60 protein-coding genes and 2 pseudogenes (2 of these 62 running past the window's edge) are annotated in these 57,671 nt (G+C 46.1%); 18 read left to right on the top strand and 44 right to left on the bottom strand.

Going from position 1 to position 57,671, the window contains the following annotated elements:
- From flhA to AC6I7V_RS03775, 39 genes are all read right to left on the bottom strand, one after another.
- On the bottom strand, window positions 1-229 hold the beginning of the coding sequence (flhA, locus tag AC6I7V_RS03965; protein ID WP_255231178.1) for a flagellar biosynthesis protein FlhA. It extends 1,871 nt beyond the left edge of the window; 229 of the gene's 2,100 nt are visible here — the first part of the coding sequence; its start codon is at window positions 227-229; its stop codon lies beyond the left edge, outside the window.
- Between the two features lie 188 nt (window positions 230-417).
- Complete coding sequence (gene flhB / locus AC6I7V_RS03960; protein ID WP_255231179.1) at window positions 418-1,548, bottom strand: flagellar biosynthesis protein FlhB; 1,131 nt, start codon at window positions 1,546-1,548, stop codon at window positions 418-420.
- A gap of 31 nt (window positions 1,549-1,579) precedes the next feature.
- Complete coding sequence (gene fliR, locus AC6I7V_RS03955; protein WP_255231180.1) at window positions 1,580-2,362, bottom strand: flagellar biosynthetic protein FliR; 783 nt, start codon at window positions 2,360-2,362, stop codon at window positions 1,580-1,582.
- A 5-nt stretch (window positions 2,363-2,367) separates the two neighbouring features.
- Entirely contained in the window at window positions 2,368-2,637 is a 270-nt protein-coding gene (fliQ, locus tag AC6I7V_RS03950; protein ID WP_004739854.1) for a flagellar biosynthesis protein FliQ, read from the bottom strand.
- Between the two features lie 11 nt (window positions 2,638-2,648).
- Window positions 2,649-3,488: a flagellar type III secretion system pore protein FliP gene (fliP, locus tag AC6I7V_RS03945; protein WP_420833795.1), complete on the bottom strand. Its 840-nt coding sequence runs from the start codon at window positions 3,486-3,488 to the stop codon at window positions 2,649-2,651.
- A 64-nt stretch (window positions 3,489-3,552) separates the two neighbouring features.
- A complete protein-coding gene (gene fliO, locus AC6I7V_RS03940) occupies window positions 3,553-3,948 on the bottom strand; it encodes a flagellar biosynthetic protein FliO (RefSeq protein WP_498011370.1) in 396 nt (131 codons plus the stop codon).
- The gene (fliN, locus tag AC6I7V_RS03935) at window positions 3,948-4,358 is read right to left on the bottom strand and encodes a flagellar motor switch protein FliN (protein WP_255231184.1); all 411 of its coding nucleotides are present in this window, start codon (window positions 4,356-4,358) and stop codon (window positions 3,948-3,950) included. The genes fliO and fliN overlap by 1 nt, the downstream gene beginning before the upstream one ends.
- Window positions 4,359-4,382: 24 nt before the next feature.
- The gene (fliM, locus tag AC6I7V_RS03930) at window positions 4,383-5,426 is read right to left on the bottom strand and encodes a flagellar motor switch protein FliM (RefSeq protein ID WP_255231186.1); all 1,044 of its coding nucleotides are present in this window, start codon (window positions 5,424-5,426) and stop codon (window positions 4,383-4,385) included.
- Window positions 5,427-5,433: 7 nt separating this feature from the next.
- The gene (gene fliL / locus AC6I7V_RS03925; RefSeq protein WP_255231187.1) at window positions 5,434-5,922 is read right to left on the bottom strand and encodes a flagellar basal body-associated protein FliL; all 489 of its coding nucleotides are present in this window, start codon (window positions 5,920-5,922) and stop codon (window positions 5,434-5,436) included.
- A gap of 54 nt (window positions 5,923-5,976) precedes the next feature.
- Window positions 5,977-8,079, bottom strand: a complete 2,103-nt coding sequence (locus AC6I7V_RS03920; RefSeq protein ID WP_498011369.1) for a flagellar hook-length control protein FliK — start codon at window positions 8,077-8,079, stop codon at window positions 5,977-5,979.
- A gap of 176 nt (window positions 8,080-8,255) precedes the next feature.
- Window positions 8,256-8,693, bottom strand: coding sequence for a flagellar export protein FliJ (gene fliJ, locus AC6I7V_RS03915; RefSeq protein ID WP_498011368.1), 438 nt, complete (start codon window positions 8,691-8,693; stop codon window positions 8,256-8,258).
- Window positions 8,694-8,747: 54 nt separating this feature from the next.
- Window positions 8,748-10,067 carry a flagellar protein export ATPase FliI gene (fliI, locus tag AC6I7V_RS03910; protein ID WP_255231189.1) on the bottom strand — a complete coding sequence of 440 codons (1,320 nt, stop codon included), beginning with the start codon at window positions 10,065-10,067 and terminating at the stop codon, window positions 8,748-8,750.
- On the bottom strand, window positions 10,067-10,867 hold the full coding sequence (fliH, locus tag AC6I7V_RS03905) for a flagellar assembly protein FliH (RefSeq protein WP_255231190.1): 801 nt from the start codon (window positions 10,865-10,867) through the stop codon (window positions 10,067-10,069). The genes fliI and fliH overlap by 1 nt, the downstream gene beginning before the upstream one ends.
- Before the next feature lie 181 nt (window positions 10,868-11,048).
- On the bottom strand, window positions 11,049-12,107 hold the full coding sequence (fliG, locus tag AC6I7V_RS03900) for a flagellar motor switch protein FliG (RefSeq protein WP_032549661.1): 1,059 nt from the start codon (window positions 12,105-12,107) through the stop codon (window positions 11,049-11,051).
- Window positions 12,100-13,842 carry a flagellar basal-body MS-ring/collar protein FliF gene (gene fliF / locus AC6I7V_RS03895; protein ID WP_498011367.1) on the bottom strand — a complete coding sequence of 581 codons (1,743 nt, stop codon included), beginning with the start codon at window positions 13,840-13,842 and terminating at the stop codon, window positions 12,100-12,102. Before fliF ends, fliG begins: the two co-directional genes overlap by 8 nt.
- 16 nt (window positions 13,843-13,858) lie before the next feature.
- The gene (fliE, locus tag AC6I7V_RS03890; protein ID WP_498011366.1) at window positions 13,859-14,170 is read right to left on the bottom strand and encodes a flagellar hook-basal body complex protein FliE; all 312 of its coding nucleotides are present in this window, start codon (window positions 14,168-14,170) and stop codon (window positions 13,859-13,861) included.
- A gap of 144 nt (window positions 14,171-14,314) precedes the next feature.
- Window positions 14,315-15,724 carry a sigma-54-dependent transcriptional regulator gene (locus AC6I7V_RS03885; RefSeq protein ID WP_498011365.1) on the bottom strand — a complete coding sequence of 470 codons (1,410 nt, stop codon included), beginning with the start codon at window positions 15,722-15,724 and terminating at the stop codon, window positions 14,315-14,317.
- A gap of 29 nt (window positions 15,725-15,753) precedes the next feature.
- Entirely contained in the window at window positions 15,754-16,797 is a 1,044-nt protein-coding gene (locus tag AC6I7V_RS03880; protein WP_255231194.1) for a sensor histidine kinase, read from the bottom strand.
- A 157-nt stretch (window positions 16,798-16,954) separates the two neighbouring features.
- Window positions 16,955-18,421: a sigma-54 dependent transcriptional regulator gene (locus AC6I7V_RS03875; protein WP_255231195.1), complete on the bottom strand. Its 1,467-nt coding sequence runs from the start codon at window positions 18,419-18,421 to the stop codon at window positions 16,955-16,957.
- A 226-nt stretch (window positions 18,422-18,647) separates the two neighbouring features.
- On the bottom strand, window positions 18,648-19,058 hold the full coding sequence (gene fliS / locus AC6I7V_RS03870) for a flagellar export chaperone FliS (RefSeq protein WP_008218262.1): 411 nt from the start codon (window positions 19,056-19,058) through the stop codon (window positions 18,648-18,650).
- A gap of 12 nt (window positions 19,059-19,070) precedes the next feature.
- Window positions 19,071-19,376 carry a flagellar protein FliT gene (gene fliT / locus AC6I7V_RS03865; RefSeq protein ID WP_255231196.1) on the bottom strand — a complete coding sequence of 102 codons (306 nt, stop codon included), beginning with the start codon at window positions 19,374-19,376 and terminating at the stop codon, window positions 19,071-19,073.
- Between the two features lie 3 nt (window positions 19,377-19,379).
- Window positions 19,380-21,407 carry a flagellar filament capping protein FliD gene (gene fliD / locus AC6I7V_RS03860; protein ID WP_498011364.1) on the bottom strand — a complete coding sequence of 676 codons (2,028 nt, stop codon included), beginning with the start codon at window positions 21,405-21,407 and terminating at the stop codon, window positions 19,380-19,382.
- A 22-nt stretch (window positions 21,408-21,429) separates the two neighbouring features.
- The gene (flaG, locus tag AC6I7V_RS03855; RefSeq protein ID WP_498011363.1) at window positions 21,430-21,855 is read right to left on the bottom strand and encodes a flagellar protein FlaG; all 426 of its coding nucleotides are present in this window, start codon (window positions 21,853-21,855) and stop codon (window positions 21,430-21,432) included.
- A gap of 82 nt (window positions 21,856-21,937) precedes the next feature.
- Entirely contained in the window at window positions 21,938-23,068 is a 1,131-nt protein-coding gene (locus AC6I7V_RS03850; RefSeq protein ID WP_255231199.1) for a flagellin, read from the bottom strand.
- 372 nt (window positions 23,069-23,440) lie between these two features.
- Window positions 23,441-24,574 (bottom strand): flagellin, encoded by a 1,134-nt coding sequence (locus AC6I7V_RS03845; protein WP_255231200.1) that lies wholly within the window; start codon window positions 24,572-24,574, stop codon window positions 23,441-23,443.
- A 635-nt stretch (window positions 24,575-25,209) separates the two neighbouring features.
- Window positions 25,210-26,349 (bottom strand): flagellin, encoded by a 1,140-nt coding sequence (locus AC6I7V_RS03840; protein WP_255231201.1) that lies wholly within the window; start codon window positions 26,347-26,349, stop codon window positions 25,210-25,212.
- A gap of 400 nt (window positions 26,350-26,749) precedes the next feature.
- Window positions 26,750-27,943, bottom strand: a complete 1,194-nt coding sequence (flgL, locus tag AC6I7V_RS03835; RefSeq protein ID WP_255231202.1) for a flagellar hook-associated protein FlgL — start codon at window positions 27,941-27,943, stop codon at window positions 26,750-26,752.
- A gap of 12 nt (window positions 27,944-27,955) precedes the next feature.
- Entirely contained in the window at window positions 27,956-29,836 is a 1,881-nt protein-coding gene (gene flgK / locus AC6I7V_RS03830; protein ID WP_255231203.1) for a flagellar hook-associated protein FlgK, read from the bottom strand.
- A 192-nt stretch (window positions 29,837-30,028) separates the two neighbouring features.
- Window positions 30,029-30,946 (bottom strand): flagellar assembly peptidoglycan hydrolase FlgJ, encoded by a 918-nt coding sequence (flgJ, locus tag AC6I7V_RS03825; protein WP_498011362.1) that lies wholly within the window; start codon window positions 30,944-30,946, stop codon window positions 30,029-30,031.
- An 11-nt stretch (window positions 30,947-30,957) separates the two neighbouring features.
- A complete protein-coding gene (locus AC6I7V_RS03820) occupies window positions 30,958-32,049 on the bottom strand; it encodes a flagellar basal body P-ring protein FlgI (protein ID WP_261882728.1) in 1,092 nt (363 codons plus the stop codon).
- A 96-nt stretch (window positions 32,050-32,145) separates the two neighbouring features.
- The gene (gene flgH, locus AC6I7V_RS03815; protein WP_255231206.1) at window positions 32,146-32,922 is read right to left on the bottom strand and encodes a flagellar basal body L-ring protein FlgH; all 777 of its coding nucleotides are present in this window, start codon (window positions 32,920-32,922) and stop codon (window positions 32,146-32,148) included.
- A gap of 55 nt (window positions 32,923-32,977) precedes the next feature.
- Window positions 32,978-33,766: a flagellar basal-body rod protein FlgG gene (flgG, locus tag AC6I7V_RS03810; RefSeq protein WP_032550127.1), complete on the bottom strand. Its 789-nt coding sequence runs from the start codon at window positions 33,764-33,766 to the stop codon at window positions 32,978-32,980.
- Between the two features lie 21 nt (window positions 33,767-33,787).
- Window positions 33,788-34,537 carry a flagellar basal-body rod protein FlgF gene (flgF, locus tag AC6I7V_RS03805; RefSeq protein WP_255231207.1) on the bottom strand — a complete coding sequence of 250 codons (750 nt, stop codon included), beginning with the start codon at window positions 34,535-34,537 and terminating at the stop codon, window positions 33,788-33,790.
- Window positions 34,538-34,789: 252 nt separating this feature from the next.
- Complete coding sequence (gene flgE, locus AC6I7V_RS03800) at window positions 34,790-36,094, bottom strand: flagellar hook protein FlgE (protein WP_255231208.1); 1,305 nt, start codon at window positions 36,092-36,094, stop codon at window positions 34,790-34,792.
- Between the two features lie 49 nt (window positions 36,095-36,143).
- Complete coding sequence (gene flgD / locus AC6I7V_RS03795; RefSeq protein ID WP_255231210.1) at window positions 36,144-36,851, bottom strand: flagellar hook assembly protein FlgD; 708 nt, start codon at window positions 36,849-36,851, stop codon at window positions 36,144-36,146.
- A 17-nt stretch (window positions 36,852-36,868) separates the two neighbouring features.
- Window positions 36,869-37,282 carry a flagellar basal body rod protein FlgC gene (gene flgC, locus AC6I7V_RS03790; RefSeq protein WP_032550123.1) on the bottom strand — a complete coding sequence of 138 codons (414 nt, stop codon included), beginning with the start codon at window positions 37,280-37,282 and terminating at the stop codon, window positions 36,869-36,871.
- Between the two features lie 4 nt (window positions 37,283-37,286).
- Window positions 37,287-37,682: a flagellar basal body rod protein FlgB gene (gene flgB / locus AC6I7V_RS03785; RefSeq protein WP_004736175.1), complete on the bottom strand. Its 396-nt coding sequence runs from the start codon at window positions 37,680-37,682 to the stop codon at window positions 37,287-37,289.
- A gap of 245 nt (window positions 37,683-37,927) precedes the next feature.
- Window positions 37,928-38,758, bottom strand: coding sequence for a protein-glutamate O-methyltransferase (locus tag AC6I7V_RS03780; protein WP_255231214.1), 831 nt, complete (start codon window positions 38,756-38,758; stop codon window positions 37,928-37,930).
- A gap of 13 nt (window positions 38,759-38,771) precedes the next feature.
- Entirely contained in the window at window positions 38,772-39,698 is a 927-nt protein-coding gene (locus AC6I7V_RS03775) for a chemotaxis protein CheV (protein ID WP_498011361.1), read from the bottom strand.
- 77 nt (window positions 39,699-39,775) lie between these two features.
- Here AC6I7V_RS03775 and flgA point away from each other — a divergent pair, with 77 nt between their 5' ends.
- From flgA to AC6I7V_RS03760, 3 genes are all read left to right on the top strand, one after another.
- Window positions 39,776-40,522, top strand: coding sequence for a flagellar basal body P-ring formation chaperone FlgA (flgA, locus tag AC6I7V_RS03770; protein ID WP_498011360.1), 747 nt, complete (start codon window positions 39,776-39,778; stop codon window positions 40,520-40,522).
- 202 nt (window positions 40,523-40,724) lie between these two features.
- Window positions 40,725-41,042, top strand: a complete 318-nt coding sequence (gene flgM, locus AC6I7V_RS03765) for a flagellar biosynthesis anti-sigma factor FlgM (RefSeq protein ID WP_255231218.1) — start codon at window positions 40,725-40,727, stop codon at window positions 41,040-41,042.
- Between the two features lie 46 nt (window positions 41,043-41,088).
- Complete coding sequence (locus tag AC6I7V_RS03760) at window positions 41,089-41,514, top strand: flagella synthesis protein FlgN (RefSeq protein ID WP_255231220.1); 426 nt, start codon at window positions 41,089-41,091, stop codon at window positions 41,512-41,514.
- A gap of 218 nt (window positions 41,515-41,732) precedes the next feature.
- Here AC6I7V_RS03760 and flgP read toward each other — a convergent pair whose 3' ends face one another.
- The gene (flgP, locus tag AC6I7V_RS03755) at window positions 41,733-42,164 is read right to left on the bottom strand and encodes a flagellar assembly lipoprotein FlgP (RefSeq protein WP_255231221.1); all 432 of its coding nucleotides are present in this window, start codon (window positions 42,162-42,164) and stop codon (window positions 41,733-41,735) included.
- A gap of 9 nt (window positions 42,165-42,173) precedes the next feature.
- Window positions 42,174-42,809 (bottom strand): FlgO family outer membrane protein, encoded by a 636-nt coding sequence (locus tag AC6I7V_RS03750; RefSeq protein ID WP_255231222.1) that lies wholly within the window; start codon window positions 42,807-42,809, stop codon window positions 42,174-42,176.
- Between the two features lie 192 nt (window positions 42,810-43,001).
- Between AC6I7V_RS03750 and AC6I7V_RS03745 the strand changes: the two genes are divergently transcribed.
- Complete coding sequence (locus tag AC6I7V_RS03745; protein ID WP_498011359.1) at window positions 43,002-44,135, top strand: flagellar assembly protein FlgT; 1,134 nt, start codon at window positions 43,002-43,004, stop codon at window positions 44,133-44,135.
- A gap of 126 nt (window positions 44,136-44,261) precedes the next feature.
- A complete protein-coding gene (locus tag AC6I7V_RS03740) occupies window positions 44,262-44,768 on the top strand; it encodes a Fe3+-citrate ABC transporter substrate-binding protein (RefSeq protein ID WP_255231225.1) in 507 nt (168 codons plus the stop codon).
- A gap of 124 nt (window positions 44,769-44,892) precedes the next feature.
- Here AC6I7V_RS03740 and AC6I7V_RS03735 read toward each other — a convergent pair whose 3' ends face one another.
- Genes AC6I7V_RS03735 through AC6I7V_RS03725 form a run of 3 tightly spaced genes read right to left on the bottom strand, consistent with a single transcriptional unit; the run spans window position 44,893 to window position 47,647 of the window.
- Window positions 44,893-46,137: an NAD(P)/FAD-dependent oxidoreductase gene (locus tag AC6I7V_RS03735; RefSeq protein WP_498011358.1), complete on the bottom strand. Its 1,245-nt coding sequence runs from the start codon at window positions 46,135-46,137 to the stop codon at window positions 44,893-44,895.
- A gap of 24 nt (window positions 46,138-46,161) precedes the next feature.
- A complete protein-coding gene (locus AC6I7V_RS03730) occupies window positions 46,162-47,229 on the bottom strand; it encodes a methyltransferase (RefSeq protein ID WP_498011357.1) in 1,068 nt (355 codons plus the stop codon).
- Between the two features lie 28 nt (window positions 47,230-47,257).
- On the bottom strand, window positions 47,258-47,647 hold the full coding sequence (locus AC6I7V_RS03725; RefSeq protein WP_255231228.1) for a hypothetical protein: 390 nt from the start codon (window positions 47,645-47,647) through the stop codon (window positions 47,258-47,260).
- Window positions 47,648-47,718: 71 nt separating this feature from the next.
- On the opposite strand from AC6I7V_RS03725, the gene AC6I7V_RS03720 reads away from it, so the two are divergent.
- The 13 genes and pseudogenes from AC6I7V_RS03720 to AC6I7V_RS03660 all read left to right on the top strand — a co-directional run.
- Window positions 47,719-48,456: a beta-ketoacyl synthase chain length factor gene (locus AC6I7V_RS03720; RefSeq protein WP_498011356.1), complete on the top strand. Its 738-nt coding sequence runs from the start codon at window positions 47,719-47,721 to the stop codon at window positions 48,454-48,456.
- A complete protein-coding gene (locus AC6I7V_RS03715; RefSeq protein WP_255231230.1) occupies window positions 48,446-49,216 on the top strand; it encodes a lysophospholipid acyltransferase family protein in 771 nt (256 codons plus the stop codon). The genes AC6I7V_RS03720 and AC6I7V_RS03715 overlap by 11 nt, the downstream gene beginning before the upstream one ends.
- An 83-nt stretch (window positions 49,217-49,299) precedes the next feature.
- The gene (locus AC6I7V_RS03710) at window positions 49,300-49,560 is read left to right on the top strand and encodes a phosphopantetheine-binding protein (protein ID WP_032550101.1); all 261 of its coding nucleotides are present in this window, start codon (window positions 49,300-49,302) and stop codon (window positions 49,558-49,560) included.
- A gap of 12 nt (window positions 49,561-49,572) precedes the next feature.
- Window positions 49,573-49,830 carry an acyl carrier protein gene (locus tag AC6I7V_RS03705; protein WP_032550100.1) on the top strand — a complete coding sequence of 86 codons (258 nt, stop codon included), beginning with the start codon at window positions 49,573-49,575 and terminating at the stop codon, window positions 49,828-49,830.
- The gene (locus AC6I7V_RS03700; protein ID WP_255231233.1) at window positions 49,830-50,387 is read left to right on the top strand and encodes a COG4648 family protein; all 558 of its coding nucleotides are present in this window, start codon (window positions 49,830-49,832) and stop codon (window positions 50,385-50,387) included. The genes AC6I7V_RS03705 and AC6I7V_RS03700 overlap by 1 nt, the downstream gene beginning before the upstream one ends.
- Window positions 50,388-50,391: 4 nt before the next feature.
- On the top strand, window positions 50,392-51,771 hold the full coding sequence (locus AC6I7V_RS03695) for an AMP-binding protein (protein WP_498011355.1): 1,380 nt from the start codon (window positions 50,392-50,394) through the stop codon (window positions 51,769-51,771).
- A 46-nt stretch (window positions 51,772-51,817) separates the two neighbouring features.
- A complete protein-coding gene (locus tag AC6I7V_RS03690; protein WP_255231235.1) occupies window positions 51,818-52,180 on the top strand; it encodes an ApeI family dehydratase in 363 nt (120 codons plus the stop codon).
- Window positions 52,173-52,931, top strand: a pseudogene (locus tag AC6I7V_RS03685) (glycosyltransferase family 2 protein); the annotation flags it as partial. The gene AC6I7V_RS03690 and the pseudogene AC6I7V_RS03685, both read left to right, overlap by 8 nt.
- Before the next feature lie 9 nt (window positions 52,932-52,940).
- A pseudogene (locus tag AC6I7V_RS03680) lies at window positions 52,941-53,921 on the top strand (lysophospholipid acyltransferase family protein); the annotation flags it as partial.
- Entirely contained in the window at window positions 53,899-55,443 is a 1,545-nt protein-coding gene (locus tag AC6I7V_RS03675; RefSeq protein ID WP_498011354.1) for an HAL/PAL/TAL family ammonia-lyase, read from the top strand. The pseudogene AC6I7V_RS03680 and the gene AC6I7V_RS03675, both read left to right, overlap by 23 nt.
- A gap of 32 nt (window positions 55,444-55,475) precedes the next feature.
- On the top strand, window positions 55,476-55,970 hold the full coding sequence (locus AC6I7V_RS03670) for an acyl-CoA thioesterase (RefSeq protein WP_498011353.1): 495 nt from the start codon (window positions 55,476-55,478) through the stop codon (window positions 55,968-55,970).
- Complete coding sequence (locus tag AC6I7V_RS03665) at window positions 55,957-56,634, top strand: outer membrane lipoprotein carrier protein LolA (RefSeq protein ID WP_498011352.1); 678 nt, start codon at window positions 55,957-55,959, stop codon at window positions 56,632-56,634. Before AC6I7V_RS03670 ends, AC6I7V_RS03665 begins: the two co-directional genes overlap by 14 nt.
- On the top strand, window positions 56,606-57,671 hold the 5' portion of the coding sequence (locus AC6I7V_RS03660) for an MMPL family transporter (RefSeq protein ID WP_498011351.1). 1,295 nt of this gene lie beyond the right edge of the window; the window shows 1,066 of its 2,361 coding nt (coding positions 1-1,066); it begins with the start codon at window positions 56,606-56,608; the stop codon falls past the right edge of the window. Before AC6I7V_RS03665 ends, AC6I7V_RS03660 begins: the two co-directional genes overlap by 29 nt.

The following is a 57,671-nucleotide window of genomic DNA, read 5'->3' as shown; positions in this document are numbered from 1 at the left end:
CGGTAGGGAAAGCGGCAAAGTCGAGAGGGCGACGGGTATAAACCGTTACCAGTAACACCACCATTGCCAATGCGATGTTAAAGGTGAAAAACATATCCAATAGGAAAGCTGGGATCGGTAAGATCACCATAGCGAGCGTCGCCAAGACCATAACTGGCGCACCTATAGCGGGCATCGCGCGGTTTGGTAGTTTGGGTAGCTTATCCGAGAAAGGTAAGGAGAATTTCATAAATCAGGGCTGCATCGCTATATTTGATGCTGCTTATTCCAGCCACATCAGGGTTATCAAATCAGCATTGGTATAGCAAACACTATACCAGTGTCGAGTCGTCAATTTATCGACACTGGATAATGACGATATTGATTTTGGTAAACCGTCATTATCCGCATTCACTCGACTCATCTCAAGTATTTGATCTAATGACGTAACTCAGGTGGGATCGGCATATTAGATTGTTGTAATTTCGGGCGTTCACCGCCACGTTTACGATACTGCTTGAGCTGGAAAACATACGCAAGAACTTGCGCCACTGCCGTAAACAAGCCGTCAGGAATCTGTTGTTCAAGCTCTGTTGTATGATAGAGAGCTCGTGCGAGCGGTGGCGCTGGTACAATGTAGATGTCGTGTTCGCGTGCAACTTCACGTATCTTCATTGCCATATGGTCGACGCCCTTAGCGACCACAACAGGTGCCTTATCTTGGTCTTGTTTATAACGCAGCGCAACAGAGAAATGCTCAGGGTTGGTGACGATAACATCGGCCTGTGGAACGTCCGCCATCATACGACGCTGAGCCGCTTCGCGTTGAAGCATACGAATGCGCCCTTTCACCTCTGGCTTACCTTCCGTATCTTTGTATTCGTCTTTCACTTCTTGCTTGGTCATTTTCAATTGGTCAGCATGTTGCCAGATTTGAAATGGAATATCGATAGCCACCACGATGAGCAGAGAGCAACTGATCAGTAGGATGAAATTCAGCAAAATATCGAGCGCGTGGAAGATGTTTTGTGGATAAACATCCATACTCAGCTGCATGAGATCGCCTTGCGAGGCTTGAATCAGATAGATGGCCATCCCCGACACCAGAGTCACTTTGAGGATCGACTTAATCAACTCTACCCAGCTCTGCATACCAAACATTCGCTTGATACCACTGAGTGGATTTAACTTAGAGGCTTTGGGCATGGCCGCTTGCATCGAGAAGCTGATCCCGCCCACACCCGCAGCACCAATAACGGCAGCAACAAACAGCGTAACCAGAATGAGCAGCAGCGGAAATAGCAAGTTCACCAACGCACCACCCGCTATCTCTAGCAATTTAGTGGTGTCAAAGATCTCTTCACGACTGAGAGAAAACAGACGCTGCATCGCTTCAAACAGTGCTTTGGCCATAGACTCACCAAACCACATTAAAGCGACGGCTCCAATAATTAGTACTGACGCTGACGCGAGCTCTTTTGACCTTGCAACCTGCCCTTTCTCTTTGGCCTGTTGCAAGCGTCTGGGCGTGGCCTCTTCTGTGCGTTCTTGACCGTCTGACTCTGCCAATTCAGCCTCCTGCTATTTAGGGTCTATTGACCTAACAATCCAACCGGATCAAGCGACAAATTTGTTGTTCGCCTTGCATCCAGAAGAGTTCATAATGACCGTATAGGCCGCCCAAGATGTACCAACATAATAGTAAACCAACCAATAACGCAAACGCGAAACCGAGCGAGAAGATATTCAGTTGTGGCGCGGCACGCGTCATCACACCAAATGACAAGTTAATCGTGAGTAGTGCAATAATACCCGACAGTGACATAGCCAACGCGGTTTTAAACATAATACCAAGCCACAGAGCCAGTTCTCTATAGTCAACAGCCGTCAGTGCCCCGCTACCAATCGGTAAGGTTTTAAAGCTAAACACCACCAGCTGAAGCATCTTCAAATGCCCGTCGGTCACCAAGAAGAACATAGTCGCGAGGAACATAAATAGCTGACCAAGAACTGGGGTGTTTTGTCCATTGGCGGGGTCGACCATTGAGGCAAAACCCAAACTCGACTGCATACCCAATATCTGACCCAGCATAACGAATGTCTGAATCATAAACTGGGTTACCATCCCCATCGCAATACCAATTAAGACCTGCTCAAACAGAGTTAAAAAGCCCTGAAAGGAGAGCAGTTCAATATCTTGAGGGACCGCAGGAATGGCTGGCATCACAGCGAATGTGATCGCAAGACCAAGATAAAGGCGAATTCGAGGTGAAACAAAGCGCGCCCCGGTTACCGTCATCACCATCAACATCGATGAGATACGCGTATAAGGCCAAAAATAGTTCGCTAACCAATCGAGAACAACGGACGCCGGGTATTCCATAGGTGTTAATACAAGACTTGCGGCAGACGCTCGATGAGTTCGAAAAAGAACTCCATCATCATCTGCGTCATCCAGTGCGCAAACAGCATCAGAGCCAAAAGCGTCACAATCAGACGGGGTAAGAAACTCAAGGTCTGTTCGTTAATCGAAGTCGCGGCTTGGAAAATCGCCACCACCAGACCGATTAACAAACTCGGGATAATGATGGCACATACCATGATGAGTACCATCCAAAGTGCATCCCTAAATAACTCGACAAATATCTCTGGATTCATGTGTCCTCCAGCTACAAGGCAAAACTGCCGGCGAGGGTGGAGAGTATCAAGTTCCAGCCATCAACCAATACAAACAACATGAGTTTGAATGGTAGCGATACAATCATTGGCGAGAGCATCATCATACCCATTGCCATCAATACCGAGGCAACCACGAGGTCGATGATCAAAAATGGTAAGAACAGCATAAAACCTATCTGGAATGCCGTCTTGAGCTCAGAGGTGATAAACGCAGGAATCAGAATCGCCATCGATACATCTTCTGGGTTTTGCACTTCAGCGCCTGAGATCTGCACGAAGGTCTCTAGATCTTTAATTCGAGTCTGCTTTAGCATAAAGGCTTTGATCGGCTCCTGAGCCACGTCAAACGCCTGTCGAGCGGAGATCTGTTCATTCAAGTATGGCTGAACGGCCTGTTCATTCACCTGATTGATCACCGGAGACATGATAAAGAAGGTCAAAAAGATAGCGATACCAATAATCACCTGGTTAGATGGCGTTTGCTGTAGACCCATCGCCTGACGCAAGATAGACATCACAACTACGATACGCGTAAACGACGTCATCAAGATAACCATAGCCGGCAAGAAGCCCAGCATGGTCATTAACGCCAGAATCTGGAGGTTAATCGAGTAGTCTTCGCCACCTTCATCATTGGTGGTCATGGTGAAGGCAGGAATACCTCCACCGCTGCCAGTGAGACTGCCTGTAGTAATGGTTTGAGCTGACGCTTGATCTTGCTGCATCGTGCTGACCGTAACGGACTCTGACCCGGCAATGTTCGCCGGGATCGGCCCATCTTCAGCTTGCGCCATCACCGATTGACTCAAAAACAACGACACCATCAGCATGAGAGTAATGCATACCGATGTCAGAGCTGAAATGAAATGTTGACTCGTTGAATGAGTAAGTCGGTTACTTGTTGGCATCTTTCTTCATTAGCTGAGAGAGTTGATTTGAAAAGGTGCTTTTTTCCAACATCTCTTTTGATAAGGGCTCTTCCAGCTTAGAGATCAGCTGAATCGATTGGCTGGTAATGCCAACCAAGAACTGCTCTTCACCCGCTTGAACAATCGCGATACGCTCTTTAGTACCTACTGGAATTTGGCGAATAATCGACAAACCTTGCTGGTTGCTCATCGCTGGCACTTGCATACGTTTGAGTAACCAAGCAAGAAATAAGATGAAGCCTATAACCAAAATTAGCGACCCAAATGTGGTCGCTAAATCGAGGTCTGGCGCGGCAGCGAATGCATAAGATGGCGCCATGATTACCCCCATCGCCACCAGCGTTTGAGTCCGTATTGCCATTAACGCAGTTTCTTAATACGTTCTGTTTGGCTGATTACGTCGGTCAAACGAATACCAAACTTGTCATTGACCACAACCACTTCGCCATGAGCAATTAAGGTGCCGTTAACCATCACATCCAAAGATTCACCCGCAATGCGATCTAACTCTACAACAGAACCTTGGTTTAATTGCAACAAGTTACGGATGCTGATTTGCGAACGCCCTACTTCCATCGAAATAGTCACCGGAATGTCCATGATGGTGTCGAGCTTACGACGCTCATCTTCAGAGATAGGCGAGGATGAATCTGTCAGCTCATCCAGTGGTGCGGCTAACACATCATCCGCATCCATCGAAGGTGCCGACGGATCTTCACCAAGCGCGGCAGCCCACTCGTCTGCCAACTTTTGATCTTCACTAGGTTCCATTACCAAATCCTATTTTCGTACTTATTATTCATTGTCTTCATCATTCTCAAGCTCAGACATCAAGTCTTTACCCAAGAACGCTAGGTCTGTTTTAACCACATGCGGTCGTTCAATCTTCTCGGATATTTGAACAGCCAGCTTCTCTCCAGAGCGCCCCATTTTCACACGATACGTAGGGAGTTCTTCAACAAACATCGTCGCGTGCTCTGGCATATCCATTGGAATCACATCTCCCGGACGCAGCTCCATTAAGTCACGTAGTGAGATATCTTGCTCAAGAAGGTTTACACGAAAGTTAACCGGAACATCCATGATCTCATCACGTAAAGCCGTGCTCCAACGCACGTCGGTTTCCATCTTATCTGACTGAACACCAGCATCGAGTAATTCACGGATTGGCTCTACCATCGAATACGGCATCACAACGTGGAAGTCGCCCCCACCGCCATCAACTTCAATATGGAACGAACTCACCACGATAACCTCAGTTGGGCTCACGATGTTTGCCATGCTTGGGTTTACTTCTGAATCTAAGTATTCAAATTCAACGCCCATCACTGGCGACCACGCTTCTTTGTAATCTTCAAACACTATTTTAAGAAGTAGCTGGATAATACGGCGTTCCGTTGGGGTAAATTCACGACCTTCAATCTTGGCGTGGAATCGACCGTCGCCACCAAAGAAGTTCTCTACCAAAATGAACACCAAGCGTGCTTCCATCGTGATCAGTGCCGTACCTTTCAGTGGTCTGAAACGCACCATGTTAAGACTGGTCGGTACGTACAATGTATTTTGGTATTCACCAAATTTCATCATTTGTACACCGTTAATCGAAACTTCCGCCGTTTTTCTCAACATATTAAACAAGCTAATGCGCATATGACGCGCAAAACGCTCGTTAATAAGCTCAAGGGTCGGCATTCGACCACGAACAATTCGATCTTGAGAAGAGAAGTCAAAGTTAACGGCATTGTCGGACTCCGTTTCTGAGACTTCTTCTACCTCTTCAACATCATCTACACCATGTAACAGCGCATCAATTTCGTCTTGGCTTAATAAATCGGTCACGGATTACCTACTGAATCACAAAGTCAGTGAATAACACTTTTTCAATAACAGGTTGCCCAACGGCCTGAGTCAAGCTCGCTTTAATATCTTCTGTCGCTTTATCTCGCAGCTCGATACGTCCTGTTGGCGATCGTAGTTGGTCTACCGTCGCGGACGCAAACGTAGCCAAAAGAGTGCTTTCAACCAATGGTGAATGGTAACGAGCAAGTTCTTGATTGTTACTGCCACGCACCATTAATTGCGCTTTAATCTGAACAAGGCGATCCTTTTTATCGCCAGAGACATTAAATAGGAACGGCTGTGGAATATTGACATAAGCGACAGGTTCGGCTGCTGTCATTGGTGTTTGCGCGTTGGTTTCTGCTTCCGCAGCATCGCTGTCAGAGCCCATTAAAAAAAATGCTGCACCACCACCGCCCAGTAGTAACACGACAACTGCAATTATAATGATCAGTAATTTATTTTTGCCTTTGGGTGCTTCTTGTTCTTCTGCCATGCTTATCTCTAATTCGTCGTTAAAACCATCTAACTGTTTGATGTGCACCTAATATTAGGCGTAATAACTAATTCCATCACGCTTTGACGCGACATTCAATTCAAGATTGCTGTTGCTATCAAGGTTTTCGTCACCTTGCCCATCATTTGCACCTCCTGAACCTGATTGTCCAACCCCGTCACCGCCATTGTAGCGCGCTTGTCCTTGCCCTGTGCTTTGTTGCTGCACGGAGGAGTCCGCAAGCTGCATACCCTGCTGTGCAAGCATCTCACGCAGTCTTGGCAATGTCTGTTCAATCACATCGCGAGCTTGCTGGTTAGTCACCGTAAAGTGCACATTCGCCACGTCATTATTCATTGTCATGCGGATCTTTAACTGCCCAAGCTCTGGCGGGTCCAGTCGGATATCCAAATTCTTTAAGTTTTTGGACATCATCATCTGCACCTTTTCAGCTACTTGCTCGTTGGCGAGCTCCTTGGTTAGCTGAAGCGGTGCTTGTTGCGCAGCTTGAATCTCAGCTCGCGTCGGTGCTGAACCTACAGGTGTCGTCCCTTGCACGCCTGCTGCTGAGGCTATTTGCTGTGCAAAACTGCTCTCTTTACTGTCTTCTTTGCCCGTTGCTCGTCCTAAACCAGCCAGCGCTGCCGTTCCTGCGCCTGCTTTAAGCATTACGTCCTTAGTTCCAGCCTTAGCAGCTAACATCTCCGTACCCATTAGATTGGTTGCGGCGCTATGTGTGGCTGCGAGGTTCAAATCTGGCGACGAGCCCTGTGCTGAAGAAGCTCCCGACGAAGCACTCGATGCTTGTTGGGCTGCCGCTTGCTGAACTTGTTGCATTTGAACAGATTGGGCGTGATTTGACTGAGCGAGTGCCGCTTGAGCTTTATCCACTGCCACATTCTGTTGCACTATCTGCTGACTTGCTCCTGCTGCTATCGTCGTTGCTGCGGCCCACTCTTCGGGATTATCCGTTGCAACGTCTGATGCTTCCAATGGTGCATCCCAATTGATCTCAGCAGGCGCTTGGCTAACCAGCTGACTCGCCTGCTCAACTAACTGCGTACGCTGCTGTTGAAGCACGACCAGTTCAGACGAAGCTTTTGCTAAAGTCGCCTTTTCAGCATCGGAAAGATCCTCGCCACTGAACTGTTTCGTCTCTAGCTCATTCACAACCATTTCGGTTGCTTCAATTTGGGTGTTCAATTGATTAATGGCTTGAGTATGCATTTCTACCTCAGCCGCCAATTCCAATTCTGCTTGCGTCAACACTTGCGACGGTTGAACTGGCTCAGAAGCAAAAGTCACTGCACTTTGCTCGACTTTGACTGATGGTTCGATCTGCTGCGGTGCCACACCCTGCTGCTTCAATTGCTGCAGTTGTGCTTGTTTAAGTTGAGGCACAGGCACATCGTCACTCATCATCGCAACTGGTGTCGAATCGACTTGAGGCAAGTCTTTGCCGTTTGCTGAAGTTTGTAAGGTTTTATTTGCCTCATCCAGTTGGCCTAGCAGCTTATTGCCTTCACTCATTGCGGCAGACGCCTTACTCGCATCCGTCGTTTGTCGGCCAACCTGTGTTAACTCTGGCCCATTCGATTGAACTGGTTGAGACCTGTTTTCAGCCATTGGCTCTGCCGCCGTATTTGGCTGTGAAATGCTTTTTTCTACTGCAGATGATGCCTCTGCAGGGGCCTGTGATTTGTCTGAAGCAATAACATCCTGTGTTGCCGGTTTTTGCACACCATTTTCAAGAGCCCCAGCTTTGTTTGCGTCTGCAGTGTTGCTCTTTTTAACCGACTTATCATCTGAGGCCGAGGTATTGTCGGCACTCTCGCTTTTTAGAAGCGCATCTTCACTCTGTGACGCCGTCTGGCCGTCTGACGCTTGTCCGTCGCTAGCCACTTTCTTAGCGGTACCGGCGACACTCTCCGACTTTTCAGTATTATCAGAGTCTGCGGTTACTTGCTCGGCATCGCCTGACTCGTTGCCTTTAGCTACCTGGGTTTTTACCTCTTCACCAAAACCCAGTGCGTCTTTCAGGGAAGCGAAGAAACCTTTACCTTCACTGCTTTCGCTTGTTTGTGCTGAAGAACCACTCGTCTCCAACAGTGAAGTGGCTTTGCTAGTGACTGAATTTGAAGAAGGACTAACATTCATATGTACAAGCTCTATCTAATCACTTTGACGCCAAGATACTTGGAGCGGCAAAAAGAAAGTGAAGCTCCGAACCCTAAAGACTCAAGAGCGTAATAACAGAGCTAATGAAGCAAAAAACATGCCTGAGATAGCAATACTGTGAGAAAGGTCAATAAAGTGTGATTTCGAGGGAAAAACTAGCGACGTTGTCGGCTGTATAACAAAGTCGAAAACTCATCCATCTGTTTCTGCTCACGTTGGTCTTGCAGCTTCGCTTTTTCTTTCTGCTTCTTTTCCATTAACCATTCGTACGACTTACGCTGTTTGCGCAGCTCCACCCAATACTCTTGGCAGTTATCAACCTGGCTCTTGAAGTGACCTTCTGCCTCTTTTTGTTTGGATAGCGTGTCATCTAATTGAGTAAGAAATCGATTCAGGTGTCCATATTGACTTGCTGTTAGCCCCGCTTTACCGCGGTCGACTAACTGCTGACAATAATCCAGACGGTATTTCTCAATCTGCGCGACTTGTTCGTAATAACCTTGCAGCTCAGCATTGGCTTTGTTGAGTGCCAACACCGCCTGATTCTCTTTCTCTTTTGCTTGCTCTAGCAGAAATTCAAGTGCGTTATCCATCAGCAAACACTCAGCTTATTAAACACTGTCATATCATTAAAGATCGTCACAGAGCTAACCTCCCAACACGTGTTTCAGCATATTGACACACATATCGTAAGGTACCGTCTCTTTCATTTTCTGCTGCAGATATTCATCAAGTTTCGGCTTAAGCGTAAAGGCACTGTCTATCGCTGGATCTGTCCCCGGCTTGTAGGCACCGATAGAGACCAAATCTTGGTTCTTACGACAAATCGACAGTACCTGTCTTACCGCTTTCGACATCAGTACATGCTCTTCGGTGGTGATTTGCGGCATAACACGACTCACCGACTTCTCTACATCAATCGCAGGATAGTGACCCGCGTCCGCCATCTCACGAGACAGCACGACGTGACCATCAAGAATCGCTCGCGACGCGTCGGCAATCGGATCTTGAAGATCATCACCTTCGGTCAAAACCGTAAAGAAAGCGGTAATTGAGCCTTGTTCATCACTGCCATTACCGGCACGCTCAACCAGTGCAGGCAATTTAGCAAACACCGACGGTGGGTAACCTTTGGTTGCCGGCGGCTCCCCTACAGACAGGGCAATCTCACGCTGAGCTTGCGCAAAACGGGTCAGTGAATCCATCAATAACAGTACATCAAGACCTTGATCACGGAAGTATTCTGCTACTGTCAGCGCCGTTTGACAGCCTTTGAGTCGCATCAAAGGTGACGCATCGGCAGGCGCGGCTACGACAACCGAACGCTTACGGCCATCCTCGCCTAGGATCTCTTCAATAAATTCTTTAACTTCTCGTCCACGCTCACCAATTAGACCTACAACCACCACTTGCGCGGTTGTACCTCGAGTCATCATGCCAAGTGTCACCGATTTACCCACACCAGAACCTGCAAACAGGCCAATACGTTGACCTTTACCTACCGTAAGTAAGCCGTTGATAGCCTTTAAACCAACATCGAGAGGTTCTGATATCGGCTTGCGTGCCAATGGGTTGATGGGTTCAGCATTAAAAGAGGCGCGATGCTCAGTATAGAGTGGTCCCAAGCCATCCAGAGGGTTACCCACACCGTCAATCACGCGACCAAGCAGTTCCATACCAACAGGAATGCCACTCTCACTTGTCATCGGGGTCACTCGCGCGCCCGGCAAGATACCGGTAATCTGCTCGCTCGGCATTAGAAATAGGTTGTCACCAGAGAAGCCGACTACCTCTGCTTCCATCTGCCCTGACATGGTTTCGACCAAACACAAGCTGCCGATCGGCGCTTTGCATCCCGTCGCTTCTAGCGTCAAACCGACCACTCGCACCAGTTTTCCCGACGCAATTGGTCGAGACTTAAGACCATCAACTTTGTATTGCCCAAGGCGGTCTGCAAGCTCAAGCACTATTCGTTACCTTGGTGACGATTCACGCCACAAAAATTTTGGATAACCTGACGAACACGATCTTCCATACGGTAGTTGACGCTCGACTCTCCCGCTTCAATCTGAACATCACCGCGATTCAATGCAGGTTCAGCAACAAGCGTCCAGTTGCGGCAATCCAGTTCTGTTTCACCATAGGATGAACGAATGATTGTGACATCTTCAGGGTGCAACTTAAGCGTGATCGCATGCCCTGAGATAGGCAGAGACTCAACCGACTCTTTCACGGTATCAAGAATAATTTGAGGGTTGGTCTGCACCTCAACATGCACCACCTCTTTAACCATGGTCAGCACCATATCGACAAGCTGTTTTTCAACCTGAGCATTCATCAGCTCTAATGGTTGAGCAAATTGATTGGCAAGCCCCATGAAAATAGCCACTTGTTGCTGAATATACTCTTGTCCAGCAGTTACGCCCTCTAGCTTGCCTGCTTCTGTGCCTTCAGCATGGCCCGCCGCGAAACCCTCTTCTTTGCCTTTCTCGTAACCTTGTTTAAAGCCCGCTTCTTGACCTTGGTGTAGACCCTCCTGATAAGCCCCTTGCTTAATCAGCTCGATCTGCTCTTCAGTCAACACTAGCTCTTCGTCTTCAATCGCTTCTTCAACGGTTGGCATCCAGCTTGGGTCGTAGTTAAAAGCGGTCTCTTTCGCCTGTTGGTGTGTCTCAGACGTGTAATCAGGCAGCCCCCACTTCTGAGGTTCCGCTACCGTGTTGTCCTCATCGGGACGGAAAAAGCCGCGCTTTCTATCACCTGACATAATAAATACCTATCAAATAGACCAAAAGTTTACATAACCTTACTTCACCCTGTAAGAGCTCAATCATCCAGTGGAAACTAGTCAGAACCAACCGTTCGAGCACACCGCTTATGCAAACCAAAAATAACAATGAAATCGATAAAGAAAAGCCCCATCAGTGTGGGGCTTGGTCGTTTCTAACTTATAGGAACTCGTCGGCACCACCAGACAGCATAATCTCGCCACTGTCGGCCATTTTCCTTGCAATGCCCAAGATCTCTTTCTGAGCGGCTTCAACATCCGATACTTTCACTGGCGGCATCGCCTCGATATCGTCTCTCATCATATCGGCAGCACGTTTAGACATGTTCTTGAAGATCTTCTCGCGCAGACCTTCATCAGCACCTTTAAGCGCTTTCTGAAGAACGTCTTGTGGTACATCACGCAGCAGCTTTTGAACACCTTGGTCGTCGACTTCGATAAGGTTCTCGAACACGAACATGAGGTCTTGGATCTGAGTTGCCATGTCTTCGTCTTGGTCGCGGATTTGATCCATCAACACGCCTTCGACGTTGTTGTCCATGTAGTTCATGATCTCTGCTGCTGCCTTCAGGCCGCCAATCTTGGCCGCTTGAGCACCAGCTTGACCCGCAAACTGTTTCTCCATGATTTCGTTCAGCTCAGCCAGTGCTGAAGGTTGAACTTCTTCAAGGTTGGCAATACGCATCATCAGATCTAAGCGAACACGCTCAGGGAACTGCGACAAAATCTCAGCCGACTGATCCGCTTCTAAGTACGATAGTACGATTGTTTGGATCTGCGGGTGCTCATTGATGATGATACTCGCAACCTGACGAGGATCCATCCACTTCAATGAATCAAGACCTTTCGAGCCTGTACCTAGAAGGATTTGGTCAACAAGGTTATTCGCTTTATCTTCACCCAGAGCAGCCACCAACGCATTACGCATAAAGTCTTCGCTACCCATACCGATATTAGTGTACTTCTGAATATCGTCTAGGAAAGCGCGGTGTACTGCGCCTACTTTCTCTTGAGAAAGGTCAGCGGCACGCGCCATAGCACTACCTACACGCTGAACCTGTTTTGGTTCAAGGTGTCGGATAATACCCGCGGCGTCTTCTTCGTTAAGACTTAACAACAAGATCGCTGCGCGTTCGTCACCAGAAATTGATGCGATATCAACGTTCGCAACTTCTGCTACTTCTCCACCTTCACCTTGTGGAACAATTTCATTAGCCATCTGCCATCCAGTTCTTAACTACTTGAGCCGCTAGCTCTGGTTCATTTGCGACCAGAGCACGTACTGCTTTCAATACATCTTCATCTTTATGAAGGTTTGGTAAGTCAATGCTTGAGCCAAACTCAAACAGTTCACCACCTTCAATATCACTGCCAATCAAGCTGGTCTCACCATCAGCACCAATCGGTAATCCATCAGGACCATACGCTTGTTCATCACTGTCTTCAGCTGGGTTAAGCAGTTTCTTCATAGCTGGGCGAACCAATACAAGAACGACAACAATGATAACCAAGGCGCTTGCAAACCATCGAACCCAATCGTTGAAGTTCGGGTGATCCCAAATAGGCACATCCGGCAGCACATCGGTCACTTGCGGAGCAAATTGAACGCTCAGCACATTCAACAAATCACCACGGCCTTCATCAAAGCCAACTGTGCCAATCAGAACTTGTCTGATCGCATTAATCTCTGTTTCGCTCAACGGTGTGTGAACGACTTCACCAGTATCTGGGTTCATAGACTGGCGATTTTTAATCGCGACTGACACCGTTTGACGGTTAACCGTGCCGCTCTGCTTACGTTCATGACTGATGGTGGTATCCAGCTCAAAATTTCGTGTTGCTTCTTTATGAACCGAGCCTTGGCCCATTAATGAGCCATCTTTCATTTGCGCCACATCTTGTGGAATCGAGGCATCCGCCGGCGGTTGGTTACTCAACGCACCCGGTACGCCTGCGACGGTATTACCGTTGTTGTAATCTTCTAGTGTGTATTCACTGCGCGTCGCTGGCGTATTAGGGTCAAAACGCTTACGAGTCTGCTCTACCGCACTGAAATCAAGTTGGATGTCTACTTGCGCGGTGTAATTACCGAAACCAAGAATTGGGATCAGTACCGAGTCAATCTTTTCACGAAGCGCCTGCTCTTGATTTCGCTCTAATTCATGCTCTTTCCGGCGAGCCGCTGAAGCAGGGTCTTGAGAGCCAGAGCTTAGTAGACGACCGTGTTGGTCGGTCACCGTAATTCGTGATGTTTTCATTCCAGGGACAGCACTGGCGACCATATCCACAACAGAGTCGACCTCTTGCTGCTTGAGGTTAGTCCCCGTTTTAAGCGTCAAAAATACCGATGCTGATGCTTCTTGATTGTGGCGAACAAACACACTCTGTTTTGGTAACGCCAACAAAACCTGCGCCTTACGCACCTGCTTCATCTGTTCGATCGCTTTCGCTAGCTGACGTTCGCGACTCAGTTTTAAACGCTCTTGCTCAAGGCGTTGAGATACACCAAAGCCCATATCCTGCATTAGGATATCGTCACCTGCGTTTTTTTCTTGATTCAGGCCGGCACGTACCATGTCCAGCTTCAGTGAGTTATATTCACTGGCCGGAACCGAAATGGTATTGCCTTCTAATGAGTATTCGATTTTTTGCTGATCAAGGTAATCAAGCACTGGGATCAGTTCTTCAGTCTCATACGCACCTAACGGACGCATTTCTGGCTCTTTCACCCAGAAAAACAGCATCACTATCAGCGCCACACAGATGGAGATCGAAAGAACAAGTACGACCTGACGCAGGAGATCAAGATCACCTACCGCCATGTCGAACTTCGATGAACTGCGCTCACCTAGATCAGGGTTTTGCCCTTCGTTGTCCACGTCTGCCCCTGCAACGAGTGCATGGTCATTCGCATCACTAACGGCTAAATCTGTTGTTTGACTATTTTCTGCCACTATCTACTACCTAACACTATACCGGCATATTCATCAGCTCTTTATACGACTCAACCAGTTTGTTCCTGATCTGAATCGTCGCTTCAAAAGCCACACTAGATTTATTTCGAGCAATCATTACGTCGGAGAGAGAGACACTCTCATCACCTCTGTCAAAACGCGTTTGAAGATCTCCTGAGGTTTTCTGTAACGAGTTCACGTTATTGATGGCTTGCGTCAACATATTGCCGAAATCCGCACCAACCGTTTGTCCAGTCGCTGCCGGACGCGTATTTGCAGCTTCGACCATCATTGCCTGCATCTCGCCTTGTAAACCATCTATTCTCATTTACTACCTCAGAGTCAAAATTATGACTTTCTTTGTCGCTTTACTATTGATTGAGCAATTAATGTGCCACTGCTGATAAAAGACAGTGGTAGAGTGATTAGCTATCGTACTCTATGTCCACAATCAATGCAGAATTACTCGTATTTAGTTTGGGATATCTATCCCAGCATCGCGCATTTTCGCCAATTTATAGCGAAGTGTACGAGGGCTAATACCCAGTTTTTCAGCCATATCTTTACGACGACCATTACAAGCAATCAGCGTCTCGAGAATGATAGCGTACTCTTGATCACGAAGCTCATTCCCTAGACATTCGCTGGCGGAAGAGACTTTAGTGACGGGGTTAACTTCCGCAATCGGCTTAACTTCAGGAGTTGCGACGTCATTACCTTCGACAATCTGCTGCAGACTGCTAGCATCTTGCCAATCGACACCTTCAAGCAAAATATGCTCTCCAGTGATGTTAGATTGTTCGCTTAATATTAACGCACGTTGCACTACATTATCTAATTCTCGAACGTTGCCAGGCCAAGGGTAGTGGATTAGCTTACCGACAGCTTCAGCGGAAATCGTCGGTACAGGCATCCCAAGCTTGGTGCAGTGACGCTCAATAAGGTGCTTAGCAAGTGGCTCAATATCTCCCTTGCGTTCACACAGTGGTGGCCAAGAGATAGGAAATACATTAAGTCGGTAATACAGGTCTTCGCGAAAATTGCCTTCCGAGACATACTGTTTCAGATCACGGTTACTGGTTGCCAACACACGCACATCGAGTTTGATGCTCTTGCGACTACCAAGGCGTTCTACCTCGCGCTCTTGCAGTACACGTAATAGCTTCGCCTGAAGATTAAGATCCATCTCACTGATCTCATCGAGCAAGATTGTACCACCCTGTGCCTGTTCAAACTTACCTGGACACGCTTGGATTGCTCCCGTAAAGGCCCCTTTTTCATAACCAAACAGGGTTGCTTCAAGCATGTTGTCAGGAATAGCTGCACAGTTGATCGCAACGAATGGGCCATCTTTACGGTTAGAGGCGTTATGGATGTATCGTGACATCACCTCTTTACCTGAACCGCTCGGCCCAAGTACCATCACGTTTGCGTCAGTTTTGGCGACTTTGTCGGCCAACATCAACAGCTTAAGGCTCTTTTCGTCAGCCACCACCGCATCGCCGTTGTCTTCCGACTTAACCGGTGCGTAGCGACTTACCATATTCAACAGCACTTCTGGCGCAAATGGCTTAGCCATGTAATCGATCGCGCCTTCTTTCATCGCTGCAACGGCATCTTCAATGTTGGCGTAAGCAGTCATCAATAGCACTGGCAAATTTGGCCAGTTTTGCTTGATGTTTCTTAGCAGAGCTAATCCACCCATTCCCGCCATCTGAACATCGGATACCACGATATCAACGGAGTTAGACTTTAACTTGACCAGAGCATCTTCCGCGCAGTCCGCTTCTAGCCATTCGTAGCCAGCGAGCGCGAGCGTATCGACCAAGGCTTCACGTAGACCTTCATCGTCTTCTACGATTAACACTTTGCTTTGAGCCATGTGATTCTCCGTGTAAATTCGGTTAAAACTTAAATACTTTCAGCAGTAGAAGGGCGTTCCAATGGCAGACACATGGTAAAGCATGCGCCATCGCCCTCTTCTGATATTAATTCTAATCGCCCTTCGTGAGCGCGGCACACCATCTGCACCACGGCTAGACCAAGGCCAGTACCTTGAGAGCGAGTGGTAAAAAACGGCTCCATGATTTTCCCTTGCAGCTCTTTCGGCACACCAGGACCACTATCCTGTACCGATATTTTAAGCTCACCATTCACTGGTCGGAAAAATACGTCAACTTGTGACTCTTTACCCGCAATCTGTACGGCATTGAGTACCAAGTTACTTAACGCAGAAGCGATGGCGTTAGCATTGCCAAACATTTGCGTATCTTCACCTTCAACTTCTTGGCAATAATCGATGTTGTTGGTCTTAAGTGCCGTCTCGACCATCGGTTGATATTCCGCAATCAATTCCGAGACCGTAAATGGCTTCACGACTTTGTTATCGCCACCTTTAGCGAACAACAGCATATCATTAACCTGCTTCTCTAGGTCATGCAGTCTATCCATAAGCTTAGTTTGAAAGCGCGTTTTTGTGGCAGGAGGCAAGTTTGGCGCAGCTAAGTTGGAGGCATAAAGCATCGCACTGGATAAAGGAGTACGAACTTGGTGCGCCAACGAAGCAACCATTCTTCCTAATGAAGAGAGCCTTTGAAGATCACTCACTCGAGATTGAAGCAGTCGAGTTTCTGTCAGATCGGTAATTAAGATCAATTGACCAGTAGTTGATGCAGAGATCGCCAAACGCACTTTGCGACCATTTTTCAGTGAGATTTCATGGCCGTCATCATCTTTGGGATCAAATGCACTCTGGATCACTGAGAACCACTTTTCTCCCACCAGCTCGACGCCTAATATACGGTGGGCTTCTGGGTTGGCTTCTCTCACTTCACCTTGAGTATCCAACAAGATAACGCCAGCAGGCATCACATCGAGTACTTGCTTGTATCGCTCAACTTGCTGCTCAACAGAGTCTAAGTGTGATTGGTTTTCTGGTTGGTCGGATGCGTGCATATAAAAAATTGGCCTCAAATACTAGAATAGCCTGACATGCACCACACACATCAGGCTATTCGCTATATTTATCACATAGTTAAGCCGTCAACAACTCGACTATCTCTGATTAAAAGGTAGATCAGGGTTGTGTATGAGCTACCATCCTCAGTCCGATTTATCGCTGCAAATTGTATTTGCGCATTTTCTCTACAAGGGTTGTACGTCGCATACCCAACATGTCTGCCGCACGAGCAACCACACCACCTTGTGCTTCCAAAGCTTGGTTGATCATATTCACTTCTAAATCAGCCAACAGCTCTTTTAAGTTTACGCCTTCTGGTGGCAGTTCTTGTGGAGCATTGGCGTTATCATTGAGATCATCTTGTTGATCAAAACTAAAGTCTTCAGAGAATATATCCGCTAGTGCGTCGCGCTCTTGCTCTTCTTCCGACACAAAGCTATTAAACTCTGGCTGGAATTCAGGGATATCACTATAGCGATACTTGGTGGGTAGATGGTTTACATCAACCAAGCTGTTTGGATACAGAATGACCATACGTTCAACCAGATTCGCCAATTCACGGACGTTGCCTGGCCAGTCATGCTCCATTAAAGAGTTAACAGCACGTGGAGTAAAACAGATCGGCATACTGCCTTCCGCTTCCATACGTGTCATCAGCTCTTGCAGTAATAGCGGTATATCCTCTTTACGCTCTTGCAGTGCTGGCATCTCGATTGGGAACACGTTTAATCGGTAGTAAAGATCCTCACGGAACGCTTCTTCATCAATCATGCTCTCCAGATTGCGGTGTGTTGCTGCAATCACACGAACGTTAGCTTGCAATGTTGCATTACCGCCGACACGCTCAAAACAACGCTCTTGCAGTACACGTAGCAGTTTTACCTGCATTGCCATCGGCATATCGCCAACTTCATCGAGGAATAAAGTTCCACCTTCCGCCAGTTCAAAGCGACCTTTACGTGCAGTGATCGCACCGGTAAAGGCCCCTTTTTCATGACCAAAGAGTTCGCTTTCTAACAGGTCCGGAGGAATGGCACCACAGTTAACAGGTACGAAAGGTCCACCACGGCGTTTTGAATGGTAGTGAATGTTACGAGCTACAACTTCTTTGCCTGTACCTGACTCACCTAAGATCAACACGTTAGCTTCAGTAGCAGAGACTTGCTCGATGAGGTGACGGACCTCTTGAATGCCTGAGCTTTGACCGACTAGGCTACGAAACAGAGTATTTTTGCGTGCAGATGAGACGACATTAACGCCTTTGCGACCTAAGAAGTCTTTGCAATGCCTCAATGCATCACTCAGTTGCGGGTAATTGAGCGGCAGTTCTAGCTCACCCACATAGTTGGTTAACTCATCCACAGAATAGTTATGCTTACCCATCACTAACAGAGGGATATGGTTAGCCTTGAGCAGCTGTTGATTGAGTAAAGAAGTGAAGCCGTTACCTTTAATGGAGCCAATAATGCACCCAGCCCACTGTTGAGACCAGTCGACTTTATGTGCTTGTTCAGAGCTGACAACTTCGCAGCCCTCTCCTACAAACTCTAATATGGTGCTTAAATTGTGACGCTCTTGAGCATTATCGTCTACGACAAGCAGTTTTGACAAACCTTGCATAAGTAGGATGTATTGCCTTTATTATTGGTGTGATGCGGAAAACATTAGCAACGTAATCTATAAAACAGAAAAAGTATCATTGATAAGATTAACGATAGACAAATTATGAAAATCAGCAACGAAAAAAGCCATTAGGCTGTCTAATGGCTTCTATTTTATTTGATTAAAAAAATAAGGCAACCAACCAATTAACTCATGTGAGATCGGTTAGAACTTTGAGTTTTCTCTAAATACCCACCTCAGCAGAGGTTAAATTGTGATATTCATTCGGGATCTGGTCCCAAGCACTCTTAATCTCACGGATAATATCAATCACATCATCAATAGGTTGAGGGTCATTTTTGTGATTTGCTGCAGAAATTTGCGTGATCATAAACTCATAAAGTTGATCTAGGTTTTTTGCGATATCACCACCATCGTCCATTGAAAGACAACTACGAAGGCTAATAATGATATCTAACGCTTTACCCAAACGCTCACCCTTAACAGGAATATTCCCTGCTTGCATCGCAGCCTTACCTTGAATAAGACGCTCGATAGCACCTGCCATCAACATTTGAACAATTTTATGGGGTGAGGCAGCAGTAAGCTGACTATCCACTGATACCTTTTTATATGCCTGTAAAGAACCGCGCATAGTAAACCTCTTCTATAAAAACTTTTTATACTGTTGAACTGACTTGTTACCGTGACGGTACTTCTGTAAGTCTTTGCCGACTCGTGTCGTTTCCGCTTGCATCAGCTCAACCAATTTTCTTGTCCTCGTAATGGCATTATACCACTCGGAGCTTTGCTTAACGTCGGGGTGTGAATCCAATAAATGAAGCACGTTTTTCAGCAACTGTTCCCTGTTATCGACAAGCGCCATTATTTCTTCAGTATTAATTTCACTTATTTCGAACTTAGCCATAATTTGTTGATCTAGTTCACAAAGCTTCTGAAGTTCGTCCTTCATCTATTAACCTAACGCGTTCATCATGCTGCCCAGTTGGGACTGCATTTTACCAGTTGCTTCTTGCATCGCAGTAAAGCGAGAGTGAGTGCGGCTTTCTAATCCATCCATACGGCGATCAAGTGCTGCCTGATCATCCGCTAGTCGATAATTCTGTTCAACTAGGCTTCGCTCACGTGTTCGAATTGAGCCTGTTACACCTGTAATACCTTGAATGGCATCTTCAACCTTCTTAGCAAAGCCATTGTTGCCACCAAAGAAGTCTCCCAACTTGTCGAAGTTGTTGTTCAACTGGCGATCCAACATATCGTAATTGATTTCAAGCGTACCTTGACGGGTTGTAGTAATACCAAATTCAGTTAGGGATCTGATGTCTGGTGGTGCACCTTTGATGCTAGTTGAAAATACACTTTTTAAACGCGAGTCTGCATTTCTCACGGTACTATCACCGGCCAGTGGTCCTTTTTGACCCGTGGTCGGATCGACACCTGATAAGCTTTTTGAAACTTGATAAAACTGATTGTATGACGCCACAAAAGCTTCAATATCTCGACGCACGCTACCTCGGTCATACTCAACCCCGATCTCCGCAGGGGGTTTATCTTTCGGTGTTTTGCCTTTGACCGTGATATCAATGCCTTCAATCGCATCTTCAATCACATTATTGTTACTCGAAAGCTGGGCTACACCATCGAGTACAACCATAGAGTCTTGTCCCGCTTGAACTTCAGTCATACCACTGTAAGTATCAAAAGATTGCTGCGCTTTCTCTAAATCTGCTTGAGCTTTATCGATTTTTTCTAGGTACTCTCGCTCTTCTGGAGAAAGTTTTGAGCGTTCAATATCTTTGGCTTGTTGCTCAGTAATCTCACCCTTGGCAACACGCTCTGCGAGTACGGCTTTTTCTTGAGTGGTTTTCTCTTCAATACGAGCTTGTTCAGCCTCAAGCTTTTGCTGAGCTTCTTTCGGTGTTACGTAAGAGTCCGTCAGTGTACCCGACGCGGTGTTGCTCCACCCCGGCACATCTGGCGCCTTCTCGATGGCTTTCTCATCCAGTTCGAGTTCTGGTGTGTAATAAGAATCTAATAATGTGCCTGATGCCGTCTCGGTCCAACCTGGAATGTTGTCTTCTGGCATAACAGAAGCCGATGCCTTCGCTGCATCTATCGCGGCTTGGCCAGCTGCCGCGGCTGCCTCTCCAAAAGTTTGGCTGCTTGGATCTTGAGCGAGTTCTGAATCAAGCGGTAGGCTTTCAGCTTCAGACGCCTCCTGTGGCACAGGATTGCCTGCAGCATCCACCTCTTGTGGTGTTTCGATTGCCGCTTCTATAGGGGCAACATCTTGCCCTGGAGCAGGCACTGAGAGGATCTCTTGAGCGGCTAGGCGTGCCGATTCTAAGGCTTTTACACGCTCTTCAAGAGTTTTGTATTCAAGTTTTTTGAGGGGGTTATCCGATGAAGCATCAACATTGATGCTGATCTGTTGTTCTGCGCCAGACAGGTTTGACGCAACGATAAGGCGAGGACCCTCAACGTCATTAATGACCGAGGCACGAACACCTGGGTTATTACTTGCACCATTGATGCCTCGTACAACGTCGATAAGTTTCGAACGCTCACCGACCTGTACATCAAAGCTCTTCTCACCAAGCGAAACCTGCAGCTTACCTGGGCCAAACTTCATGTCTTCCGATAACACATCAGAAGCCACTTTGTGGCTTTGGGCAAGCTGCAACACATCGATGGCATATTTGCCTGCAATTGCATCCGTTGTCGCGGTTGCAGACACAACTCCGTCATCGGTACTTTCAACTGTTCTCACAGCGAAAGCTTTTTCCTGACGAAAGTTCGTCATTAAGTTTTTCATCGAATCAAGCGATTCTCTGAGTCTTCCATAGGCACTGATGCTGGAATCGATTCGCGTTCTTTCATTGTCGATACGTTGCTGCTTAGGTATGCGCTCCGCATCGACAATTTTGCTGACCATGGAGTTGATATCCATGCCAGACGACATCCCAAGTGGGCCTAAACTCATTAAATCACCTCAATAATACGACTTAAACCTTCGCCTCCAATAGCCCGCTATTTGAGGTTTGGGCCGCTAGGCGCCTTAAAATCTCGAGCATTTCTTCGTCAGGTATTTGGCGAATAATATCGCCTGTTGTGGCTTCGTATATGGTCACCACATCTCTACCCGACTCTTCATCCACTTTAAAGGCGACCCCCTTGTTGATAGAAGAGATAAACTCATTCATCTTCTCTACCATTTTAACGCGCTCTTCTTTATTCAGCTCTTGTCTATCTTGAGCTAATTGAATCGCCGCTTGGGTAGCATCCTCTTGCGATTTCTCTACCTTCTCTTTGGGTGCCACTTCTAACGGTTTAGAAACACTTGGCGCACTGCTACCTTCATCGAATGCAAATTTAATGCCATTAGGTGAGCCATAAGGCTGGACGTTCGATGCGCTGGATGATATTTCCATAACACTCTCCTTCCGACCTCATATGAGCTGTGGCATTAGAGCTCTACCTAAGTCGACCTCTATTGCCGCTTACTAAGTAAGCTTAGCCCAATAAGCTTAGCGCTGCTGATGGAGATTGCTTCGCTTGAGCTAGGATTGAAGTACTCGCCTGTTGCAGGATTTGAGACTTGGTCATAGCTGTCGTTTCTTTCGCGTAATCAGTATCTTTGATACGGCTCTTAGATGCATTAACGTTCTCGTTGATGTTATCTAAGTTGCTGATTGCATGATCAAAACGGTTTTGGAAAGCACCTAGAGAAGCACGTTGGCTGTCTACAGACTTAAGCGCACCATCAATGATAGATACCGCTTCGTTAGCGCCCGCTACAGAAGTCACGTCGATATCGTTAACCGTCACATCTTTACCGTCACCAATACCAAGCTCACCCGCTAGGCTACCACCGAACTCAACGTCACCTTGTACTTTTTGGCTTGCTGCGAACAGTTGTAGTTTACCGCCTTCACCAACAGAAGCTTTAACGTCTTCACTTTGACCGTTAATGTAAGTCGCAAGCTCTTCAATATCGTTACCTGCTTTGGCAGAGATATTAACTTCTTGCTCTTCACCAAACTTGTCTTTGTACTTCATTGTTAGATCAGAACCTGCCGCTACTGTCCAAGAAGAGTCTTTGCCTTCTTCAACTGTGTAGCTCTTACCACCCATGTCTTGAGTGTCAGTACGCATGTTACCCATTGATAACATTACCGCTTCACCAGAATCTGCACCGATTTGGAAAGATTGGCTACCGTAAGTACCGTTTAGAAGCTTGTTACCACCGAAAGATGTTGTTTCAGCGATACGGTTTAGCTCGTCATTAAGCGCCGTTACTTCTTCTTGGATTGCAACACGCTCAGCCTTAGAGTTTGAGCCGTTTGCAGATTGTAGAGAAAGGTCACGCATACGTTGCAGAATGTTTGTAGACTCATTCATTGCACCTTCAGCCGTTTGTGCAATAGAAATACCGTCGTTCGCATTCTTCACAGCCATGTCTAGGCCGCGGCTTTGAGACGTTAAGCGGTTCGAGATTTGTAGGCCTGCAGCATCGTCTTTTGCGCTATTGATTTTATAGCCAGAAGACAAGCGCTCCATTGATTTTTGTGTACCTTCAGCTGCGCCATTTAGGTAGCGCTGAGCCGTCATTGCAGACACGTTAGTGTTTACATTAATTGCCATAGTTGATCTCCTTTAGGCATTTCTGATGCACGCCTGTGACTCTCACCTCACATAAAGCACACATCAATATTGTCTGATGTACCGCTGCGTCTCTCACCTCACATTGGCACATCTCATTTCTCTCAATCCCTTTAACGGCCCTTTGATTAGAAGCTTTAACAAAAAAATCGTTTTTTTTGGTTTTATTTTCAATAACAAAGGAAAGTGTGATCGCAGTCCAATTAATCGGGCGATATTCGCTAAATTTTCAACTATTGATGGATTTATAAATGGCAAAAACCCAGCCGAAGCTGGGTTTGTTTAGCGCTCATCTCTCACCACGAGCTAATTTGTGGAAGAGGCACTGACAAATGCAATGCCACTTTTATTTGATTAACCTAAAAGACTCAGTGCTGCATTCGGTGCTTGCTTCGCTTGAGCAAGAATCGAGCTAGACGCTTGAGAAAGAATTTGCGACTTAGTCATTTGCGTCGTCTCTTTCGCGAAGTCTGTGTCTTTAATACGGCTCTTAGATGCATTTACGTTTTCGTTGATGTTATCTAAGTTATTGATAGCGTGGTCGAAGCGGTTTTGGAATGCACCCAATTCTGCACGGTGGCTATCTACGTATTTTAGTGCTGCATCAATGATAGCTACTGATTCTTGAGCGCCACCTACCGATGTTACGTCGATGGTATCAACCGTTACTTCTTTACCACCTTGAATACCAAGCTCACCCGCAAGACCACCAGAGAAATCTACCTTGCCTTCTACTTTGTTGTTACCTGCGAACATTTGTAGCTTGCCATCTTCTGTTACAGACGCTTTCACAGAGTCTTGTTGACCGTTGATGTAAGTCGCTAGCTCTTCGATGTCATCACCCGCTTTTGCATTGATGTTGATCTCTTGAGCTTGACCAAAGTTATCTGTGAACGTCATTTTCAGGTCGTTAGAGCCCTCTTGAACGTTCCAGTTTTTGTCTTTTGCGTTCTCAGTTTGGTAGCTCTGACCACCCATTTGGTCGTTGTCTGAACGCATATCTTTCAACTCAAGCATCACGGCTTCACCGTTGTCTGCACCGATTTGGAAAGACTGAGTACCGTACGTACCATTCAGAAGCTTGTTACCGCCGAAAGAGGTCGTTTCTGCGATACGGTTCAGCTCGTCGTTCAGTGCTGTTACTTCTTCTTGAATTGCTACACGCTCAGCTTTGGAGTTTGAGCCATTTGCTGATTGTAGAGAAAGATCACGCATACGTTGCAGGATGTTTGTCGTCTCGTTCATTGCACCTTCAGCGGTTTGAGCAATCGAGATACCGTCATTCGCGTTACGTACCGCTACGTCTAGACCGCGGCTTTGTACGTTCAAACGGTTAGAAATTTGTAGACCTGCTGCGTCATCTTTTGCACTGTTGATTTTAGAGCCAGAAGATAGACGCTCCATAGAGGTCTGCTGAGCGCTGTTTGCGTTGTTTAGGTAACGTTGCGCAGTCATCGCTGAAACGTTGGTATTTACATTCACTGCCATGGTGATTTCTCCAATTGATTTTCCGGTGTTGCGGTTTCCGACGTCTCGGAAAACCAAGTAGTTCTCTCAAAGTTACCTTTAATAACGGCTTAGATTTCTAGAGCTTTAGAAAAAACTTCAAAAAAAACCAATTAATTTAACAAAACCAATAAATACAAACACTTATTAAAGATCTTTTTATTCTACAAACTTCTAAAGTTGACGTTTGAAAATTAGAAGAGTTCAATTATTAGGCTCTTCAACGGAGAATTTTGAGCAAATTTAAGAAAAGAGATGTTTAATAATTGCGCAACTTTTGATTAGAGAAAATTTTGGCAAGGCCAGGATTGACAATGAAACTGAGAAATAAAATAAGTGAGCGTGTTGAAAAGCAGGAAAGTTAGAAGGGAAAAAGCAGGAACGCTAGAAAGGAAAAAGCCCCTTTTCCTTTGAGAGAACTGGGGCTAAGTGGCGGTCAGAGCCTGTGTGGAGATCATCGAGAAATGAACACATTCTGACTTACCGTTGCATCCTTACCGTAAAAATGTAAAGCAGGTGAGAGATGAGAGAGCTAAACACTCAATAGTAAGTATGCTTGCCAGTTTTCCTTGCTATATGGCCCACGTCTGGACACGAACAGCAAGGTCAACTAATAACTATTGCAATAGTGACATTGCAGAGTTAGGCAACTGTTTTGCTTGAGCAAGTATTGAAGTACCTGCTTGTTGCAGAATTTGAGATTTCGTCATTTGCGTTGTCTCTTTCGCAAAGTCGGTATCTTTGATGCGGCTGTTAGACGCATCTACGTTTTCTTGTACGTTCGCCAAGTTGTTAATGCTGTGGCTTAGACGGTTTTGCTTCGCACCCAGATCTGAACGCTGTGAATCAACGTAAGTCAGCGCTGAATCGATAATACTGATTGCGTTCTGTGAACCCGCGACCGACGTTAGGTCAATATCTTGTACCGTTGTTTGACGACCTTCACTCTTGAGACCTAACTCAGAAGCCAAACCACCAGAGATAGACATAGAGCCTTGTTGTAGATCCGGTTCAGCAACAAACACTTGTAGGCGACCATCATCGGTAACCGATGCATTGATCATGTCAGACTGACCATTGATGTATGTCGCAAGCTCTTCGATGTCGTCGCCTGTTTTTGTCATCAATTCCAGCTTCACTTCTTCACCAGACTTGGTCACAAACTCAAGCTTAAGGTCACGAGCGTCTGCTGGTACTTCCCAGTTCTTGTCTTTGCCGTTTTCTGAATCAAACGTTGTACCACCCATACGGAAATCATCCGCACGGATGCTGGTCAACGCCATAATCATCGCTTCACCAGAGTTCGAGCCGATCTGAAAAGAAGCCTCACCAAACGAACCGTTCAATAGTCGACGACCACCAAATGAAGTGGTTTCCGCGATACGGTTAAGTTCATCTTGAAGCGCCATAGACTCTTCGTTCAGTGCTGTACGCTCAGCAGCGGTGTTAGTACCGTTTGAAGATTGAATTGCCAAGTCACGCATACGTTGTAGAACGTTGGTAGACTCATTCATTGCACCTTCAGCCGTTTGCGCTATCGAGATACCATCATTAGCATTTCGCATTGCCACATCAAGACCACGCGACTGTGCCGTTAAGCGGTTAGAGATCTGCAGACCTGCCGCATCATCTTTTGCGCTGTTGATCTTATGGCCTGATGACAAACGCTCCATTGAGGTTGCGAGGTCATTAGACGCTTTATTCAAATAACGCTGCGCTGTCATTGCGGAAACGTTAGTACTTACATTCACTGCCATTTTGCTCTCCTTATGAGTTCGCAAGCTTTCTGCGAAGCGGCCAGCTTTACTCTCATATGGATAAGCACTGACCGTATATTACTTGCTAAACCCTAAGCTAGGGTTTAAGACCTGTATAAATCATTTCTAACTTATATAGATACAAGTTGTGTGCCAATTTTTAAATTGACGAAAAATAAATTTATATCATTCAAAAACAATGAGTTAAAAACAATACCACCGTTCTTTCAATCGATAGATTACGACTGTGTAATCTCTCTAACCGGTGTGTTGCCGCTTTTTGCCGCTTACGTTACTTACATTTCAAAACGGGTAAGAAAGCGGCAATTTTTAGAACCCTCTCGCACTTACGGCATTGCACATAAGGCATAAAGCAGAGCTCATTTCATACAACAAAGTGTTAGAGGTAATTGAACAGCGTCAAATCTTTCGTTTTACCAAAGGCTTGCTGAGAAGCCTGCAGTGCACGAGAGTTCTCATTGAATTCAATGATCGCTTTTGAATAGTCCAAATCTTCAAAGTTACTTTTGGCTTTCGCCAGCGACAACTTGAAGTCTTCATGTTGCTGCTCTTGAATATCCAATGTGTTTAAACGCGCACCAACATCTGTACGAGCCTTAGTTAAATGGATAAAGGCAGCATGAAACTCTTCCGTTGCCCGATGCAGCTGAGCGGTTGCAGATGAATCAGAGACCGACTCCTCCGCCAACGCAGCTGCATCACGAAAGGTATCAAATATCGAAAAGCTCTCTCTTGGCTCTAGCACAATCGAATCACCCTTAGTGATTTGACCGCGCAGCTCAATGTGCAGACCCTCGTATTTAATCCCTTCTGTTGGGTTAAAATCTTTTGCCGCTACCACACTGCCATCTTTCTCTAGCTGATATGCGTATTTGCCGTTCTGCATATCGACGAATGTGACTTTGTAGGTTGCAGGATCTTGAAACTCACTGTTTGTCGCACGCTCTAAAAGCAGTTCAGAGGCAGGTTGCAACTCATACGTAGGTTTGTAATCACCAAACGGGTTGTCGATCTCCATGAACAGCTTGCTGCCCGGATCGTTCATTGGCATTTCAAAACTACTGGCAACGCGCATCTTGCGTTGATAGTCGTCACCGCCGTAAATCACGTTACCTTCGTTGTCACGAAAGAAAGGCTGATTCTTCAGCTTAGTTCCAGCAAAAGTGTAGTTGCCCGACTCATCTTGCGAGTTCGCCATATATAGGAAGTTATTGGCAATCTCTTGCAGCTCACGTTGTTTAGCCAAGCGATCTGCTGGAGACAATGCACCGTTGATCATCTCCATCACTGTGCGCTTTGCTTCATCGGCAAAGCCTTCAGAGTTCGAGATCAGCACTTCATGGTGCTCCAAACGGTTTCTTACCAAGGTAATAGCATCTACATACTGCTTAAGTTGTTCAGACTGCTGCCCAATATTCTGTAGGTAGTGGGTCGCTAGTGGATCATCACTAGGCGACTGCAATTTTTTACCCGACGCCAATTGCGCTTGGTTATGATGAACCTTGTTCTCTTGACGGCGTAGGTCGTTTTGCACCGACTGGTAATTATGGAAACTGGAGATACGAGTTAACATGACTTCCTCCTATTACCTTAAGGCCAAGATGGTATCGAAGGTTTCATTGGCCGCCTGCATAATGCGCGACGATGCCATGTAGGCTTGCTGAAACTTCATCATATTTGCCGCTTCTTCATCGAGGTTCACCCCAGAAATTGAAGCGATTCGCTCTTGCGCTGACTGCTTTTCTAACGTTGCAATCTCGCTAAGACGATTGGCGGTCGACGCCTTCAAACCTGTATTAGTATTCAAGTTATGGTAGGTATCCAGCAGCGTCGATTCACCTTCATCGAGTGACTTGTTCGTCTGAATATCCTGCATTTTTCGCAGGTTACCGTTATCACCTTCAGACGGAACAAGGTTGGCGGTAAATTTATCGTTCGCAATAGCGCCAGGTGTCAACTCGAAAGTCGTCCCCATGACAGTCACAGGGCCAGATGGTGGATACGGCTGTGGCTGCATCAATACGTTGCCTTTCGTATCCGTAACCGCAAACTGTTCACCACGTGGCGAGACAATCACTTCAAATTCACGCAACTGCCCTGCAGCAAGGATCTTAAATTCCGCATTTCCTTGAGCAAAGGTTGTCGAGGCTTCATAACTCTGTGCAGCAATATCTTTAGGATCATTGCTTTCGATTTGCATCTGAGCGGCAAAACTGCGCGTTGGTCGTAATAGAATCTTTTCACCCAATTCAGGTGGATTACGAATCTCAACACGCATGCCATCTAGATAGAAAGCACTGCCACTCGAGTCTGTGGTGACTTTTACGGTTTCACCGCTCGGCTTCGTGACCACATAATCACTGCCGTCGTACTTTAAGCCGTACTCACCGCCTTTAAGCGCGTTGGTGTTATCAATGAACACCGCAACATCGGCTTGCGACTGACCGCTCGTCACGACGCGCGATTTCGCCACCAGCTCTGAATTCACATCGGTAAATAGATTGCGGCCGACATTACCGTTAAGGTCTAGACCTTGGCTTTGTAGCTTATTGACATGATAAGAGAGCGCTGTGGCCATACGGCCTAACTCATCCATCACCTCAGGAATGTGTTCATCACGCATATCCAACATCGAACCAATTTTGCCGTCAATATCTGCGCTCGTAATCGGCTTTATCGCCTTACCTTCAATAATCGCTAAACGTCGTTGATGGGCATCAGGCAATCCATCAATCAATTTCAATTGGCTCGCCTCACTACCGGAAACTAAGGTATGACCGTTACCAATGTGAACGTTAAAGCCTTCAGCATTCGAACGGGGTGTCACCGTTACTTTGGTGTACCCAGATAGCTCATTGATCAGTTTTTCATGCTGGTCGCGCAGGTCATTGTGTGGACCAGGAGTGCGCATCATCAGGCGTTGAACGTCACGAATTTCGATCGCGAGTTGGTTAACGCGTTCGATACCCATATCTAATTTTTTGTTGGCAACATCCGACTGCTGGCGAATCGTTTCATGAAATTCATTCAAGGTTTGAGAAATGATACCCGCCTTCTCGAGTACCACTTTACGCGCACCGATATCATTTGGCGTATCGGATAACGTTTTGATCGAGTCGAACCACTCGTTCATGTTCTCAGGAATTTTTTTAGAGGCCGTCGAAGACAACATACCCGAGAGCATGTCGATGTTACTTTGGGTGTCGTTCTTATTAGCGGCATTCGTTGTCGATAGGTTTAACTCATTAACGGCAAACTGGTCCCAAGAGCGGCGAACATTTTCCACATGCACACCCATGCCGTAGGTTTGACCACCATATTGGCGCGGATCATTAACACCTTGGATGACAGATTGTCGGCTATAACCCTCTGTATTCGCGTTAGAAATGTTATGACCTGTGGTGTTTAACTGTCTCTGAGCCGTAAGCACACTTTGTGTACCTACATTCAACAGATCTGACGCCATAATGCCCCCAAAAAACCTAATAAAATCAGTAAAACTGATTAACCTTACGTCTAAAAAGCAATTTACGTGCCAAGCTAACTAAACGGCGTTAAAAGAAGAGAGCTGGAAGATAAAAGGTGATAAATAGATAGGAAAAGAGAAACAGATAAAAGAAGAGCCCACCAGTTGGTGAGCTCTCTATGAATCATTGGATCAGTTCATCTGATCGATTTTGGCTTTAACTCTCAACACTTTGTCGGCGTAGTTCGGGTCAGTTGCGTATCCAGCGCTATGAATGCCTTTGATAAAGTTCTCTGAGCTGCCTTGATGTTGAAGCGCGGTTTGGTAACGAGGATTCTCATTTAGGAACTTCACGTAGTCGTTAAAGCTCTCTTCAAAGTTAGCGTATGAACGAAATGAAGCTTGCTCTTTTACCGCTGTCTTTCCGTGGAACTCTATCGTTTGAGTCGCAACCTTATCGCCTTTCCAACTACGATCAGCCTTGATGTTGAATAGGTTATTACTGTTACCCAAAGAGTTTTTCACCATCTTAGAGCCCCAGCCTGTTTCGAGAGCGGCTTGAGCAAGAAGTAGTGATGAATCAACACCCAGAGCACGCGCTGCTTTTTCAGCATACGGACTCATTGAGACAACGAAGGACTCTGGTGAGTCGAACGAAACAGGCTGTGCCGTCACGTTTGCCACTGTCTCTGGACGTTCTGTTCTATCCACTTTCTTAGAGTATTTAGGACGCTCAAGTGCAGGATCAAACCCTTCTTGGCGAACCTTAGTTTCTTGATTGTCAGAACCTTGTCCAGCACTAAGCTGAGCAACAATCATATCTGCCAAGCCCAATGAACCCGATGCGCTCAACTCACTCGACATCTGATCATCCAACATCTGACGATAAAACTGTTCATTCTGACTGTTGAGCATGTCTGACTTGAAGCTAGAGTTGGCATCACGCATCGACTTAAACAGCATAGAAGTAAAAATGGATTCAAACTGTTTTGCTGCGGCTTTAAGCGCTTCTTGTTCACTGCCCTCTTCACCATTGACCGCTTGTTGACGAAGTCGATCAAGACTGCCGATGTCGTGAATAAAGCCGATGTCGTTGTTGTTCTTAATCATGCCCCCCCCCCTTAGATAATGATCAACTGGCCTTCAATCGCACCCGCTTGTTTCAGGGCTTGAAGGATTGCCATTAAGTCAGAAGGAGCCGCACCCACTTCGTTGACCGCTCTTACTAGGTCGTCCAGAGTCAAACCAGGTTCAAACTTAAACATTTTACCGTCACCTTCCGTGACTTCGATGTCTGAGTCAGGAACAACAACGGTTTGTCCGCCAGAGAAACCATTTGGCTGACTAACGCTTAAATTCTCTTTGATTGCTACCGTCATACCACCGTGAGTCACAGCAGCTGAACGAAGACGTACGTGCTTCCCAACAACAATGGTACCGGTACGAGAGTTAACAATGATCTTTGCTGAGCCCTCTGCAGGGTCAAACTCAACATTTTCAATCGCAGATAGGAAAGCGACACGCTGGCTAATCTCACGCGGTGCACGAACTCGAACTGAAGTCGCGTCTACAGCGGATGCCATCTGTGGTCCAAGGAAGTTGTTCACCGCGTCAGCCATACGCTGAGCAGTTGTAAAGTCAGACTCAATTAGATTGAACGTAATGTAATCACCACGACCAAATGGTGTTGGGATCTCTTGCTCAACCGTCGCACCACTCGAAATAATACCGACGTTCGGGTTGTTACCGACAATCTTAGAGCCATCGTTACCTTGTGCGCTGAAACCACTCACGACTAGGTTACCTTGCGCTACGGCATACACTTGCCCATCAAGACCTTTCAGGAAAGTTTGCAGTAGCGTACCACCACGCAAGCTTTTTGCTGAGCCGATAGAAGACACGGTGACGTCAACGGTTTGACCTTGTTTAGAGAAAGCAGGAAGCTCTGCAGTAACAATAACCGCTGCCACGTTTTTGGTTTTTGGTTTAGTGCCGGGTGGCAATTGGATGCCAAAATTTTGCAGCATCGCGTTAAACGTTTGATCTGTAAAAGGTGTTGTTTCGCCAGTACCCGGCAAACCCGTTACCAAACCATAGCCAACCAATTGGTTACTACGAACACCTGCAACTTTTGCCACGTCTTTGATACGAGCGGCATGAGCAGTGGTGGCAAGAAATAACATGCCGAAAAGTACAAGTGCTAGCTTTTTCATGGGAGTAACCTGTCTCTATTGCTCTGATTTACATTAAGTTTCTTCTAAATCCAATACCGTTTATTGATGGTCAAACAATCGGCACTGTGATTATCGCTATAGAGCTACATTAAAAAATCGTGCCAAGAATCCAGGCTCTTGCATATCTTGTTGTACGCCAGTACCGGAATATTGAATTCGAGCATTGGAAACACGGTTAGAAGCGATGGTGTTATCAAAGCCGATATCGTCCGGACGGATCGTGCCGCTTAATCGGATGTATTCATCGCCGGTATTCAGCGTCATCCATTTTTCACCTCGTACCACCAAGTTCCCATTAGCCAACACCTCAATCACTTCAACGGTAATGTAGCCGCTGATACTGTTACTTTGGTTAGCCGACGCATCACCAGCAAAGGTGTTGGTGTTGCTTAGATCGTAAGAGAAGTTGTATTTGTCGATAGTCAGCTCTTGCCCACCGACAGCCAATGGCTCCATTGATGAGTCGTTCGATTTAGACATATCCGCGTTAGCTTTTTTAGTCGCACGCGTGTTTTCATCAAGCGCCACAGTAATGATGTCACCGATACCGCGTGGCTTAGAGTCATCGTACATACTGCCAATATGGTTGACATTAAATAGCGACCCCGTCGCTGCTGCGTAATGTTCGGGTTTCTGCTTAGGATGGATTGGTGCCCAAGCCGGATCACCCGCTATTGGATCAGTACGACCACGTAATGTGTCTACGATACCAGAGCTCTCTTCACTCGACTTATCACCCTCTACCGCATCGACCACAGTGGTGGCATTTTGTTGTTCTGGCGTTTCGATAGGCTCCAGCATGCTACAGCCAGTCATCGAAGCTAGCAGGGCTAAACAAAAAATACGTTTCATGGTGATCCTCTCTCAGTCAGCAGCAGGGATAATTACACGTTACTTAATCTAACGATTAAAGTTGTTGGTTAACAAAGCTCATCATCTTGTCTACTGATGAGATCACTTTTGAGTTCATTTCGTAAACACGCTGAGCTTCAATCATGTTGACCAGCTCTTCGGTTACATTTACGTTAGACGTTTCCAACATCGACTGGCGAATGTTGCCTAAGCCATCAAAACCCGGTACACCCTCTTGCGGATCACCACTCGCGCCCGTCGGCAGATAGAGGTTCTGACCAACAGGTTCAAGACCGCCTGGGTTTACAAAATCAGTAATCGTAATCTGACCAACAACGACGTTGTTCTGCTCACCACGAATACGCACTGAAACTTCACCATCGTTACCGACAGTAATCGAAATTGCATCTTCAGGAATAACGATTTCTGGTTGTAACGGGTAACCTTGACCTGAAGTGACGATTGCGCCGTCGCCATTCAATGTGAATTGACCATTGCGGCTGTAACCTGTCTCACCATCTGGCATTTCAACTTGGAAAAAGCCGTCACCCTCGATCATCATATCTAGGCTGTTGGTTGTCGTTTGCGCATTACCGTGAGTGTGCACTTTTTGCGTCGCGACCACTTTAGAACCTGCACCCAACATTAAACCACTTGGCAGTTCAGTGTTTTGAGACGATTGACCGCCTGGCTGATTGATATTTTGATAGAACAAATCTTCAAATACGGCACGGCTCTTTTTGAAGCCAACCGTTGATGCGTTAGCAAGGTTGTTTGAAATTGTTGAAATATTGGTTTGTTGGGCGTCTAAACCCGTTTTACTTACCCATAATGCTGGATGCATAGTATTTTCCTTTAAATTCTATTAGCTCATACGAAGCAGTGAATCAGACGACTTGTCCATCTCTTCTGCTGTGCTCATCATCTTGACTTGCATTTCAAATTGACGCTGTAGGTCAATCAAGCTTGTCATTTCACCGACGGCATTCACGTTACTGCCTTCGATGGCACCAGTCAGCAGCGTAACGGCTGCATCAGCTTCGTATGCCTGATCTGGGTTTTTCGAACGGAAAAGACCATTCGTATCTTTAAATAGGGTTTGATTATCTGGGCGAACCATTTTGATGCGATCGACAACGGCAAGTTCTTCAGCTGGAGCGCCTTGAGGAATCACCGAAATCGTACCGTCTGTACCAATTTCAACTTTGCTTAGTGGGATTGGTAAGGTAATCGGTGCGTCGTTTTCACCAAGAACAAGATGACCACTGCCGTTAGTCAGTAGACCATTCTGATCAATCTTAAGGTTACCGTTACGGGTTAAACCTTCACGACCAGAATTGTCCATTACCGAAATCCAACCATCACCTTGAATAGTGACGTCTAAATCACGGCCAGTCGTCACAACGCTGCCTTGCTCAAAATTATGGCCCGGGCGCTCTGTCATGCTGAAAACACGTGTTGGCATACCTTCACCGTACGCTTGCATTGAACGAGCTTGTGCTAGGTCAGCACGAAAGCCTGTTGTACTTACGTTAGCGAGGTTGTTGGCACGTAGCTGCAAAGCTTGCATATTTTGCTTTGCGCCACTCATGGCTAAAAACAGTGCGCGATCCATAATTTTGCTCCAAAAATCATTATCTAGAGCCAATAAAGCAATCACTGTGCCAACTATTAAATAGCGTTTATAATCAGAGGGTTAATACGATAATAAGGAATCACAAAGATCAAAGTGATCCTTTCTGCCAGGGGGTGGCAAGAACAAACGTTACCGCGCGGCAATTGAGGCGGCAAATAGATAGGCAAGCAACAATACCCAATTCAAACGGATTGAATTGGGTATTCGCAGATGATTCAGACCAAGAAGGTATTAACGAATCTGAAGAATATTTTGCTGTAGTTGGTTGTGAACTTCTAGAGAACGCGAGTTCGCTTGGAAGTTACGTTGAGCAGAAATCAGATCCACCAGCTCTTGAGTCATATCGATGTTCGATTGCTCAAGTGAGCCATTGTTGATTCCACCAAATGAACCCTTGTTAGATTCACCCCAGATTTTATCACCTGAGTAATTAGTAGAATCCCACTGAGTGCCGCCCTTTTTATCTAGACCTTGCTCGTTAGGAACACGTACTAGACCAACACGACCTAGCATTACGTTTTCACCGTTTGAGTATGTACCTAGAACACTACCGTACTCATCGAAGTCAACCTTAGTTAGGAAGCCTGTTGTTGCGCCGTCTTCATCGAATTTTGTCAATTCAAACGGTGCTGCAAACTGCGTCGAAGAGTCTAAACCAAAGTTCAGTGTTTGTGTTACATCCGCGCCATTTAGGTTCACCGGTACGGCACCCGCGCCTAACGCTTCAGACACAATTGGCTGACCATTGTTTAGGCTTGCTAGAGTGCCGTCGTTGTTAAAGCGCATCGTATGACCGATATGACCCGTCGCGTTTGTCGCATCACCACCAGCAATGTTCAATGGCTTCTCACCTTCACTATCTGTCATAGTGTAGTAAGTCTGCCATGTGTTTGGCTGGGTTTGGTCTTTCAGGTAGTAAGTAGTTAGCTTGTAAGACTGACCCATAGAATCGTAGACCGTTGAAGAGGTCGCACGGTTATAAGTATCTGCATCATTGAAGTTAAACGCAGCCGGGTCTTTTAGATCACCGTTTGCAGGTAAGTTGACACCCACTTCAATATTTTCAGTCTGTTTTGGCTTACCAAATTCAGCTGGAATCGCCAGCGGCTTCGGTGCGTAAGATAGAACTTCTCCCGAAGTTGGATCAACATCGTAACCTAGAAGAAACTCATCGTTAGAAGTAACCATGTAGTTATCTTTGTTTAGGTGAAATGCGCCATTTCGTGTCAGTTCGTTGATCTCAGGTACCATACGGTCTTTTGCCACAGCGAAGAAGCCTGTGCCACTTACACGTAAATCCATTGGGTTGTTGGTATAAATACTTGAACCTTCGTGGAACTGCTGAGCAACTTTATTCGCTTGAGCACCACCACCCGGAGTGGTTTTGCCGTTCGTAAATAGAGAGCTTGAGTAAACATCACCAAACTCAGCACGCGACTCTTTAAAGCCAAATGTGTTTGCGTTGGCAATGTTGTTACTTGTTGTGTTCAGATCTAATTGAGCTGCGGATAGACCGCTTAAAGCTACATATGACATTCCAATATTCTCCTAATCTATCTAGCCAGCATATTCACTCTATCTTGAGCTACGCTTTGCCAACTTCTAGTACTTCAGCAAGTCGTACTGGCGATGTGAAACCAGCCAGATTGAGTAGTACGTTGCCATCACCTTTGCCAAGAAGCACACTGTTCACGTTCGCATACGTCGATACTTGGAACTCTGCGCTCTCTCCATCCAGTAAACCAGCCGCTTTCACGTTGTATTTACCAGCAGGCAATGGGTTGCCGTCTTCGTCTTTTCCGTCCCATTCAACACGTGTGTCACCTGCAGGCTTAGAGCCGACATCAAAGGTACGAACCAATTGGCCCACTTCGTTCTCAACACGGATCATTAAGTTATCCATAGCTTGAGGAAGTTTTACCATTGCCGCCATGCCACCATCACCGGCTTTGACACCTGCCGCACCAGGAACCAGCACATCACGCCCTACTAACGAAGAAGCCTGAAGTGCTTGGTTAGATGTCATCGATGAATTCAAGCTTTCAAACTGTGTATTCATTTTGCCAATGCCATCTACGGTCGCAAATGAAGCCATTTGCGCAATCATCTGGTCATTGCTGACCGGCTTAAAAGGGTCTTGCTGAGCAAGCTGCTTGGTCAATAACGATAAGAAGTCTTCTTGTTTAAGATCTTGCTTACCTGTTGTTTCATCAGGCTTTTTGCTGTCTTGAAGATTTTTAAGCTGATCAACATAGGACAAGCCGCTTTGACCAACATTATTGATTCCGGCCATATGCTACCTCCTTATCCTTATTGACCCATCTGCAGCGTACGCAGCAGCATTTGTTTACTTGAGTCAGCAACCTGTACGTTTGTTTGGTACGCACGTGAAGCTGAAATCATGTTTGCCATCTCTTCCATAACATTGACATTCGGCTTGTAGATGTAGCCTTCGTCGTTTGCTAATGGGTGATCAGGGTTGTACTCCGCGCTAAGCGGCTTATCACTTTCTACGATACCTAATACTTTCACCGGCACGGTGTGACCGCTGTTACGTGCCTTACTTAACTCAGCGCCGAACACTGCATGGCGCGCCTTGTAAGTCTCATCAGCTGAGCTGCTTACACTGTCCGCGTTAGCTAGGTTACTTGAGGTCGTGTTTAGACGAACAGATTCAGCACTCATCGCAGAACCAGTCACATTGAATACATTAAATAAGCTCATCTAATTATTCCCCTTTAATCGCTTTAGTTAAGTTCTTGAATTTACTTCCTAAGAAGTCTAGAGAGGCTTGATGCCTGATTTGGTTTTGCATGAAAAGGTTTCGTTCCAAATCCAAATCCACCGTGTTGCCATCTCCTGTATCAGGTTGAGTAGGAATACGATACTTAGTTTCCCCATTCACCGTCGTTGAGGCAGAAATATGCCGACCGTCCGTGCGGCTAAGACCAATGCTTGCCCCAGAACTTGCCGCCTGCAGTGATTTTTTGAAGTCTAATCCTTTTGCCTTGTAACCAGGCGTGTTTGCTTGCGCGATATTGGTGGAAAGCACCTCAGCGTTGCGCTCACGTACACCAACTGTGTGTTGATGAATGCCTAATGCGTTGTCAAAAGAAATAGCCATGTAAACCTCAACTCAAGAACTGACTGTTATGAAATAACCAAAGCAATATGTATACCAACTTTTCAAGCCAATAGAACAATGAATGCTTTTTATCGGTTACTCGCTGTTTAGCCTGCAATTTACAAGCCAAGAGTAGAGTAAATTGGAATGTCACTCTGTTCTAAAGATATACCGAGCGGGGCAAAAAAGAAAACCCAGCGCGATAGCTGGGTTTGATAAGAAAAACTGGCGGGTCTATATGCTTGCTATGACTTAAGCTTATAAATGATGCCCGGGTTGCAGCGTACCATCTCAAAACGGTCAGTCAGACCAGTCAAAGACTCCGAAGCACCTAACAGTAGGTAACCACCAGGATTAAGGCTATTAGCCATCTGATTTAGCACTTTAGACTTCATGTCTGGCGAAAAGTAAATCAATACGTTGCGACAGAAGATAATGTCGAATTTACCTAACAGTGCGTAGCTATCCATTAGATTTTGCGGACGGAAGTTAACCATGCGCTTCACATTATCTTTAATCTTCATACGGCCATCACCCGCATCTTCAAAGAAAGTACGGCGACGTTCAGGCGACAGGCCACGACCTAACGCTAGATTGTCGTACACACCAGCACGACACATATCGAGCATGCTCGCGGAGATGTCTGTGGCTGTGATCGAAACATTTGGCAGCATACCTGGCTTACGAGCTTGAGTCTCAAGCACAGTCATTGCCATTGAGTACGGCTCCTGACCAGAAGAGCTTGCCGCAGACCAAATCTTGATAGGACGCTTGTTTGCCGCTATTTCCGGAAGAAGTTTATCCGCAAGCACCGCAAACGGGTAAGTATCTCGGAACCAAAGTGTCTCGTTGGTCGTCATGGCATCAACTGCCGCCACGCGCAACTCGCGGTTTCTACCCGTTACCACATCTCTCAATAAATCAGACAGAGACGCCAATTTAAATTTTGTAACTAAAGGACTAAGGCGACTGCGTACAAGATATTGCTTGCTATCACCGAGTACAATGCCACATTGAGATTCTAAAAAGCGGCTAAAATCACGATACTCTTGATCACTAATTGTTATAGCAGTCATTAATGTCTCTTTTTTATTCAGTTAACGCGGACTTAACCGCTGAACCAAGCTCATCTGGGTTAAATTTCGCGATAAATGAGTTCGCACCCACACGCTCAACCATTGCTTGGTTAAATACACCACTCAAAGACGAGTGCAAAATTACATATAGGTCTTTTAATTCTGCATGACGGCGGATTTCTGCAGTCAGTGTGTAACCGTCCATCTCGGGCATCTCGATATCCGAGATAACAAGAGAGATCTGGTCGTAAATGCTGCCCTCTGCCGACATCTGCATCAGTTTCTCGTAAGCTTCTTTACCATCTTTAACAGCAATCACTTCGAAGCCTATCGATTCAATAGCTCGCTGTACTTGCTTACGGGCAACTGTCGAATCGTCCGCAATCAGAATGCGTCTAACTAGTGGTTTCTCTTGCTCAACTTCTGCAATCTCTTCAGCAATTTTGCTGTCCATTGTTTCGTCAACCGGAGAGATCTCTGCAAGAATTTTCTCGACATCCAGAATTTCAACCAATTCGTTATCGATGTTAGTTACCGCCGTCAGGTAGTTCGCCTTACCTGCGCCATCAGGTGGCGGCAAGATTGACTCCCAGTGCATATTGATAATTCGCTCAACAGAGCTTACCAAGAAGCCTTGAATAGTACGGTTAAACTCAGAAATTACAACAAAACACTTTTCTACGTCTGTTGTTGGGCGACCGCCAATCGCTAAGCTCAAATCGATAACCGAGATGGTTTGACCACGAATGTGCGCAATCCCTTTGACCAATGGGTTTAAGTTCGGCATTAAAGTCAACTTAGGACACTGTAGTACTTCTTTAACCTTAAATACGTTAATACCATAGCGCTGACGCCCCATTAAGCGAAAGGTTAGTAATTCTAATCGGTTTTGACCGACGAGTTGCGTACGCTGATTCACTGAATCAAGAATACCCGTCATGAGCGCATCTCCATATCAAACTATTTTGATTAAAAAGTGTTAGTCTACTACAGGCTACGAACCATTAGAGGAACAGAATGACGTATCATAACTCAAATCTGCAACCATTTTCCATAACAACATGTAGAGCTTTTTTTAAAATTGTCGCTAAGTTTATCGGCATTATATCAATATTGTTTAGTTTTTTTGTACAAGGTGCGACATCAGAACAAATTGAGGCGATTCAAACTGCGGCTGAGCAGCATATTCTCGACACAGTTGAGCAACCTATGGGCGGTGAGCTCTTGGTTCAATCCGCCAATGTAGACTCTAGGATCAAGGCAACAGATTGCCCCACCCCTTTAGAAACTAGCGCCTCTACCGCTGCCAACACTCGTAGTAGCATCACCGTCCTTGTGCAGTGTATCCCTGATGAATGGCGAGTGTATATCCCGGTTCGACTCTCTATTTCCGCACCGCTGGTCACAGCAACAAGAACCATCGCACGGGGTGAGATTATCGGCCAATATGATGTCACTACCGCTATGATTTCACTTCACCAATTTCGTCGCCAAGGCTATACCCTTCCGGAACAGGTCATCGGAGCCAAAGTGAAAAAGAACCTGCGCCCTGGTGATGTTATTGAGAGAGGTGATATTTGCGTCGTTTGTCGTAATGAGAAGGTTATCATACAAGCGGTTAAAGGTGGCATGACCATTACAACCAAAGGCACTGCCTTAACAGATGGTTCAACCGGTGATCAAGTGAGAGTGAAAAATGATAAATCACAGCGTATAATTGAAGGTATTGTTACCGATATGTCGGAAGTGACCGTTCATTTCTAATGAGTGAAATCGGACGCTCATATCATAAGCAGGATGCAGCCCATCTCGGCATAGAAGATTTGTTGCTTTGTTAACACGCCGCCCTGCCAAAATGATACTCTATTAGAGAATGCAACAATCGAGTTAAAAATCTCTAAAGTAATTGAACCGGCGGCCGATAGCGACTGTACAGGTTCCCATATTCGTAGATAAAGGCTCAACTATGGCAGGCATTGATAATATTCGTTCAGGCCAAACCCTAACGACAACTAACCGCTCAGCGGCGCGTACTGATACTAGCAGTTCGCAAGCTTCGAGCTCTGAAGTGTCGGCAAAGCCCGCAAGTAAAGATGCGGTATCGCTAAGCCAACAAAGTAAAGCTATTGGTCAAATGCACCAAGATATGGCTGCACAACCAAGCTTTGACCAAGTAAAAGTCGCAGCGATTAAAGAAGCTATCGCAAACGGCTCGTATACTGTTGACCCAGAAAAACTGGCTGACAACATGATCAAATTCGAAAACGAGCTTAAAGGCCTATAAGTCCGTTTTGCGTTCAACTGACTATTAAGCGTGATTAGGTTTTAGTATGGCAGCACTCGCAGACTTAGTTAATTTTCAACTTCAAAGCGCCCAAGCTCTCTCTGAACTACTGAGTTCGGAAAAGAGCGCTATTACCAGTAGAAAATCAAGCGAGATTGAACGTATTGCTAAAGAAAAAGTCGTGCTGGTTGAACAGTTAAAAAATACCGACCAGAGAATCGCAGCGCACACTAATGTAGCCGAGCTAAGCGAGAAGCCAGAGCTTGTCGAACTCGTCGCCCAAATCCGCTCTATTATTCACGATTGCCAACAAGCAAACCTTGTTAATGGTGAAGCACTCAACCGTGCACACCTGAGCTTCAACAAACTTAGCAACATGATGCAGCAAAGCCACGGAAAAATAGGCATGACATACAATGCCGGAGGACAGACGCACACCATATCTACGTTAGGAACCAACGTAAAAGCGTAGCTCTACTTTTCCATTCGAGTGACACACTCACCGCTTCAATCATTGAGCTTAGTCTCAACTATCAAATTGACTAAAGCCACTAAAAATAGAAAAGCGGCAAGTATCCAATACTTGCCGCTTTTTGCGTGAAACTTACTTTTTGCGTGAAACTGAATGTGGTTCTCTGCCGCTTACCATCTGGAAAGCCAGCAGCAGAGTTCATTATCAGTCGAGTAACGCTAGAAAAGTGTTTGTTGTCTCTTTTCTGGTACGGCTTGAACCTCACCGTAATCGCGCAGTTTATCCATTTTCTTGATATCAAGCTGCAATTCAGTCACGTAGCTGTCGCCCACTGGGTAACTGCGTACCACTTCTGCACCTCGAATAACACCATCCACCGCGCCTGAAGTCAGTTCAGTACCTAAACGTTGGTCTTCAAGCTCAGCACGACCACTAACGCGCATACCATAGACCTGCTCTGCCAACTCACGATACGCATCAATCTTTGACGCACGCATCGCTCGAATGCGCTTCTCTTCATCGTTACGCCCTTTTTGTTCGCTGATGCTTGCGTAACCAACCGCTACCAAGAAATCGTCTGGTCGCATACTTTGCAAAGGTTGGCAGCCAACAAGTAATAAAGCCGCGAGTAAAAACATCACCTTCTTCATGACAGGCTCCTATGGGCGAAGAATAACCGTGTACGGTTGTTTAATTGTTGGATCTGAACGAATGATTACACCGTCTTGAGTGCGGATACTATTCAATGTATCTAAGTCACGACCAATACGGTCTGCAGGCAAGAAACCTTGCGCCGACGCGACAACAATACGCGTTTGCATACCGACTACACGAGCATTAACTAGCACACCGCCTTCTTGACGCAGCATAGTACCTGTCAGAACATATTGAACATCTTGCTCTTGCGCCAAATCTTTCCAATCTCGACTTAAAGCAAAATCCCCTTGCTGAGTCACCTGAATCGATCCCGTTGTTTTAAAGTCTACCACTTTAAAGCCACGACGCTGAAACTGATGGATAAAACCTTCAGAGACGGAATTTCCTAACCAGTTGGTCGAGTCCATATGTTGCAAATCAACAAACGAGGTGACGGCGATAGGTGTACGTGCCGATACGCTGGTGTTGGATAGGATCAAATCTTCGGTCATACTCTCTACAAAGTAGTCCATTGTATGACGCGGACTATCCATTAACATAAACTGACTACCCGAATACTCAGTCTTACCGTTATAGATAGGCGAATAAGCACATGATGTAATTAGCATTACGCTGATTACTACAAGCCATTTTTTCATCGTGTTCTCTCCAGATGTTTTAGTACCAGACTGTGCAACCTATTCTCACCACTCTTTCCTCTAATGGATTACAATGTTGGAACAGTCTTTGCTTTTGATTAATTGTTCAGATTAATAAAAGCAGCACTCAAATCAGCAGTTCGCTTCTGATAATTTGTTAAGCAATATTTATACCCAACTGGTAACAAATAGATGAAAAAAATATTTTCCACAATATTTTCAATAGGTTCGCTGCTCACCATGACTTTCAGTGCTCATGCTTCATGGTTTGAAGTTACCGGTACAGCGGCGATAGTCGCGTCTGAGGATGCGGCAAGAGTTCATGCCCTTGAAGATGCCGTTTATAAAGCGATGCAGTTCTCTGGAGGTGATATTGGTAGTATCGCTAACCTAACGCCCTATCTACAGCCAGGGCAAAAAGAGTATCAATTCACTAACCACGAAGTGAGATACATCCTCGTCGAAAAAGAGAGAAAGCGCAGCGGCAACATCATGATCACCGCCCGCATCGACATTTACCCTTCGGCAAATGGTTGCCATGAAAGTCAGTATAAGAAGACATTTTTGGTCGGCAACGTTGACCTCGCGTCTCCGCAACAAGCGGTAATGGGTCGAGTTTATAACATTGGCGACGACTTCAGCCACGTCATTAATCGCCAGCTATCTCAAGAGTCTCGCAGTTTTGTTTCCGTTGGTACCACCGATTACGAGATAGACCGACGCCAGCCAGAGACACTGAAAATGATCGCGCAAGACCATGGAGCGCAATACGTAATCGGCGGCACCATCACCGATTTAACGGCAACCATCGAGTCTAAACTCCTGCAAGACGATGTGATTAACCGTCAGTTTGCTTTAGAGATGCAGGTGTATGACGGCAAAACTGGCCATCAAGTTTACAACCGCAGTTATCGTGAAGTGGCAAAATGGCCTTTCCCGAAAACCAGTGAGGTGGATACCAAGAGTGCACGTTTCTGGGCATCAACCTATGGCAGCATGATGTTGCGAGTAAGCCGAAATATTATGCTCGATTTAGAGTCGGAAGTGTCTTGTAAAATCACTCTTCCGGAGGTGGCTGCCGTATTTGGCAATACCGTGACAATGGATTTAGGTCGTTTACATGGCGTTCAAAACGGCGACAAGCTTCAACTATGGCACACTGGGTCGTTTATCGATCAAAATGGCCTGCCTCGCAACAAGGTATCTAAGAGTGACATCACCCTTACTGTGACTCGTGTTTACGAGAACGAAGCTGAACTGACCATTGATCAACCTAGCTTAACGGGTAGCATTCAAATTGGCGACGTGATGCAGAAGTTAATGTAAGACCTTAAAATATATAACAAAGCCCTGAAGTAGAGTTCAGGGCTTTATTTTTTCCGCTCAATCGGTTTCTGTTTTTCTGATATTTGGCGTAATCTTACTAATAACATAACCATCAATTAGTAAGCTATGAGTGAGAATAACCTGATTGGAGCCACCGGTTACCGCTTCATCTCAAAAGGCAAGACGGCATACAAAATCCATATCCACACGCCTGACGATACAGTTCTGCATCGGTCGGTTGGGTTTGTGCGACTTGGAGAAGAGAAGGCACTTAAAAAAACCATCAAACTACGTGATGAACTCGGTAAACAGTTATGGGGGAAATTCTGGGGCAAGGTGCTCAAAGACCCATACCTAATGACGCGACTCCCACACAGCCTAGAACCTAAAATCGTATTCAAACCCAATCCAACTCAAAGCGACCCTGAACATCGCGACGAATGTTATATTGCTAAGTGGCGCGTGTTTACCGAAAACGGTGAGTATAAATATCGAACTAAAGTCTGCTCAATTAGAAAACATGGCCGACTAGCCGCATACAGCCAAACCAAGCGAGCGTTACTGGAAGCACACAAAGACGTAATTGATCTCTTGGTATTCATGGGACGCCTAAACAGCATTGACCTCAAGTAGTCACACACCACTGCAAACCATGATACCTCTCCTAACGCGATGTCTTACCAGAAGCAGGGCAATGTGCAACCAGCCATAAAAAAACAGCGACCGGGATCGCTGTTTTTTGTATCGAGGTAAATCACTAAGCCTCTTGGCACAACTCCGCTAGAGCAGACAAGCGTCGCTGAGACTCTTTGACATATGGGTTCGACTCATCCCACGCGTAACCAGCCAAAATAGAACAAACCATCTGCTTGATCTTAGGGTTCGGTTTTTCATAGAAAATCACGTCCTGCAGCGAACCCGAATACCAACCTTCGACATAAGTTCGGAATGTATCCACCCCTTTCATCAAAGGCTGGGCATACTCCTTGTCCCAATCCACTGCTTCGCCATTGACATGTCTAGCCACGCAATCTACGGCATATTCGGCAGACTTCATCGCAATTGTCACACCAGAAGAGAACACCGGATCAAGGAACTCACCTGCATTCCCGAGCAGAGCATACCTGTCAGTGGCTAGGTGTTTGACGTTGGCTGAGTAACCGCCAATCTCACCTGCCGGATTAGAGTACTCGGCTTGGCTTAAAATATTGGCCAAACCCGGCTCTTCACGAGCTACCTGCTTAAGCAGCGCTATCTTATCTTCTGGGTAGTCTTCGAAAAAGCTTGGTTCGCCCACGACACCAAATGAAGAGACACCATTACTGAATGGGATTAACCAATACCATACGTCAGGGTTAGTTGGATGAACAGAAATAAGGATTTTGTTCCTGTCGTATTCTAAGCCATGTTCCGCCGACTCGATGTTATCGTGAATGTGGGTAAACACTGCCTTGCGAGGTGGCAAGCACGACGGCTCCTCTAGATTTAACATCTTAGGCAGCACACGACCAAAGCCGCTGCCGTCTAGTACATAGTCAGCCTCGATTTGGTACAACTCTTCGTCTTCTGGTTGAACATCCAAAATAGCGTGCTGGTCAGTAAAACGAATATCGATAAGCTCGTGCTGGTAATCAATAGCCACGCCTTGCTTTTGCGCCTCGTCGGCAAGTACTTTATCAAAAGTGGCGCGCTGAACTTGGAACGTGGTGCCTGGGCCTTTCGAGAGCTTATCTTGGAAATCAAAGGCGGTATACACACCGCGCTTACGAAATGCAGCCCCATCTTTGTATTGGAACTGGGCGGACTTGACAGCTTCTGTCATTCCGGCTTGTTCAACGACTTCCATACACGCTGGTAATAGACTTTCGCCAATAGAAAAGCGAGGGAAAACACTCTTCTCGATCACGCGAACGTCTATCCCTTTTTTATGGAGTAGAGCCGCGGCAATTGAACCTGAAGGGCCGGCACCGATAACTACTACTTGAGTCTTTATTTTTCTCATTACTGTCATCACCAAAATTAAATGTTAAGCGGCTTTTAGTTCAAGGAGCGTATGTCCTAGCCCGATATCATCGGTGCGAGTCACCACTTCAAACCCTGCTTCAGCGACAATCTCTAAGAAATCTTCACTGCGATAGAAGCGGCTATTTCCGTTGGCTAAGCAGGTGAAGTACAGCGATGTCGCATTCAAGCTATAAGAGGCTGCATCGTATTTTTGCGCATCCCAGAATAGCTCCAGAATATAAACTGTCGCCTGTTCTGACATATGTGAACGAACTCGCTTCAAGATGCTTAAGATCTCCATCGGAGAAAAACAGTCTAAGAACTGACTCATCCACCACACATCCGCCCCCGTTGGCAGCGCTTGTTGCTTATCCAGCATATTGGCAGGATAAGGGGTAATTCGGTCTTCAAAGCCTTGCTCTTTGACATTAGCCATCGCCATCTCTAACTGCTGCGGCAAATCAACAATCGTGATTTCAACATCCGAATCATAACCGCAACACTGCAGTGCCCACTTACCGGTATTTCCACCAATATCCACCAGCGATTTAGGCTGCTTTTGAAAGACTTTTTCCAGCAAAATTGGGAATGAGCGATCCGAATAAAAATGATCAAACTTAAACCAACTCTCTTTCGCTTGTTGAGGCAGTTGAGACAACCCTTGATAGATCGTCTCCCACTGGCCCAACTCTTTCAGCCCTGCCGGGGTGCCCTTTTGGATGGCTTTAGTCAGATGCATCATAGCGGCGTAACAAACATCCGCTGTAAAATCCATATTCGCTTCAGTCATACCATCATGCAGCAGATAAAAGCCAAGATTTGCGATTCGATAATTTGGCTTATCCCACAGCACAATGTGCGCACTTAACGCCATATCGAGTAGGACTTTAACACCGTATTCAGATACACCAGTTCTAGTCGAAATATCATTAGCGTTTAAACCTTGTTCACCTGCGTCATCAAGGGCTTTAAGTATCCCTAAATCACGCAGTGTACGTGCAGTGTGGAACACTATCGGCGCGAAAGAGAGCTTCTGAGCCTCTGTTTTTGCTTCAAGTGCATTGAATGGATCTAAATTATAATTGGACACAAAAAACCTTAACTTATTCTTTATAAAACTATTCAGCGGCCATTTGCGCTAGCTTTCGTTTAATATCAACGTTCAGGTTATTGACCCAACGGTTGTAGTTGCGATGAATTTCACCGTCGTCGTATTTTAAGTTCTCTGACTCGACATACAGAATCGAATAGAATTTATCGCTGTAAGGAATTTCAACAACCGCATGGTGAGAGCGAACATATAACTCTGCTCGAATAAGACCAGGCTTCACCTCAGAAACCAACCAGCCGCGATCAACTGCCGACTCATAAATCGCTGATCTTACCTGTTTACTTTGAAGATTATGTGCAACTGGAGTATCCTCAACGTTCATAACTGGCTGTACACGACCACAGCCTGCGAGAACCAAAACGAATAACATTGAAGCGGCAATTTTGAATAATTTCATTGTATTTCCTTACCTATATTTGTGTTTAACTCGCATAGTATTTAATTAGACCCAATTCAAATCAATACTCTATGTCAAATCAATCTCATTTAATGTCGTTCAATATTGAAAAATGGTGTGCAAATTCTCCTGGGCTCACGACTCAACAGGATTGGCAGGCATGGAGTGCAATAATGCAGTGGCCACAAGAGACGACCACTGACTTCAAAACAATTCCTCCGATGATGCGTCGCCGCATGAGTGTTCAAAGCAAGCTTGCTGTGCAAACCGCACTAACACTACTTGAAGGCAACGATATCCATTTCTTAGTCTTTGCCAGCCGTCATGGCGAACTGCACCGAACCGTCACATTGGTTAAATCAATTTTAGAGGGTGAAGACGCCTCTCCAATGGCCTTTTCTCAATCCGTGCACAACACCGCTGCCGGGCTGACAACAATTGCCGCGAAAGCGCCGCTTCCTCTGAGCTCGATCGCTTCTGGTGTGGATACATTCCATAATGCACTCATTGAAGCCTATCTCTATTTGAGTCAGCATCCTGAGCATAAAGTGATGGTCATCGATTTCGATCAACCTCTACCTGAGCTATATAAAGAGTACGAAACCCAGGTTTATTCTGACTACGCACTAGGATTGGTGTTGAGCCAAGGAACTGAATACTCTCTCAGCAGAGAGACCTCAGATATTGAGTTACAGGAAGTCGCGCTTCCACAAGGTTTGCTGTTTCTCCAGCACTACCTAAAAAAACAATCCAATTGGACAATCCCAGGTAAACGTCAAACTTGGTTGTGGAATAAACATGGCGAATAAACTGAATCAATACTGGCGAGTATTCGCCACTGGGCTGTGCTTTTCGATTTTTGGCTTGGGCGGTTTGGTTCTGAGCTTTATCATTCTGCCGCTGTTTGCGATCACCACATCCAATACCATCCAACGTGAACTCAAAGCACAGCGTTTAATTTGTCTCACGTTTAATGCGTTCTGCCGAATCATGAAATTCACTGGCGCCATTGACTACCGCATTGATGGAATTGAAACGCTACAGCAAGATCGCAACTGCATCATTGTCGCTAACCACCCAAGTTTAATTGATTATGTCCTTATCGCATCTCAACTGCCACAGTGTGATTGTCTAGTTAAGGCCGCGATTTGGGAAAACCCGTTCATGAAGCGAATTGTAAAGGCTGCAGGTTACATCCCTAACCAAGCGCCTGATGACCTTCTTGAACGTTGTGAAGAGCGTTTCTCTCGTGGCAACGTGTTGTTGATATTTCCAGAGGGAACACGCACTACGCCCGGCGTCACTCCTTCTTTACAGCGTGGTGCCGCGCAAATCGCCACTCGAACAGAGACGGATCTACGCGTCATTCACATCACGGTCACGCCCTCATTTCTCACAAAAGAGAAGAAGTGGTACCAAGTTCCTTCAACGAAACCCTTTTTTCATGTCTCAGTCAAAGGTAAAATAGAGGTGACACCGTTTATTGAGAGCTCAAATAATCTAACTTCTGCGGCAAGGCGCTTAAACCGGCATCTTGCGGAAAACATTTTTCCCGAGCAAGAACAATAAGCCTCTCATCACCCTTTTGATTTGAGTAAATGTGCTTCTATTCGATCGCACAGACTCGCATGTATATAGACAAGTAGGCCAAAGTGGAAACATTACATAACGAACTAAAACAGCTGATCATTGATGCTTTAAACCTTGAAGATATGAGCATTGATGAAATTGAAACTGAAGCTCCACTATTTGGTGATGGTTTAGGTCTAGACTCGATTGATGCACTTGAGCTTGGCCTGGCAATTAAGAAGAAATACAACATCGTGATTGACGCTGATGATTCAAACACACGTCAGCACTTCGCTTCTGTTGCTAATCTAGCAAACTACATCACATCGCAAACGAACAATTAGAAAGATTTCCTTATGACACAAGCAAACCAACAAGAAGTATTTAATCAGGTTAAAGATGCGCTTATCGAGCTATTCGAGCTAGATGCTGAAGAAATCACACCAGAAGCACATCTTTATCAAGATCTTGACCTTGATAGCATTGATGCTGTGGATCTGGTTGTTCACTTGCAAAATGTAACGGGCAAAAAAATCAAGCCTGAAGAGTTCAAAACAGTACGCACCGTCAATGATGTGGTTGAGTCTGTCGTTGAACTTCTCAAGGACGCATAGTGCGCCCCCTGCTGACCCTATTGTCGGCACTGATCATCTTCTCTTACCCAATTGCCGTCTACTTTGGGCTCAATAAGTTTGGCCTGCAAGCGGTAGGAGGAGTGTTGGCCACCGTGTTTCTGGTACGAATCGTGACCGGTGGTCAGGCTAAGATCAAAGAACTTAAACACCTTGCGTGGGTGAGTGGTGGTGCTGGTTTACTGCTACTGCTTTTAGGCATGATATTTAAACAACATGGTTGGCTCACCTACTATCCGGTTGTCGTCAATCTGTGTATGTTCACAGTGTTTGCACTGAGCCTCACTCAGCCTCAAACGATCATTGAACGCCTGGCTCGATTACAAGAGCCAGAGCTACCACAAAGCGGCATCGACTACACAAGAAAAGTAACCAAAGTTTGGTGTGGCTTCTTTGTGCTCAATGGTGCCATCGCACTCTATACTTGTTTCCAATCTCTTGAGTTGTGGACACTTTACAACGGTTTAATCAGTTATCTACTAGCTGGTATTTTGTTTGCCGTCGAGTGGGTAATCCGACAACGCGTACGTCAAAACTAAAATTATGAACAAACACCCTCGCTATACTTCTCTCGCTCAGCTATTCCTGGTGAATCGATCTCTAGATTCCGTTCTCTGTTTTGATGACAAGTCACAGATCAGCTGGCAAGAGTTTCAAAATGATGTAGCGAAACTTTGTCGTCTATTATCCGATGCCTCGACGCAACGTACCGCTATCTGTACTCAAGACAGCTACTTTTTTACAGTCGCATTCATGGCTTGTGCTTTATCAAACAAGCAGATTGTCCTGCCCGGTAATTATCAACCGGAAGCGCTATCTGAGCTCAGTAGTGAATATGACCTGCTGTTGGTTGATGAAAGTATTCAAGTGGTGAGCAACACCAACACTCTGCTCCTATCGAACCAACTCTTTGATACTCAAGCAGGCGATACGATCAATGAGTCAATCGATCTTAGCGCAATAAAACTGATTCTATTTACTTCAGGGTCAAGCGGCACACCGAAAGCGATACACAAAACACTAGAGCAGCTTGATATTGAGATTGCCGAGCTCAGTAAAAACTGGCAATCGATGCTGACAGGCAGCCGTGTTCACAGCACGGTTTCGCATCAGCATATCTATGGTTTGCTATTTCGTATCTTATGGCCGCTCTGCTCGTCAGTACCTTTTTCTCGTTTCAATTTGGAGTATCCAGAGCAAATCGTTTCGCATGCCGACTCACAAATGGTATTGGTAAGCAGCCCAGCTCTCTTGAAGCGTCTTTCTGAAGAGCAAAGTGCGAAACCTCTGGTTGGCGTTTTTTCGTCTGGTGGTCCTCTGCCATTAGCAGCCGCCCAACAAGCTCGCGCTCTATTTGGTGAACTGCCCATCGAAGTTTTTGGCAGCACAGAAACGGGCGGAATCGCTTACCGTCAACAGCTAGATGCTCAAACCCCTTGGCAACTCTTTTCATGTATCCAAGCTGAATTAAACCCAGAGAATTGCATCAAATTACTGTCACCTTATATTGACCGAGACAACTGGTACCAAACGGCTGATGAGTGTGAAATGGTCTCTGACAACCAATTTATTCTTAAAGGTCGTACTGACCGAATCATCAAGATTGAAGAGAAACGTATCTCTCTGGTTGAAGTAGAAAAGCGCCTTGAGCAGCTGTCGTGGATTAATGAATGCGCCGTTATCCCATTTGAAGAGCCAAATCGTTTGATTCTCGCTTCTGTGATCGTGCTTTCCGATGAAGGAAAACAGACGCTTAACAGTGTCGGTAAAGGCAAGTTTTGGTTACTATTACGCAATGAGCTTAGAAAGTGGCTTGAACCGATTGCGATACCAAGGCGTTTTAGAGTGGTTGAAGAGATCCCGCTCAATAGCCAAGGCAAGCGGCTCTCACCGCAAATAGAAAAAATCATAAACACGCAATAATTCGCCTTAAGCGACGTCATTAAAACAATAAAGTAAAGCCAGTGCTATGGACAAAAGAAAGCCAACCATTTTACAGATTGAGACCCAAACAAATGAGTCGACACTCACGCTTAAGGTGGATGCCGACTTAACTGACTTTAAAGGGCACTTTAAGGGTTTTCCTATCCTGCCCGGCGTCACTCAGATTGATTGGGCACTCACCTATGCAGTCCAAGAGTTGGGCGTACCGCCTCACTTTAAAGGTATGGAAGTGATCAAGTTCCAAGAACCCATTTTGCCCGATGCGACGGTCACATTGGCGCTAAAATGGGACTCAGATAAACAAAAACTGGCGTTTAGCTACACCTCAGATAACGGCAATTGCACGCACTCTTCAGGCAAAATGAAGCTGGGAGAGAAATGTGAATAGTGTGGTGAACACTGAGAATACAACGAGCTATCAAGCCTGTTTCTTGATCCCCTGCTATAACCACGGCTCAACCGTGGCAACGGTGATTGAATCCCTTAAAAGCTATGCGCTACCAATTATCTTGGTCGATGACGGGAGCAATAGCGAAACCAAGCAGCACCTAAAACCATTGACTGAGCTTGATGACGTGACTTTGGTGACTCTAATCGAGAACCAAGGCAAAGGCGGCGCAGTTAAAGCGGGAATTGAACGCGCTCAACAGCTGGGTTTCAGCCATGCCATTCAAATTGATGCCGACGGTCAACATGATCTAGAAGCTCTACCCAAGCTTCTAGAAAAGTCGCAAGCAGCACCAACCCACCTTATTTCTGGGCAACCAATCTATGATGAGAGCGTGCCTAAATCACGTCTGTACGGGCGTTACGCAACGCATATTTGGGTATGGATAGAGACCCTGTCTTTCTCAATCAAAGACAGCATGTGTGGCTTCCGCGCCTACCCGATTACTGCAACCCAAGCTGTACTCAACAAGTACGATGTTGGCTCGCGTATGGATTTCGATATCGAAGTGTTGGTGCGTCTGTACTGGGAAGGTTGTGATATTGATTTTATCGACACTCGCGTGATCTACCCAGAGGGCGGTATCTCGCACTTCGATGCGCTGTGGGACAATGTCAAAATCAGCTGGATGCATACTCGACTGTTTTTCGGCATGCTACCACGCGCTCCGAAACTGATCGCCCGCCACTTCAACAAAACAGAAAAAAGCGGCAGCAATCAACCCCACTGGTCACGCACTCAAGAGCGCGGCACAGTGCTGGGTATCAAACTGCTGTTGATGATCTACACCCTGCTTGGACGCGGTGTCTTCAATCTGATCCTCAAAGGCGTGATGCGCTACTACCACCTAACAGGAAAACGCGCCCGCGAAGCATCTGAGCATTATCTACACACACTCAAGCTGTATGCCGAGCAACACAATATTGATCTGCCAAGTAACCTAACCAGCTACCATCATTTGCTTTCGTTTGGTCACACTATGTTGGACAAACTCGCCGCTTGGAAAGGAGATTTCTCGGTTGAGAACCTAACGATTCATGGCCAAAATCAGTTTGAAAATATGGTCAACAATGAGCAAGGCGTGGTTATCCTAGGCTCGCATCTTGGTAATATCGAACTCTGTCGCGCACTCGGTCGCAGACACTCAAATATTAAGATCAACGCACTGGTCTTTACGGAGCATGCCGAACGCTTTAATTCGGTAATGAAAGCGGTAAATCCAAACTCAGACTTAAACCTTATCCAAGTCAGCTCAATGGGACCAGATACCGCTATCTTGCTTCAACAAAAACTTGAACAAGGTGAGTGGATCGTGATTGTTGGCGATCGTACCTCCACCAGCAAAGAGAGCCGCTCAGTATGGGCGGAGTTTTTAGGACAACAAGCGCCATTCCCACAGGGGCCATTTATGTTAGCTTCTGTTCTTAAAGCCCCAGTATTCTTGCTCTTTGGGCTTCGTGACGATAGCAGTAAAAAGCCTCATTTTAACGTCTACTTTGAACATTTTAGCGACAAGATAGTCTTACCAAGAAAGACGCGTGAACAGACACTGCAACAAGTGGTTCAGCAGTACGCTGACCGACTTCAGCACTACACATTGAAGGCCCCCCTTCAATGGTATAACTTTTTTAATTTTTGGACATTGAGCAATCAGCCCCATGACGAAAAAGATTCAAAATAGCATCACATTTGGTGCAGAACGCCTAACGATCGAAGACGTTGTCGCGATCTCTCAAGGTGCTAACGCAAGCATGAACACCGACCCTGCCTTCACCTCGAAGATTGATCGAGGTGTGGCATTTCTTGAACGCCTTCTCAAAGAAGAAGGGGTGATTTATGGTGTGACAACAGGCTACGGTGATTCGTGTACCGTTGCTATCCCACCTAACTTGGTGGATGAATTACCTCTGCACCTGACTCGCTTCCACGGTTGTGGCCTTGGTGAGACACTCACTCATGATCAAGCGCGTGCGGTATTGGCGACACGCCTTTGTTCACTATCCCAAGGCGTGTCAGGGGTTAGCCATGACTTGCTCAACCAAATCGTTACTCTGATCAACAATGACATTGCACCACGCATTCCTCAAGAAGGATCTGTAGGTGCAAGCGGTGACTTAACACCACTCTCCTACCTAGCGGCTGCGCTCATTGGCGAACGCGATGTGTTGTACAAGGGTGAAGTGCGACCAACGAGCGATGTATACAACGAACTAGGCATTACACCGATTAAGCTGAAGCCAAAAGAAGGCTTAGCGCTGATGAACGGGACATCGGTAATGACAGCTCTTGCATGTATCGCCTACAAGCGTGCTGAATACCTGTCTCAGCTATCAACTAAAATCACCGCTATGGTGTCTGTCGGCATGCACGGCAATGACTTCCACTTTGACGAAGCACTGTTTGCCGTGAAACCCCATCCGGGCCAACAACAGGTTGCCGCTTGGTTACGTGATGACTTGCAAGCTGATCGTCCGCCGCGCAATAGCGACCGTCTGCAAGACCGTTATTCACTGCGCTGCGCACCGCACGTTATCGGTGTAGTGGAAGATTCACTGCCGTGGTTACGTCAAATGATTGAAAATGAGCTCAATAGCGCGAACGACAATCCAATCATTGATGGTGATAACGAGCGTGTACTGCATGGCGGTCACTTCTACGGTGGTCACATCGCAATGGCTATGGATACGTTAAAAACGGCAATCGCTAACCTTGCCGATCTGCTTGATCGTCAAATGGCGCAGTTGATGGATTACAAATTCAACAATGGTCTACCGTTCAACCTGACAGGTGCTCAAGGTGAGCGTAAGCCAATCAACCACGGTTTCAAAGCGGTTCAGATTGGTATCTCTGCTTGGACCGCAGAAGCGCTAAAACACACCATGCCAGCAAGTGTGTTCTCTCGCTCGACCGAATGCCATAACCAAGACAAAGTCAGCATGGGTACGATCGCCGCTCGTGATTGCTTGCGAGTGCTAGAGCTAACTGAGCAAGTTGCCGCCGCTTCACTCTTAGCAGCAACGCAAGCTCTGGAGCTACGTAAGCGTGCTAATGAGCTCGACGAGCACCACATGAGCGACAACTTGAAGCAGATCCGTGATCAAGTGATGCAAGAGTTTAAGTTTGTTGTTGAAGACCGCCCATTGGAAAGCGATCTGCGTCTGTTTATTCAGCGTATTCAACAGCAGCACTGGACACTGTATTAAGCCGCCTAACTGTATTGACGAAAGAGCCAACTATGTCTGACATCCTTTATCCACTTTCAGCCGAGGTTACCATTGTGACCTCATTCCAAGACGCCGATCCAATGGGCGTTATCTATCATGGCAATTACTTCCGATTTTTTGAGGAAGCAAGACGCGTCATGATGGACAAGCTAAAGTACAACTACCTTGAGATGAAGGACTCAGGCTACATGTGGCCAATCATTAATACTCGAGTGAAGTATGTAAAAGCGATCCCATTCAACCATGAGATAAAAGTGACTGCGCGCCTCACTGAGTGGGAAAACCGACTGCGTGTCGACTACGAGATTCATGATGCCAAGACAGGCCAAAGAATGACCCGTGCTCACACAATGCAAGTTGCAGTGGCGATTGAAACAGAAGAGATGTGTTTTGCCTCTCCAAGCGCCCTCACCGAAAAGGTGAACCACTGGCATCAACATGGTTGCTTGAGTGAAGATCGCGCCTTTACCGCTAACAAAGAGAAGTCTTGCCATGAATCTGCTTAGCTTTCGTTCGCTGACCTCATTAGCAACCTGCTCCCGAGTGCTGTTGTGCTGCTTTCTGAGCCTGTTCGTTGCTTCTCATGTTTGGGCTGACTCAGAAAAAGGAGAAGTAAAGACACTTACTGATTTACAGACAACACTGAGTCACCAATCCATCATCCGTGGCGACTTCACTCAAACTCGCACGATGGAAATGTTCGATCAGCCGCTGTTATCGCAAGGCTCCTTTCTGCTTGATAAAGCCAATGGTCTATTGTGGAACCAAACCACACCTTTCCCTGTGCATTTAGTATTGACTGACAATAAGCTTAGCCAACGCTTTGGTAAACAACCTGCGCAAGTGATCACTGACAAAGAGAACCCAATGGCCTTTTACTTCAGCCATATTTTTCTTTCGGTGTTTCATGGCGATACTCAAAAACTGACAGAGCAATTTTCGTTGGATTTTTCACCAAGCGACGCAACGACAAGTTGGACTCTCTCACTCACGCCCAAGCATGCACCGATGAATGCTGTTTTTGAGCGCATAATTTTGCAAGGCAAGAGCGACATTGAACGCATCGAGCTCAAGGAGATCCGAGGCGATAGTACGCTCATCGAATTCTCTAACTTCAACCACCAACCGCAAAGACTCACGGATGACGAAGCACAGCAGTTCCAACTCTAAATTTGCCTTAACCTGGCTAATCCTCGTCATTTTTTTTAGCGGATTGTTAATCAAACAATTCGCTTTTTCTTCTGCAGTGCCGATTGAAACCAACATTCTGAAGTTACTTCCAAAGAATCAGCAAGATCCTTTGGCAGAGCAGGCTTTCGAGCAACTTTCTAACTCAATGAGCGAGCAGGTACTTTTTCTAGTCTCCTCCGAATCGGCTAAGCAAACGATCGCTGCTGCCGCAAGTTTTGAACGTGGTTTAAATCGTGACATGCTTGCCAACGAGTCCCCGCTGTTTTCTAAAGTTCAGGGGAAGGTCAGTGCCAACACGCAAAATCAATGGAGTGATTTCTATTTTCAGCATAGAGCCCAGCTCCTCACAGAACAGCAGAAGCAGACCTTAGAGCATGCGCCAGAGAACCAAGTTCAATACGTAATCCAGTCTCTCTATAACCCGTTTTCAGGAGTCACAGCGACAGAGCTGTCACTGGATCCATTTCTGCTGTTCCGTGATTACATTGGTGAAGTCGGCAAGACCAGCACCAACTTCACCCTGCAAGAGCACTACCTAACAACGCAGTCCGCAGGGCGCACTCATGTGTTGATCACCGCTACTTTGGCTGGTTCTCCTTACAATCTGAGTACTCAAGAGAAGCTGCCGCTCATAGAGTCGATTGAGCAAAATATCGAGCAAGAGTTCGGCGTTGAAATTGCACATACTGGCGTCGTGTTTTATGCCGACTATGGGACCAAGAGTGCTAAATCTGAAATCAATACCATTGGCCTTGGCTCCTTAGCTGGGGTCATTATTTTGATTTGGATGACATTCCGCAGCGCCCTTCCCCTCGCCTTATCATTAATCTCGATCGGCACCGGATTGTTGGTGGCATTGGCTAGCACGGTCGCGATTTTTGGCCAAGTGCACCTATTCAGCTTAGTGTTCGGCGCGAGCTTAATCGGTGTCTCTATTGATTACTCTTTCCACTATCTTACTGACCGGCTAGTTGCCGGGTCTCGCTGGCAAAGTGACAAAGGGCTAAAACATATTT

Source organism: Vibrio sp. KUL70 (genome assembly GCF_059725515.1).
This window is presented reverse-complemented; position numbering and strand designations above follow the sequence as displayed.

Bases quoted from the DNA above. Each gene is read 5' to 3' on its own strand.
- fliR (WP_255231180.1), bottom strand. From the start codon at position 2,362: ATGGAATACCCGGCGTCCGTTGTTCTCGATTGGTTAGCGAACTATTTT.
- fliQ (WP_004739854.1), bottom strand. From the start codon at position 2,637: ATGAATCCAGAGATATTTGTCGAGTTATTTAGGGATGCACTTTGGATG.
- fliP (WP_420833795.1), bottom strand. From the start codon at position 3,488: ATGCTGATGGTGTCGTTGTTTTTGAGTCAATCGGTGATGGCGCAAGCT.
- fliO (WP_498011370.1), bottom strand. From the start codon at position 3,948: ATGGCAATACGGACTCAAACGCTGGTGGCGATGGGGGTAATCATGGCG.
- fliN (WP_255231184.1), bottom strand. From the start codon at position 4,358: ATGGAACCTAGTGAAGATCAAAAGTTGGCAGACGAGTGGGCTGCCGCG.
- fliL (WP_255231187.1), bottom strand. From the start codon at position 5,922: ATGGCAGAAGAACAAGAAGCACCCAAAGGCAAAAATAAATTACTGATC.
- AC6I7V_RS03920 (WP_498011369.1), bottom strand. From the start codon at position 8,079: ATGAATGTTAGTCCTTCTTCAAATTCAGTCACTAGCAAAGCCACTTCA.
- fliJ (WP_498011368.1), bottom strand. From the start codon at position 8,693: ATGGATAACGCACTTGAATTTCTGCTAGAGCAAGCAAAAGAGAAAGAG.
- fliH (WP_255231190.1), bottom strand. From the start codon at position 10,867: ATGTCAGGTGATAGAAAGCGCGGCTTTTTCCGTCCCGATGAGGACAAC.
- fliG (WP_032549661.1), bottom strand. From the start codon at position 12,107: ATGGCTAATGAAATTGTTCCACAAGGTGAAGGTGGAGAAGTAGCAGAA.
- fliE (WP_498011366.1), bottom strand. From the start codon at position 14,170: ATGAGAATAGATGGTTTACAAGGCGAGATGCAGGCAATGATGGTCGAA.
- AC6I7V_RS03885 (WP_498011365.1), bottom strand. From the start codon at position 15,724: ATGGCTCAAAGCAAAGTGTTAATCGTAGAAGACGATGAAGGTCTACGT.
- AC6I7V_RS03880 (WP_255231194.1), bottom strand. From the start codon at position 16,797: ATGCACGCATCCGACCAACCAGAAAACCAATCACACTTAGACTCTGTT.
- AC6I7V_RS03875 (WP_255231195.1), bottom strand. From the start codon at position 18,421: ATGCAAGGTTTGTCAAAACTGCTTGTCGTAGACGATAATGCTCAAGAG.
- fliS (WP_008218262.1), bottom strand. From the start codon at position 19,058: ATGCGCGGTTCTTTACAGGCATATAAAAAGGTATCAGTGGATAGTCAG.
- fliT (WP_255231196.1), bottom strand. From the start codon at position 19,376: ATGAAGGACGAACTTCAGAAGCTTTGTGAACTAGATCAACAAATTATG.
- fliD (WP_498011364.1), bottom strand. From the start codon at position 21,407: ATGAGTTTAGGCCCACTTGGGATGTCGTCTGGCATGGATATCAACTCC.
- flaG (WP_498011363.1), bottom strand. From the start codon at position 21,855: ATGGAAATATCATCCAGCGCATCGAACGTCCAGCCTTATGGCTCACCT.
- AC6I7V_RS03850 (WP_255231199.1), bottom strand. From the start codon at position 23,068: ATGGCAATTAATGTAAACACTAACGTGTCTGCAATGACGGCTCAGCGC.
- AC6I7V_RS03845 (WP_255231200.1), bottom strand. From the start codon at position 24,574: ATGGCAGTGAATGTAAATACCAACGTTTCAGCGATGACTGCGCAACGT.
- AC6I7V_RS03840 (WP_255231201.1), bottom strand. From the start codon at position 26,349: ATGGCAGTGAATGTAAGTACTAACGTTTCCGCAATGACAGCGCAGCGT.
- flgL (WP_255231202.1), bottom strand. From the start codon at position 27,943: ATGTTAACTCGTATCTCCAGTTTCCATAATTACCAGTCGGTGCAAAAC.
- flgK (WP_255231203.1), bottom strand. From the start codon at position 29,836: ATGGCGTCAGATCTGTTGAATGTAGGTACACAAAGTGTGCTTACGGCT.
- flgJ (WP_498011362.1), bottom strand. From the start codon at position 30,946: ATGATTAAGAACAACAACGACATCGGCTTTATTCACGACATCGGCAGT.
- AC6I7V_RS03820 (WP_261882728.1), bottom strand. From the start codon at position 32,049: ATGAAAAAGCTAGCACTTGTACTTTTCGGCATGTTATTTCTTGCCACC.
- flgH (WP_255231206.1), bottom strand. From the start codon at position 32,922: ATGAAACGTATTTTTTGTTTAGCCCTGCTAGCTTCGATGACTGGCTGT.
- flgG (WP_032550127.1), bottom strand. From the start codon at position 33,766: ATGCATCCAGCATTATGGGTAAGTAAAACGGGTTTAGACGCCCAACAA.
- flgF (WP_255231207.1), bottom strand. From the start codon at position 34,537: ATGGATCGCGCACTGTTTTTAGCCATGAGTGGCGCAAAGCAAAATATG.
- flgE (WP_255231208.1), bottom strand. From the start codon at position 36,094: ATGTCATATGTAGCTTTAAGCGGTCTATCCGCAGCTCAATTAGATCTG.
- flgD (WP_255231210.1), bottom strand. From the start codon at position 36,851: ATGGCCGGAATCAATAATGTTGGTCAAAGCGGCTTGTCCTATGTTGAT.
- flgC (WP_032550123.1), bottom strand. From the start codon at position 37,282: ATGAGCTTATTTAATGTATTCAATGTGACTGGTTCTGCGATGAGTGCT.
- flgB (WP_004736175.1), bottom strand. From the start codon at position 37,682: ATGGCTATTTCTTTTGACAACGCATTAGGCATTCATCAACACACAGTT.
- AC6I7V_RS03780 (WP_255231214.1), bottom strand. From the start codon at position 38,758: ATGACTGCTATAACAATTAGTGATCAAGAGTATCGTGATTTTAGCCGC.
- AC6I7V_RS03775 (WP_498011361.1), bottom strand. From the start codon at position 39,698: ATGACGGGTATTCTTGATTCAGTGAATCAGCGTACGCAACTCGTCGGT.
- flgA (WP_498011360.1), top strand. From the start codon at position 39,776: ATGACGTATCATAACTCAAATCTGCAACCATTTTCCATAACAACATGT.
- flgM (WP_255231218.1), top strand. From the start codon at position 40,725: ATGGCAGGCATTGATAATATTCGTTCAGGCCAAACCCTAACGACAACT.
- AC6I7V_RS03760 (WP_255231220.1), top strand. From the start codon at position 41,089: ATGGCAGCACTCGCAGACTTAGTTAATTTTCAACTTCAAAGCGCCCAA.
- flgP (WP_255231221.1), bottom strand. From the start codon at position 42,164: ATGAAGAAGGTGATGTTTTTACTCGCGGCTTTATTACTTGTTGGCTGC.
- AC6I7V_RS03750 (WP_255231222.1), bottom strand. From the start codon at position 42,809: ATGAAAAAATGGCTTGTAGTAATCAGCGTAATGCTAATTACATCATGT.
- AC6I7V_RS03745 (WP_498011359.1), top strand. From the start codon at position 43,002: ATGAAAAAAATATTTTCCACAATATTTTCAATAGGTTCGCTGCTCACC.
- AC6I7V_RS03740 (WP_255231225.1), top strand. From the start codon at position 44,262: ATGAGTGAGAATAACCTGATTGGAGCCACCGGTTACCGCTTCATCTCA.
- AC6I7V_RS03735 (WP_498011358.1), bottom strand. From the start codon at position 46,137: ATGAGAAAAATAAAGACTCAAGTAGTAGTTATCGGTGCCGGCCCTTCA.
- AC6I7V_RS03725 (WP_255231228.1), bottom strand. From the start codon at position 47,647: ATGAAATTATTCAAAATTGCCGCTTCAATGTTATTCGTTTTGGTTCTC.
- AC6I7V_RS03720 (WP_498011356.1), top strand. From the start codon at position 47,719: ATGTCAAATCAATCTCATTTAATGTCGTTCAATATTGAAAAATGGTGT.
- AC6I7V_RS03715 (WP_255231230.1), top strand. From the start codon at position 48,446: ATGGCGAATAAACTGAATCAATACTGGCGAGTATTCGCCACTGGGCTG.
- AC6I7V_RS03705 (WP_032550100.1), top strand. From the start codon at position 49,573: ATGACACAAGCAAACCAACAAGAAGTATTTAATCAGGTTAAAGATGCG.
- AC6I7V_RS03695 (WP_498011355.1), top strand. From the start codon at position 50,392: ATGAACAAACACCCTCGCTATACTTCTCTCGCTCAGCTATTCCTGGTG.
- AC6I7V_RS03690 (WP_255231235.1), top strand. From the start codon at position 51,818: ATGGACAAAAGAAAGCCAACCATTTTACAGATTGAGACCCAAACAAAT.
- AC6I7V_RS03675 (WP_498011354.1), top strand. From the start codon at position 53,899: ATGACGAAAAAGATTCAAAATAGCATCACATTTGGTGCAGAACGCCTA.
- AC6I7V_RS03670 (WP_498011353.1), top strand. From the start codon at position 55,476: ATGTCTGACATCCTTTATCCACTTTCAGCCGAGGTTACCATTGTGACC.
- AC6I7V_RS03665 (WP_498011352.1), top strand. From the start codon at position 55,957: ATGAATCTGCTTAGCTTTCGTTCGCTGACCTCATTAGCAACCTGCTCC.